The following is a 56,456-nucleotide window of genomic DNA, read 5'->3' as shown; positions in this document are numbered from 1 at the left end:
TTTGCTGCCAGCTCGGCAATGTCGCGCGGCGTCGTGCGGCAGCAGCCACCGATCAGCCGGGCTCCCCGCTCGCGCCACTCAGCGGCGTTCCCGGCGAGGGTAGTTGTGCCGTGACCACCCGCGGAAGGGCCCCACGTCTTCGTAACGGCATCGTAGGTCTCCCCGGAGTTCGGGTATGCGACCAACGGTTTGTCCGATACTTCGTTAAGCGTCCCAAGCGCCGACGTCACCAGCTCCAGCGGCACACAGTTGACCCCGACGGCGGCCACGCGCGGTTCCGTCCGGAGCAGCGCAGCCACTTCAGCCAGCGGCGTTCCATCGCTGATGTGTTCCGCGTCCCGCAGGGTGAACGTGAACCAGGATTCGACGTCGAACTCTGCCACGAGCGCCAACAGAGCCTCCGCTTCGGCGAACGAGGGAAGCGTCTCGCACGCCAGGAAATCGGCACCGGCCTCCACAAGTGCGGCAATGCGTGGACGGTGGAAATCCATGAATTCCGTGCGGGTCAGCGTGTAATCGCCCCGGTATTCGGAGCCGTCAGCAAGGTAGGCACCGTAAGGGCCCACTGATCCTGCCACCAGGAGCGGGCCGCTGGAAGGGTTTGCCTCGGCGTGCTCGCGCCGCGCTTCGTCGGCAAGCTGCACGCTCAACGCCACGAGCTCCAAGGCCTCGCGCTCCCCCAGGCCGCGACGCGCGAACCCCTGGGGAGTGGCCTGGTAGCTGGCCGTGATGGCCACGGAGGCACCGGCGTCGAAATAGTCGCGGTGAACCTGCTTGATCAGGTGCGGCTGCTCCAGCAGAACCTTGGCGGACCACAAGGCGTCCTCAAGATCACAGCCATGGGCCTCCAATTCCGTGGCAAGGGCGCCATCCAGGACGAGGTCCTCGCCGGAGTCCAACAAGGTGCTGAGTGCGGTGTTCTGTGGCATGTAGTGATCTTCCTGCTTAATCGCTCAATGAAAAAACCGCAGCTTGTTCGAAATCCCCGCCGTACAAGGCCGGGAAATTCGAACAAGCTGCGGTCTATCTGACTCTTCGACCTTAGATGACGTAACGCTCGTCCTCGTGGTCGCCCGGGTGGTCCTTGACCAGGCCGGCGGCAAGCGTGTTGCCGTCCATGGGATCGATCACCAGGAAGGCGCCCGTACGGCGGTGGTGCAGGTAGTTCTCCAAGGGCAACGGAGCAGCCAGGCGAAGCTGGGCGTGTCCGATGTCGTTGAGCTCCAGGCTTGAAGCAGGCTCCACGTTGAACGTGGCCAGGTCCAGCTTGCCGGTAACGTTGCGGACCAAAGCCTGGACAGTGCGCGTACCGTGCTTCACCAGAACCTTCTGGCCTTCACGCAGGGGCTTGGGTGAAAGCCAAGCCAGCGACGCATACAGGTCAGCCGTGCTTTCGCGGACCGTGCCTGCGGCAGCGATGGTGTCGCCACGGGCAATATCGATCTCGTCAGCCAAACGAACGGCAACGGACTGCGGAGCAGCCGCTTCCTGAAGTTCCTTGCCAGCGAAGTCGACGCCAGTAATCCGGGTGATACGCGGCTCGTGGCCAGGGCTGAGAACAGTGACTTCGTCGCCAACCTTGACGGAACCCTCGGTGATCTGGCCGGCGTACGCACGGTAGTCACGGTAGGCCTCGACATCCAGCCCGCCAGCCACAGCATCAGGCGCCAACGCACCCTGCGGCCGGATCACCAGCTGCACCGGGAAGCGGAAGCTCTCCAGTTCAGCCTCGAGCTCATCGGCTGCCGGGAGGGTTTCAAGGACCTCAAGCAGCGCAGGACCGGTGTACCAAGGAGTGCGCTCGGAGCGGTCCACCACGTTGTCGCCGTCAAGCGCCGAAACCGGGACCACCAGCAGGTCAGCGACGCCATCGGAACCAAGTCCCAGCTCGCGGGCAACCTTCTGAACGTCGGTCTCGATGTCGCGGAACACCTGCTCGCTGAAGTCAACAAGGTCGATCTTGTTCACAGCCACGATGACGTGGGCAACGCGCAGCAACTGCAGCACGGACAGGTGCCGGCGGGTCTGCTCAAGAACACCCTTGCGGGCGTCAATGAGTACCACGACGGCATCCGCAGTGGACGCGCCGGTCACCGTGTTCTTGGTGTACTGAACGTGGCCGGGGCAATCCGCCAGGATGAAGCTGCGGCGATCCGTGGCGAAATAGCGGTATGCAACATCGATGGTGATGCCCTGCTCGCGCTCGGCACGCAGGCCATCGGTCAGGAGGGCGAGGTCGATCCCGCCCTTTTCGCCGCCGAAGCCACGGTCCGCTGAGGTGCGGGCAACGGCGTCGAGCGTGTCAGCAAGGATGGCCTTCGAATCGTGAAGGAGGCGGCCCACCAAAGTGGACTTGCCGTCGTCCACCGAGCCGGCAGTAGCGAAGCGGAACAGGGTTGTGGGCAGGGCTGTTTCCAGGCCGGCAGCCAGTGTTTCGATGCTCATTTAGAAGTAGCCGTCCTTCTTGCGGTCTTCCATGGCTGCCTCGGAGATGCGGTCATCTGCTCGGGTGGCGCCACGTTCGGTCAGGGTGGAGGCAGCGACTTCAACTACGACGTCGGCCACGGTGCGGGCATCGGACTCGACGGCACCAGTGCAGGACATGTCGCCCACGGTGCGGTAGCGAACCAGCTTGGTGATGACTTCCTCGTGCGGCAACGGCTCGGAAACCTCGCCTACCGCACGCCACATGCCGTCGCGGGCGAAGACCTCACGCTCGTGGGCGTAGTACAGGCCGGGGAGCTCGATGTTCTCGCGCTCGATGTAGCGCCAGATGTCCAGCTCGGTCCAGTTGCTGATGGGGAACGCACGAACGTGCTGGCCCACGGTGTGGCGGCCGTTGTACAGGTTCCACAGCTCCGGGCGCTGGTTACGCGGGTCCCACTGACCGAACTCGTCGCGGAGGCTCAGGATGCGCTCCTTGGCGCGGGCCTTGTCCTCGTCGCGACGGCCGCCGCCGAACACGGCGTCGAACTTGTTGCGCTGGATGGCGTCAAGCAGCGGAACGGTCTGCAGCGGGTTGCGGGTGCCATCGGCACGCTCGGCCAGTTCACCGCGGTCGATGAACTCCTGCACGGAGCCAACAACGAGCTTCAGGCCAAGGCGCTCAACGGTGCGGTCGCGGAAGTCGATGACCTCCGGGAAGTTGTGGCCTGTGTCCACGTGCAGGACCGGGAAAGGAACCTTGCCCGGCCAGAAAGCCTTGGTGGCCAGGTGCAGCATGACCACGGAATCCTTGCCGCCGGAGAACAGCAGCGCAGGCTTCTCGAACTCGGCGACGACCTCGCGGATGATATGAATCGCTTCGGACTCGAGGGTGTCCAGTGACGAGAGTCGCTCAGCTGAAGGGCCGCCGTGCCCGCTTCGCGATGCCCGCCACGCCGCGGCGGCCCCTTCAGCTTCGCTCTGCAACTGGTTCAACTCGAGGTCCTCGCTGGTTGTCTGGGTGCTCATGTGTGTAGTCCGCATTCTGTCTTGTCGGATCCTGCCCAACGGCCGGCGCGGGGGTCTTCGCCCGGGGCCACCTTGCGGGTGCAGGGCTGGCAGCCGATGGACGGGTAGCCCTGGCTCAGGAGGGGGTTGACGGGAAGGATGTTGTCCTCGGAGTACTCCACCAGCTGATCGAACGTCCAGTCGACCATCGGGTTCACCTTGACCAGGCCGAAGCCCTCGTCCCAAGTGATCACTGGCGTGTTGGTGCGGGTGGGTCCTTCGTCGCGTCGGACACCCGTGAACCACACCTCGTAGCCCGCAAGCGAGCGGCGGAGGGGCTCGACCTTGCGCAGCGCGCAGCACTGGGCGGGGTCGCGGGCGAACAGGTCCTTGCCCAGCAATCGGTCCTGCTGTTCCACGGTGTTCTCGGGGAGGACGTCCACCACGTTGACGCGCAGGTTCGCCGCTACTTCATCGCGGGTCTCGTACGTTTCCTTGAAGTGGTAGCCGGTTTCGAGGAACAAAACGTCGACGCCGGGAAGCTGGTCCGCGACCAAGGCCGGAAGAACGGCGTCGGCCATGGAGCAAGCCACGGTTACTGCGGGCAGCTCGAAGTTCCGGGCCACCCAGGCGATGACATCGCGGGCAGGCGCGTTCCAGCCAAGCTCTGCAGCTCCGGCTTCGGCCAGTGCTTTGAGTTCTTCGTGTGACCGCAAAGCGGGCCGTGCTGCGGTGTTCGGGAGCGTCTGGGGATCTGTCACTGGAGGTCTCCTTCGTCTGCGGAGAGCGCCCACTCTGCGAAGGTCTGGCCTTCGGCGCCAACGGCGACGAATTTGCGGACCACACGCTCCACGTAGTCGGGCAGGTTTTCGACCGTGACCTTGAGGCCGCGGACAGTACGTCCCAAACCGGCTTCCTCACGCTCGTTGTTAGCCAACCCGCCACCGAGGTGGACCTGGAAACCCGGGGTGGGGTCGCCGTCGGGCGTTGGCAGCATCATGCCCTTGAGCCCGATGTCCGCAGTTTGAATGCGGGCGCAGGAGTTGGGGCAGCCGTTGATGTGCAGGGACAGTGCCTGCGGGAGCTGCTTGCTCTCCACGAGGTCGGCCAGGCGGCGTTCCAGCTCAGCGATTGCCGTAGCTGCCGTGACCTTGGTTTCCACGATGGCCAGCTTGCAGAACTCGATGCCCGTGCAGGCGATGGTGCCGCGGCGGAACACGGACGGACGGGCGGAAAGGCCCAGCGTGTCCAATTCAGCGATGAGCGGCTCTACCTGCTCCTTGGCGACGTCCAAGATGACGAGCTTCTGGTGAGGAGTAGTGCGGAGTCGGTAACTGCCGTGCTTCTCCAGGGTGTCCGCCAAGGTGACCAGTGCCTCGCCGGAAGTGCGTCCCACGGTGGGGGTCACGCCGATGAAGAACTTGCCGTCCTTCTGCTCGTGAACACCGATGTGGTCTCCGGGAGCCGTGGGCTTGGGAGCGGCGGGGCCGTCCGGGAGCTTGAAGCCGAGGTATTCGTCTTCCAGGATCTGGCGGAACTTGGCGGGGCCCCAGTCGTTCATCAGGAACTTCAGGCGGGCCTTGGTACGCATGCGGCGGTAACCGTAGTCGCGGAAGATGCTGGTGACGCCGAGCCACACTTCAGCGGCGACGTCGGCCGAGACGAACACGCCAAGGCGTTCTGCCAGGCGCGGATTGGTGGACAATCCGCCGCCAACCCAGAGGTCGTAACCGGCACCGAGTTCGGGGTGGACAACACCCACCAGGGCGAAGTCGTTGATCTCGTGGACCACGTCCTGGGACGGGTGGCCGGTGATCGCGGTCTTGTACTTGCGCGGCAGGTTGGCCAGCTCGGGGTCGCCGATGAAACGCTCGGCGAGCTCGTGGATGAGCGGCGTGGGATCGATGATCTCGTCCTTGGCGATGCCGGCAACCGGCGAACCCAGGATGACACGGGGTACGTCGCCGCAGGCCTCAGTGGTGGACAGGCCGATGGACTCGAGCCGGCGCCAGATTTCCGGCACGTCCTCCACGCGGATCCAGTGCAACTGGATGTTCTGGCGGTCTGTGAGGTCGGCCGATCCGCGGGCGAAGTCCACGGAGATCTGGCCGATAACGCGCAGCTGCTCGGTGGTCAGCGCACCGCCGTCGATGCGGACGCGAAGCATGAAGTACTTGTCTTCGAGCTCGTGCGGCTCAAGTGTTGCGGTCTTGCCGCCATCGATCCCGGGCTTGCGCTGGGTGTAAAGACCCCACCAGCGGAAGCGGCCGTGGAGATCGGTGCCGTCGATCGAGTCGAAGCCCTCTTTGGAGTAGACAGACTCAATCCGCTCACGGACGTTCAGGCCGTTGTCTTCCTGCTTCCAGGTTTCGTTGGCGTTGAGCGGTTCAGTGCCATCAACCTTCCACTGGCCGTGGGGCTTGGCGGCAGGGCGGGTGCGTGCTGGGCGCGAGGGGACTGCGGAGTCCGCGGGCGCACCGGCTACAGCTGTATCTGTCATACGTCGACTTTAGGTGTGGCCAGTTTTGGTCAGCAAAGGTCCGGAAACGCTAAGTCACCTAGGGAAACATTTCGTCACGAACACGCCAGCGGCCTTGTCCCAAGGGTCTGTATATGCAGGTCCTTTTTGGGCTCTGACCGCGCAAATAAAGGTTAGGACGTCCTTGCCAGCACGGCGTCGTAACGCTCCAGTGCTATCTCCGCGAGAACCGGCGACGGCAGCAAGGGAGCCGTAACAATGTCCGCCCCAGCCTTGGCCAGCTGGTCGTGGAAATAACCCGTTGCGAGCAGGTACGAGGCGATGAAAACCCTGCCGTTTGCCCCGTCGTCGGCGAGTTCTGAACGCAAGGAGGCGACGCCGTCGGGCACTGTTGGTTTCGCGCTGGCACCGTAAGCCACCCGCACCTTGTTCGGCAGCAGTTCCGCGAGGAGTCGCGCTTGCTCCTCAGAGTCCACCGAGCCGTCCGGAAGGGACGATCCCGCGGCAGCCAGCAGCACGCCGTCGTTCTCCTTCAGCCCGGCGGCGCGCAAATGAGTGACAAGCAGCTCCGCCAAGCGCGGATCCGGACCCAGCGGCCTCGCGGCCACTACTTCCGGCCGGCTCTTGATCGCCTTGGGCACGTCCACCTTGATGTGGAAGCCGGTACTCAGCAAAAGCGGTACGACGACGGCGGCAGTCCCCTCGGGCAGGCCCTCCACCACGCCGGAGAGCTCAGGCTCCTGCACGTCCACGTACGCCTCAAGGACCTGCAGGCCGGGACGCTGGGCTTCAATTTCGGCGATGACACGGCGGATGGCGGCCTGGCCTTCGGCGTTGCGGGTTCCGTGGGCACAGGCGATCAAAACGGGGCTGTTCATGGGAGCTAGCGTAACGTTGAGCCAGCACCTACTGAGAGTCGCAGGCAGAAAGAACCCGTCCACTTGATTTCCATCGACATTGTCCTTCTGTGGCTTGACCTGGTCGGCGTGTTTTTCTTCGCGGTCTCGGGTTCACTGCTGGCGGCCCGCAAACAATTCGACATCGTGGGTTCGGTGCTCCTTGCATCCATTGTGTCGCTGGGCGGCGGTGCAATTCGCGATGTCGTTATTAACGCCGGCCCCCCTGTTGCTTTCACAAATCCGGTGTATTTGATCCCGCCCTTGTTCGCCGCGCTGCTGGTGTACTTCCTGTTCTCTTCCGTGCAGCGCTTCACATCCCTGTTAACACTGTTCGACGCCGGCGGACTGGCTCTGTTCTGCATCACCGGGACGTTGAAGGCACTCACGTCCGGCATGAATCCCGTGGCTGCGATCCTTCTGGGTGTCACCACGGCAGTGGGCGGCGGTCTGTTGCGCGACATCACCGCCAACGAGATTCCTACCCTTTTTGATGCCCGCGACATCTACGCGCTACCCGCTTTTGTGGGGGCTGGGTTGACCACCCTCCTCTGGCACCTTGGCCTGTTCAGCGGGCTCACCGCATGCTTAGTGGCCGGCATTGTTTTTGCCTTCCGCGTCACAGCCTGGAGGCGCAGCTGGTACGTTCCCCTGGCCGTGCGCGGATGGCAGCGTGCAGGCACCGGCGGGGGCGCAATTTCGGGTGCCCGCGATTAGCTAGGATAAGAGCATGACTGACATGTTCCTCGAGAAGTTCCGCGCGCTGGTCCCAAAGTATCTCGAGGATGAATGGCAGGAAGAAGACGGGCTCACCTCCGAGGAACTGGACGAGGCCCTCACCGACCACTCCTTCACCATCCCGCTGGTTCTGCGCGAGTTCTACCTCGCCCTAGGTGGCTGCGAAGACCTCATGGAGGCGTACCACTACTTCTGGGATCCCGAAGAACTCGAGGTGGACGACGAAGGCTTCCTCATGTTCCTGGAGGATGAAGAGGAACAATTCACCTGGGGCTTCCGCATTGCCGATGTCAGCATCCCGGACCCCATCGTCTGGCGCCGCAACAACGCCCGCGGCCAGTGGAAGAGCGAAGAAGGCACGTTCTCCGAGTTCGTCTTCGACATGTTCGAGTGGGCGTTCAACGACGAAGACTAAGTTTTGACTGGCAGCCCCTGCGCCCCCGATTTGGGTGGCGTGGGGGCTGTTTTGTTTGGCGGCCTGTGCGGCCACCACCCACTTTGAATTTGGAACTACCCTGACACGCCGCTTCGGGGGTGTGTCGCCGGAAAATTGGGGGTCAAAGTAGGTGGTTGCGGGACAAACTCACGACGGCGGAACCCACGCAGGCGCGTACCTCGCCGGCGCGAAGCGGCCAACTTCCCTGTTGAACAGGACTGCCATGACTTCGGCGACCATCCTCTCCGGGTGATGAACGACGTCCGCGTAGTAGTAATGGAGGCTCAATAGCCCTCTGCCCATGCCTGCGTTGTTCCTATACTGATCCTTCTTGACCTGTTTTCCCTCAAGGTGCGTGCCGCCGTCGAGTTCAACGATCAGGCATTCGTTTACTAAGCAGTCCACCTCCCCTACGCCCGGGATATCCACGTGCATCTGGACCCTAAGACCTGCCCGGGTGAAGTGGGTGTGCGCGAGTACTTCCAGGAGTGAGTCGGCCCGAGGCAGAACCAAGTCCAGGGTTTCCCGAACCTTGCCGTTCCTGTTGCCAGGCAGCTTTGATTCCAGGAAATCCTTGGAAAGGAGCGCCAAACTGACCGCGCTCTGCACCATGACCAGCGCCTCGAGTTCAGGCAAACATCGGAGGGCGTGGATCAGGACATCGGCCACGCCCGCTATAGGCAGATACGAGTGGACTGGGTGCAGGCAGGCTCCATGGTGGACTACACCCCGCCTCGCTTGTCCCGTGCTGCAGCTGAGATGGAGAGCGCCTGCGCCCCCTAGTGTCCAGAGACCATAGAAGCGCGCTGCCGAGATGCAGGTAATTAAGCCGTCGGCTCGAAAGGCGGCAACGACGTCGGGGTCTGATGCCCGGGACACGTAGACGCCGCGATGAAGGCGATTGACTACTCCGTCCCTCACTGCCTTTGTGAGCATGCGGCGACTAAAACCCGCAGTCATCAGGGTGGACGTGGTTGCTACTCCACGCCGGCTTCGGAGGAAATTGTCGATGTCCATACAGCCATGCTGAGTTCTTCGTGGCCTCTGCGATGGGCGCGAAGTCCCCTATGTGGATAACTGCCGCGTACCTCCCCCACCTGGTTTGGGGGCCCTGAGGTTGTGACACACCCCGAATCCGGCGAGTCCCTCCCTTCCAAAAATCCGAAGTTGGTGGTGGCGGATCGGCGCTTGGTTGTAAATCGCTCTGCGGGACCGCGAAAACCATTGACGGAAAGAGTTGCATATGTGACAGGATTGTCATAAGCTTTTTACGGATCCACTAAATGCCTCCGGTGGGTCTGATGCGAACGGAGATTGTGGTCCCGGTTCGGTGCAGCGTATGACTCGTAACGTTGCAGCGAGCCGGGGCCATTCCGTTTTTCCGGGGGACTAAAAGTTTGGGCGCGTACGGCCACCACCCACTTTGGTTCACCGATGGCACAACACACCGCAACCACCGGCGTGTCACAACGCCCGCAGCCTCAAAGTGGGTGGTGAGGGTACACCAAGGCCCCGGCCCAAAATGTGGGGAACAACAAGCAGGCGCCCGGCCCACGAAGGTCCGGACGCCTGCAAAAAGGAGGAGGCTAGCTGCTCCGGTCCACCACCGCGTGCGCGAAGTTCGTCAGCGACGTCTTCACAACGCCCTCCGGCAGCGGGGCCAAGGCAGCAACGGCCTCAGCGGACCACTGGCGGGCGATCTTCCAGGATTCGGTGGTCACCGGGTGCTCGCGCAATCCAGCTACGGCATCGGCAAGGGCGGCATCAGACGTCAAGTCCCCGTCCACAAGTTTCAAGAGCGCAGCCGCTGACGAATCACCTGCAGCAGCATCGCGGCGCAGCAACAGCACGGGCAGCGTCGGAACACCTTCGCGGAGGTCGGTGCCCGGGGATTTACCGGACTTGACCTTCACGCCTGTGACATCGATGACGTCGTCGGCAAGTTGGAAGGCCACGCCAACCTTCTCGCCGTACTCAACCAGGAGGTCCTCGTACGCGGGATCGGCACCGGCAAAGATCGCGCCAAGTTGGCCGGAGGCTGCAACCAGGGATCCAGTTTTGTCGGCGATGACGGACAGGTAGTGCTCCACGGCGTCTTCGTCCTCGCGCGGGCCGACTGTTTCGTGGAGCTGGCCGAGGCAGAGGCGTTCGAAGGTGCGGGCCTGAATGCCGAGAGCACGGGAGCCGAGCTCGGAGACGAGGATGGAGGCGCGGGCAAAGATGAGGTCGCCGGTGAGGATGGCCACGGAGTTGCCCCATACTTCGTGGGCGGTCGGAGCGCCGCGGCGGAACGGTGCAGAGTCCATGACGTCGTCATGGTACAGGGTTGCGAGGTGCGTCAGTTCAACCACAACTGCGGCCTGGACAACTTCAGGACGGGAAGCATCTCCAAGGTGCGCGCACAGCAGTGTGAGCAGCGGACGGATGCGCTTGCCGCCGGCTTCCACCAGGTGGCGCGACGTCGCGTCAGCCAGGGGGTCCGAGTTGGAGATGGCTTCGCGAAGCTTCTTTTCAACGCGGGCGAGGTTGGTGGTGATGGCCGGGCCGAGTTCGGCGTCGCCGGCGATGGCGGCAAAACCGGCGGGCAGCTGGAGGCCCGTTGCGATCGCGGTGGTGTTGGGGGCAGGCTCAACAGAGTCCGGCAGGCCGTGCCCGGCATGCGTCCAGCTGTGTTCGGCAGAGTTCGTCACGGCTTAACCCTAACTAGTTGTTGCGGAAACCGCGGTGTCGGAGTCTGCCGCCTTAAAAGGGCGGACAGAGGAAGTGTTGGACGTGGCCGGGACGAGCATCTCAAGGACGCGGATTACGCGGTCTTCGAAGCCCTTCGGGGACGGATCCGTGAGGTTGGCGAGCATACGCACCACAAAGCGCATCAACATCGGAATCGGCATACCCGTTCGCAGGGCAAGCTTCATCACGGCGGGCTTTCCGATCAAGGACGCAAACATTCGACCCAATGTGAAGTGCGATCCCCACTGGTCCCGCACATAGTCCGCGTACCGCGAAAGGTGGGCGTCGGCGTCGTCGGCGGTCCATCCGGCGGAGGCCGAACGTGAAGCAGAGTCAATCAGGAACTCAGCCGCGAACCGGGCCGACTCCATGGCGTAGGAGATGCCCTCGCCGTTGAACGGTGACACCATGCCACCGGCGTCGCCCAGCAGGAGCAGCCCGGGCGAGTAGTGAGGTGTGCGGTTGAAGCCCATCGGCAGCGCGGCGCCGCGGATCTCCCCCACCTGGTTTTCCGGCGTAAAGCCCCAGTCGGCGGGCATTCCACCGGTCCATTCGCGCAGGACCTGTTTGTAGTCCAGCTTGCCGAATTCCTTGGAAGAGTTCAGAATGCCGAGGCCCACGTTGGACGTTCCGTCGCCGACGCCAAACACCCAGCCGTAGCCGGGCAGCGGTTTGCCCGACTTGCCAGGGAGCTCCAGCCAGCCTTCCATCCAGTCGTCTTCGTGCCTGGGAGATGTGAAGTAGGTGCGAACGGCGACACCCAGCGGGCGGTCGTTACGCTTGTGCATACCCAGCGACACGGCGGTTCGCGTGGAGTTACCGTCCGCGGCGAGTACGACGTCGGCATGGAAGTCGCGCGTTTCGCCCGTCTTGCGTCCGGACTCGTCAAGGATGGAGGCCCGTGCGCCGATGACGCGACCGTCGTCGGACTGCAAGGCTGAAGTGACGCTGTGGCGTTCAAGCACGGCGGCGCCCGCGGCCTCCGCATGCCGAGCCAACGACTCGTCGAAGCCCAGACGGGTCCGAATCAGTCCGTACGTGGGAAAGTCTGAAACCTCGGGCCAAGGCAGCTCAATGGTACGGCCGCCCGCAATGAGTCGAAGTCCCTTGTTGCGGCGCCAGCCCTCGGACTCAGCATGAGGCAGTCCGAGCTTCTGGATCTCACGGACCGCGCGCGGGGTCAGACCGTCGCCGCAAACTTTTTCGCGGGGAAAGGAAGTCTTTTCCAGCACCGTGACATCAATGCTGGCCTGGGCGAGGTAATACGCGGCGGTGGACCCAGCAGGCCCCGCGCCAACAATCAGTACTTTCACGTCGTCCTAAATGAGCGGCACGTCAGCTGGGCTGGCTGCCGGACCGGCGCGGTTTGATCTGGCGGCGGAGCTTGGCCACGGGAACGCTTTCGCGGTGCTCGGCCGGCTTCTGCGCGCGGTGTACCGCGACGATGCCGCCGCTGAGGTTGCGGTAGGTGATGTCCGTCCAGCCTGCTTCGCTGAGCCACTGGGCCAGGTGGTCCTGGTCTGGCCAGGCGCGGATGGATTCGGCGAGGTACACGTATGCATCCGGGTTGGAGGAAACCTTGGTGGCGATGGCCGGGAGGGCGCGCATCAGGTATTCGGTGTAGAGGTTGCGCCACAGCGGCACCACGGGGTGGGAGAACTCGGCGATGACCAGACGGCCGCCGGGCTTGGTGACGCGCAGCATTTCCTCGAGGGCTTTGCGCGGTTCGACAACGTTTCGCAGGCCGAAGGAAATGGTGGAAGCGTCAAAGCTGTTGTCCGCGAACGGCAGGTTGGTGGCATCTCCGGCGATGAAGTCGATGTCCGGGCGGCGCCGTTTGCCCACTTTGAGCATGCCCAGGGAGAAGTCGCAGGCCACAACATTCACGCCCGCATCCGCGTACGGCTCGCTGGAGGTGCCCGTTCCAGCGGCGAGGTCCAGGACCTTCTGGCCCACCTTCACATCCATGGCATCAACAACGATGCGGCGCCACCGACGCGTCTGCCCCATGGAGAGGACGTCATTCACGACGTCGTATTTAGGGGCGACATCGTCAAACATCGTCGCAACTTCGTCCGGACGCTTTTCCAAGGATGCTCGGTTCACCCTGCAATTGTCTCAGACATTCAGCCGACTTTGCTGCGCTGTAGAACTCGGCTCAGGTTCTGGCGGCACGCGGGAGTACTGTTGTTCCATCATGACGAGCACGCTCCGTACCTTGACAGTCCCCCTCGATGTCGAATCATCCTCCGGGGGGCTGCCGTCGTTTCTGGTCCGGGACGACGTCCTCTGCTGGTCACGCCGCGAGGCCGGCCTGGTGGGGTACGGCGAGCTGACACGGTTCAACGCCTCGGGCCCTGAGCGCTTCCTTGAGGCTGATATCTGGTGGCGGCACCTCATTCTTGAGGCCGAAATCACTGATCACGTGGAGATTCCAGGCACTGGCCCGGTTGCGTTCGGCTCGTTCGCTTTTTCCAAGATGTCCCCGCACGTTTCCCGGCTGATCGTCCCGGAGATGGTGATTGGCATGCGCGATGGCCGCGCCTGGGCCACGCAACTAACGTTCGACGACGCCGAACTCACCGAGGCAGGCGTCCTCGCCGCCCTGGACCGCTGGCTCAATGAGCTCGAGCCAAACGGCGACGGGTCAGCGGCAGGAGCGTCCGACGTCGGGCTGTCACCTGACGCTTTTTCGCCCAACGGTGCGGCGGGTCACCTCAGCCGGGGGTCGTTGAGCGAAACGGATTGGATGCAGGCCGTCTCCAACGGCGTGGCGGAAATCCGCACCGGCAAGCTGGAGAAACTCGTCCTGGCGCGCGACGTCGTAGCCAACCTTCCTGCCGGCGTGAACGCTGCGGAGGTGCTTCGCCAGCTGGCGGCACGGTACCGGGAGTGCTGGACGTATGGTGTGGACGGCCTGGTGGGTGCGACGCCGGAAATGCTGATTCAGGTGGAGGGTCGCACGGCCCAGGCCCGCGTGTTGGCCGGTACGTTGGATCGCCGCGATGCCGAAGGTGTGGACGGATCCCCTATGGCCTATGCCGAGCGGGTTCTGGCCGGATCTGAAAAGCAGCGCCACGAGCACGAGATCGCGATTGATTCGCTGACCCGCCAGCTGGCGCCGTTTTCCGAGGCGATGAACTCCCACAGCGAGCCCTTCATTCTGGAACTGCCCAACGTGTGGCATCTGGCCTCGGACGTCAAAGCTGAGCTTGCTGATATCGAAGGTCATGTGCCCACGTGCTTGGCCCTGATCAACGCGCTGCATCCAACTGCAGCAGTGTGCGGAACACCTACCTTGGTGGCGGGTGCGCTGATCCGAAAATTGGAGCACCTGGACCGGGGCCCCTACGCCGGGCCGGTGGGTTGGCTTGACGCTGCAGGCAATGGCGAATGGGGCATCGCTTTGCGCGGCGCGGTCATCGAGGACGCCAACACAGTCCGCCTTTACGCGGGTTGCGGGATCGTCGAAGGTTCGCAGCCGGAGGCTGAGCTTGCCGAGACGTGGGCTAAATTCCGGCCAATGCTTGAGGCGCTGGGCATCCAGCGCTGAATCTGGGATCTCAGACTCGGACTCGCGGGCGGCACTTGCATATTCGCTAAACTAGTTATCCAATAGTGAAACTTAGTTTCCTGTGATGCACATCTCAGGTTCGGCGCTACACTAAAACCGACTTAGTTCAGCATCCACTGCAACAAAAGGTAAAAAACATGCAGATCTCCCGTTCGGTTCTGTCCGGCACCAAGATGGCCGCCGTGCTCGCAGCAGGCGTCCTGGCCCTGACCGCCTGCGGTGGCGGCTCCTCCACCCCGGCAGCCTCGAGTGAATCGGGCCCCAAGCTCATCAACGCCGGCAAGCTCACAGTGTGCTCGGATGTCCCGTACGAGCCCTTCGAGTTCCAGAAGGACGGCAAGATCGTCGGCTTCGACATGGACATCGCCAATGAACTGGCCAAGGACCTCAAGGCCGAACTCAACGTGGTGGACAGCTCCTTCGAAGCCATCGAGACCGGCACCGCACTGACTGGTTGCGACGTGTCCATCTCCTCGATCTCCATCACGGACACCCGCAAGAACGTCATGGACTTCTCCAACCCGTACCTTGCCGACGACCTCACCCTCGTGGCCACCTCGTCTTCCGGCATCAGCAACCTCGATGGCGCCAAGGGCAAGAAGGTGGGCGTCCAGCAGGCCACCACCGGCGCCCAGTACGCCAAGGACAAGGGGATCGACGCGCAGCAGTTCGAAGACTCCGGGCTCCTGGTTCAGGCCCTCAAGGCGGGCACCATTGACGCGGCGGTAGGCAACCAGTCCGTCCTCGGCTATGCCATCAAGGACGACTCCAAGCTCAAGCGCGTCGAAGACTACGCAACGGGCGAAAAGCTCGGCATCTCCATCAAGAAGGGCAACACCGCCATGGCGGACGCCGTCAATGCCACGCTTAAGCGCCTCACTGATGACGGCTCCATGAAGAAGTTCGAGACGACCTGGTTCGGCGAAGCCACCAAGAAGTAGTCCGAGCCCCGGCTCCCAAGAATCACGCAGGCGGGCCCCGCAACGATCTGTTTAGGCAGTCCGTTCGGGGCCCCACCTGCGCAACACGAATGTGAGAACACCATGGCAATGACTGCACGTCAACGAGCCAAAGTCAGTCTGTACGTCCAGGCCGGGATCTTCGTTGTGGCCGTGGCCGCAGTGATCCTCGCCGTGGATTGGAAGACCGTTGGAAACAGCGTCTTCAACTTCGCCAAAATTGGCCCGATGTTCCCCGACATCTTCCTCATCGGCCTCAAGAACACCCTCATCTACACGGCGCTTGCCTTCGTTGTGGGCCTCTCCGGTGGTCTGCTGCTCGCCCTGATGAAGCTCTCCTCTTTCCCGCTGTACCGATGGCTCGCCACCGGATACATCGAGTTCTTCCGCGGCGTCCCCGCCCTGCTGGTGTTCATCGCCTTTGGCTACGGCGTGCCCCTGGCCTTCGGTGTTCAGTGGGACGTCAACATTGTGGTGATGGTCTCCCTCGGTATGGTGGCCTCCGCATACATCGCCGAAACCCTGCGCGCCGGCCTCCAAGCCGTTCCCAAGGGACAGATGGAAGCCGCCCGCTCACTTGGCATGCCCCACTGGCGCGCGATGGTCTCCATCGTCATTCCGCAGGCGTTCAAAATCGTCCTGCCGCCGTTGACCAACGAGGTCATCCTGCTCACCAAGGACTCCTCGCTGATCTACGTCCTGGGCCTCACCGCGTCCCAGTATGAGCTGACCAAGTTTGGCCGGGACGGCATCTCCAGCCTCGGAGCCGGGCTGACCCCGTTGCTCGTGGCCGGCGCCTTCTACCTGGTCATCACCATCCCCTTGAGCCTCCTGGCACGGAAGTTCGAAAGCCGCTCCGCGCGGGCGAATCGATAGGCAGGACAGTCATGAATAACTCCAATGCGAGCACAGCCTCCGTTCGCGCCGCCGGCGTGAATATCAAGGACCTCCGGAAATCCTACGGAAGCAATGAGGTCCTCAAGGGCATCTCGCTGAACGTGGAACCAGGCCAGGTCGTCTGCCTGATCGGCCCTTCCGGTTCCGGAAAGTCCACCCTCCTGCGCTGCGTGAACCTGCTTGAGCACCCGAATGCGGGCACCATCAACGTGGGCAAGTTCGAGGCAACCGATCCCGATGTGGACCTCAACCGCATGCGTCAAAGTGTTGGCATGGTGTTCCAGCACTTCAACCTGTTCCCCCACCTGAGCGTGCTGGATAACTGCACCATCTCCCAGATGAAGGTTCTCAAGCGGTCCAAGTCCGAGGCCGGCGAGGTAGCCCGTCGCAACCTGGAGCGCGTCGGCCTTGGACACCTGGCTGACCGTTTCCCGGACCAGCTCTCCGGCGGCCAGCAGCAGCGCGTGGCCATTGCACGCGCGCTGTCCATGGATCCGCAGCTGATGCTGTTCGACGAGCCAACGTCTGCCCTTGACCCGGAGACGGTTGGTGATGTCCTTGCCGTTATGCGCAAGCTGGCCCAGGAAGGCATGACCATGCTGGTGGTTACCCACGAGATGGGCTTCGCCCGCGAAGTGGCTGACCGCGTGGTCTTCATGGATGCAGGCGTCGTCGTGGAAGAGGGCCCAGCAGAACACGTCATCAGCGCCCCCACCCAGGCGCGAACCAAGGAATTCCTGCGTCGCGTCCTGGACCCGACGCACATCGACGTCGTGGAGGACTAGGTCCTTTCGGCTCGCTGATTCTTGCGGTTTGCTGGGGCCCGCTGGCGCCGCGCATCTTCTTCCGCGCCACAAATACGGGAGGGCGACACCTATATATAGGTGGCGCCCTCCCGTATTTGTGGCAGCTATGAATTTGCGTGTCCTGCAGAAGCACGACGGCGGCGGGGAACCCCGGCTGTCACAAGCTCACGTTCCAGCTTGCCAACTGTCAGGTCACTCCACACCAACCGGAACACACTTCTCCCTGTGGCACGTATCGCATCTTCGCGGCTCTTCTCGTCGATCACAACCTGAGAGGGTGTCCGGCCATTCAGGAATTCCGGTTTCAGATACTTTTCGCGGCCGTCGAATTCCCCCACCACCCTGGCGTCCTTCCAGTAATAGTCCGTATAGACGACTCCTACTTTCGTTCGAACTTCATACTGCAACTCGGGAGCAGCGAAACCGGCGAGATGCATGAGCCCCCGACAGTAGGACTCCCCCGGCGAACCTGAATTTGTAGCAGCAAATTGAACAACCGCTGCCACGCGCTTTGCGGCGGCCTTCGAATACCGGGCATCAATATCATTCAGCAGCTCATCCCTCGTTACGGGTTTGCGATGACGTCCCTGGGATAAGAGGAAATCCATGGGAACAACAGCCTCGGCAAATGGCACGGAGGCTGCGATGTCCAGTGCCGTCCTGACCCGGCCCGTCACCAGGAAACCGTTCGTTTCCTCGGCTTCCTGGAGACCATCGCTGACATAGTGCCGTCGGACGCCTGCTCTGGACCTTCCCCCGCCGGCGTAGGAGCTGAGTGCGTGAACGGGTTGTCGTCCGACGATCGTCGGAATGCCATGAATGGTGGCCGCGGAGTGGTGCGAGAACACCGTGGCGGACGTAAATGTCTCAGCAGCAGCCGCAACACTCAGGGCATAACGCTCCCATCTCTCCAGGGCTGCCCAGCTTTTCGCATCGACATAGACTCCGTGGCGGACTCTCACGAGATTCCCACTCTTCGCTGCCATCGACAGTTTGCGGGAGTCCCCGCCAATGAGGGATAAGTCCTTGGCAAGAATGAGTTTGGGTAGGGTCCGCATGGAGCAAGTCTTTAGACTCGCCGGGTCAAAGAGGAGGGCTTGGTGGCCGTATGTGGAAATCTCAGCGCACCCTTCCGGATGTATGCGGCCACCCTCACGGGATCCGCCCCCCGTGAGGACTCCGGTACGACACTCGAACTGCCTGCTGACACATATGCCCGCTAGTGACACCCATATCCAAGTGTCACCTGTCCCTATTAGCAGCGGGGAGACATGTATGTGGCATGGGCGAATTTGGCTGGCGGCGGGAAACGCCCGTTAGCCTGCCGTCAACACCTTGCCCACGGCACCGGAAACTGCTTCCTTGATGCGGGCATGAAGTCCCCGCAGGCCTGCCCGGTCCACGCGCACCTCCACAATGGTGCGTCCCTTCAGCGGCGACTTGAGCGCCTCCGCGAGTTCCGCCGTCGTGCTGACCGCCTGATGTCCGACGCCGTAGGCCGCCGCGAGTGCCGCGATGTTCACTGAGTGGGGGGTGCTGAACAGGCGTTCGACGGCGGTGCCGTAGGCCCCTGAGTCCTCCACGGCGCCGTGCTCGAGGAGGCTGAAGATGGCGCCGCCGGAGTCGTTAAGGACCACGATCCGGAGATCGGGGACGGGCTCGCCGTGGCCTAGGAGCAGTCCGCCGGCGTCGTGCAGGAAGGTGACGTCGCCCAGAAGAAGCGTGGTTTCACGTCCGCTGCCGAGAGCAATTCCGGTGGCCGTAGCGATAGTGCCGTCGATGCCGGCGAGGCCGCGATTGGCGTAGACGGTGGCGATGGGGTCGGGGTGGGGTTGGCCGGCGAGGTCGACATCCCGGATGCCGTTGGAGGATCCGAGGACCAATTTGCCGCGCGAGTGCTCCCAGACGGTGGCTCCGACGGAAGGACCGTTGGCAGCCGACTCCCCTGCCAATATTCCATCCAAGGCATGTTGGGCGGCAGCACCGGCCAGAAGCCAGGAATCCAGCCACTCGGCAGAGCCCCTGCCTGCAAACGCGGCCAGCTCGGGAAGGGTTTCGATGGGTGTCTCGCGGCGTCGGCCGGCCTCGTACCAGGCCACAGGGACCGGCTGGTAAATCGCGGATTCGATAGCGGGGCGGGCCAAGAGTGCGGCCACTGGCCTGGAAAGGGTGGCCCGACCGAAAAGGACCACGCGCTCGATCGGTGTAGCCGAGTCCGGGCCAAAGTGTTCCAACAACACCCGGTACGGGCCCACGGCATTGGGGCCGAATCGCGCGTTGGATGAAGGTTCCGCGAGCAAGGGAAGGCCGTGCGCGCGTGCGAAGGCCTCGGCTACGGGACCGGCGTCATGGCCTGCGAGAACCACGGTGCGTCGCTCGGCGAGCTCGTTCGAAGCCGCCGGGAGATCCAGCGCCTGGGGACCGGCGTTGTAATGGAAAACGCTGTGACCAGCGGCGGTGGGAAGGGCATCGCCAGCGCCTGGAATCAGGGGGTCGCGGAACGCGAGATTCACTTGCACCGGGCCTGGCGGCGTGTCCTCCAGGGCGCCCGTGGCGGCATACAGCGCGGTGGCAACTGCCCGTTGAGGGCTGTCCCCCGCGGGGACGTCGACGGCGAAGCGAACGTGATCGCCAAACAAGTCCAATTGAGTTGTGGTCTGGTTCGCCCCGGTACCGTGAAGCTCCTCCGGCCTGTCCGCGGAGACCACCACCAGCGGCACGGCTGAGTGGTTGGCCTCCATCACGGCGGGCAGAAGATTCCCGACGGCGGTACCCGAGGTTGTCAGGACGGCGGCGGGCGCCTCGGTTGCGAGGGCGAGCCCGAGGGCGGTGAATCCGGCATCCCGTTCGTCGATCCGAACATGAAGGAGAACCTTGCCCGCCGCCTCTGCCTCAGCGAGGGCGTAGGCCATGGGCGCAGAACGTGAACCCGGCGCCACCACCACATGCCGCACACCGCCGTCGAGCAATGCCGTAACGGCGATTCTGGCGGCGGCGATGGATGTCAGAGAGTCCTGGGAAGTCACCGTTCCAGTCTATTGGCGTCCACCGGACCCCAAACGCTCTCTCACATCCAACCGCCTCCCACTGGATCCTCTCTCTCGCACATCCAACAGGCTTCCCCACGATGCTCTTCCACATCCAACCGGCTTCCCCACGATGCTCTTCCACATCCAACCGGCTTCCCCGGTACGTTCTCTCACATCGTGCTGGCTTCCCCACGATGCTCTTCCACATCCAACCGGCTTCCCCGGTACGTTCTCTCACATCCACAGGCCAGGAAAGGACCGACCCGAGCCGTCGGTAAGTGAGAGAAGATCCGCCGAAAACCCGGTGGAAGTGAGAGAAGATCCGAGGGACAGAAGCGCCCCCCACCCGTCAACCCGGGCGAGGGAGCGATTCTGCCGACTACGCTACTTGCGGAATACCTGGACGATCGACGGCCGCGGCGCCCGCACCGCACCGGCGGCAGGCGTGGCTCCAGCGTCCACGTAATCCGGGAAGAGCGAGTGCTGGTCCGCGAACGTTCCTTCCTCGCCCGGGTGCTGGACCGCGACGAAAACAGTGCGCTCCTCGTCGTGGATGATCGGACCGCAGGTTTCGGCGTCGCGGGGGACAGCGAGGAACTGCTCAACCTTTCCACGCTCGGGGCCTTCGAGGGTGACCTTGAACAGCCCATCGGCGTAGCCGATGGTGGACGGCGCGCCATCCGTGGAGATCCAGAGGTTGCCCACGGAGTCGAAGGCCACGTTGTCGGGGCAGGAGATCGGGGAAACCTTCTCCGCCGGGAATCCTGAGAAGTACGTGGACGTGTTCTTGGCGGGGTCGCCGGCCACCAGCAGCAGCGTCCAGTTGAACTTGGTGCCCGTCTGATCCGGGCCTTCAGTGATTTCCACGATGTGGCCGTCACGGTTCAACGTGCGGGGGTTGACCTCGGTGGCGCCTTCCTTGCCCACCTTGCCGCGGTCCGAGTTGTTGGTGCAGGCCACATAAACCTTGCCGGTGAGCAGGTTGGGCTGGACGTCTTCGCAGCGGTCCATCTTGGTGGGGCCAACCTTGTCAGCGGCCAGACGTGTGTAGACCAGGACTTCAGCAACAGACATGCCGGGAACCGCCGAGACGCCACCCACCACCAGCGGCAACCACTCGCCGGTGCCGTCAAATGCACCGTCGGTGGGAACCTTGCCCGTGCCGTCAATTTCTGCAGCCGGGGAGTCCCCTGTGAAGCGGGCAACGTAGAGGTCGCCTTCGGAGAGCAGGCTCATGTTGTTCTTCCGCGCCTCAGCCGAGTCGCCGGGCTGGTACTTGCCTTTGGACACGAACTTGTAGAGGTAGTCGAAGCGCTCGTCATCACCCATGTACGCCACAACCTGGCCCGACGGAGCGACAATCACGTTGGCGCCCTCATGCTTGAAGCGGCCCATGGCGGAGTGCTTCTTCGGAGTCGAGGTGGGGTCGAACGGGTCAACTTCAACGATCCAGCCGAAGCGGTTGGTCTCGTTGGCGTAGCCGGCATTGCTTGTGTCGAAGCGCGGCTCGTCGACTTCCCACTGACGTGTGGTCGGCTTCGCAGATATGCCGTAGCGCTTGTCGGAATCGCTGGTGCCGGAGGCGGCAAAGTAACCGTTGAAGTTCTCTTCGCCGGAAAGGATGGTTCCCCATGGAGTGGTTCCGCCGGAGCAGTTACCCAAGGTTCCCTTGATCCAGCGGCCCTCCGGGTCATCAATTGTCTTGACCAGGTTGGTTCCTGCAGCAGCGCCGGTCAGCTCGTAGACGGTGTCCGTGAGGAAGCGACGATTCAGGGGTGCGCCCTGAACGTAGTTCCACGGCTTGTTCTTGTTCTTGCGCTCCAACTCCACCACCGTCAGGCCGTGACCGGCCCGACCAATTGCACGGGCTTCGGCGGCGTCAAAACCTGCCGGCAGCATGATGTTCTCGTTGGTATATTCGTGGTTCGTGAACAGGACGGCTCGGCGGTCCTTGGACCCGGGAACGGGGATGATGTCCGTGTAATCGTTGTTGTAGCCGAATTGGCGTGCCTGGGCTGCAGCAGTCTGCGTCTTGAGGTCGAAGGCTGGGGAATCGGCGAACAGGGGGTCGCCCCAGCGGATGATCGGCTTCCAGTCGAACCCCTCTGGAACTGTGAAAGCGTCAACAGCGGCGTCAACCGGCTTGATTGCCGTGAACTGGAGCTTGGACTTCGCGAAGCCCTTCTTTGCTGCGTCCGACAATCCGTTGCCGGCATCGGCGACTGCAGGTTCGGCCCCAGTCACTGCACTACCAAGTACGACGGCGAGAGCACCGGCGGCGCCAAGCCCCAGGGCTGCGCGGCGGGTCATCGCCGTTGAAGCAATGTCGCGGAAGTAGCCGTTGGAGCTCGTGTTGCAAACATCGCCGGCACAGGCGTTGTCGCACTTGAGCGCACACGTGACGGCACTGCGCTTGCCTTTGGTGTGGCCGAACATGGGCAGCAGTGGGAACGTGCGTCCGGTGGTATCAGACATGAGGGGACCTTCCAGAGAATGTACGAGGTTCCCGATGAGCCTTTCAGCGCAATCCGAATCCGAGAGGACTCTCTGGTTAAGTTTCGGTGAACAGGTCTTCTTGCGAGGAAGCGAGCGCCGAATGTACGCGTCGCAGCCTCTCCAACCACCAGTCGCGACGTTCCCCCGGTGCCGCATAGTGCTCCAGCAGCCCGGGATCGGCTACGGCCTCACGAAGGTGGATGGCGCCGTCGTCGGCTACCAAGGGGTCCAGGGTGATGTCCGAGGCGAAGAGCGAAACGGTGCCAAGCCCGCAGGCGTATGGTAGGGAAGGAAGCGCGGCCGCTAGCGCCAGACCGGCACGGATACCAATGGAGGTATCGAGGGCGGAGCTGACGACGGCGGGAAGGCCGGCCTGGGCGACAATGTCCAAGGCACGTGCCACTCCCCCGAGCGGGGCGACCTTGACGACGATCAGATCCGCAGCCCCTGCCCTTGCCACGCGAAGGGGGTCCGCCTCTTTCCGGACGCTTTCATCGGCGGCTATCAGGACGGGCGTTCCCGCGGCGGCAAGGCGACGGCGCACCTCAGCCAGGCCCTCAATGTCCGGCACCGGTTGCTCTGCATATTCAAGTCCGACAACTGACAGTTTGCCCAATGCTTCTACAGCCTGGTCAACATGCCAGCCCCCGTTCGCATCGACACGGATGGCGGCGTCGGGGAGGGCGTCGCGCACGGCGGCGACCCTTGCGACGTCGTCGGCAAGAGACTGGCCACGCTCAGCAACTTTGATCTTGACGGCATCAACGCGGCCGAACCGCGCAAGTACTTCCGGCACGCGCTCCGCAGGGACTGCGGGAACGGTGGCGTTCACGGGAATGCTGGCCCGAAGAGCTGGAGGGAAACCAGTCCAGCCCGCTTCCAAGGCAGCAGCGAGCCAGCGCGAGGATTCGTCGTCGTCGTATTCCGGAAAGGGGCAGAATTCGCCCCAACCCAGCGGCCCTTTCAAGAGGAGTGTTTCCCGCTCCATGATGCCGCGGAACTTCACGCGCATGGGCAGTGAAACGACGTGGGCGTTGTCCAGGAGTTCTTCGAGCGAGGGCAAATCAGGAAGGCGAGCAGGCATATTGCCACTGTACCGGCGGCTCCCTACGCCTAACTCAGACGAATGAGGTTATGTGGACAACTGGACCAGGGAGCTCTTGGCGGCTGCGGACTCTTCCACGGCAGCGAGGATGTGCTGAACGTTGAGGCCTTCTTCGAACGACGGCGAGGGCTGCTTTCCGTCCCGAATCGCAAGGAGGAAGTCCCGGATTTGGTGCGTGAAAGTGTGCTCCCAGCCGATGATGTGGCCTTGGGGCCACCAGGCTCTGAGGTATGGGTGTTCGGGTTCATTGACAAGGATCCGTCGGAAGCCTTGCTCTCTGATAGGTGCGGTCGCGTCCAGGAAACCGAGCTCGTTCAGGTTCTCGAGATCAAAAGTCAACGACCCGAGTGAGCCATACACTTCGATGAGGAGGCTGTTCTTTCTGCCCCTGGCCACACGGGAAGCCTCGACTGAAGCGCCAACGTTTCCTGTGAGGCCAAGGGTTGCCCAGGCAGCGTCGTCCACCGTCACCTCTTCCAAGCCTTCGGGACCGGGACGCTCGGCAACGAAAGTCCTCAGTGTGCCGGTGACCTCCGTGACGGTTTGGCCGGTGAGGAACAGTACCTGGTCAATAGCGTGGGAGGCGATGTCCCCCAAAGCGCCGGAGCCAGCCATTTCCTTCCGCAAACGCCAGGTCATGGGTGATTTAGCGTCGGCAAGCCAATCCTGGAGGTATGCGGCGCGAACGTGACGGACTGTGCCCAATCGTCCCTCGGCGATCAGTTCGCGGGCCAACGCCAGGGCAGGAACCCGGCGGTAGTTGAACCCGATCATGGACTGCACGCCCTTTAACCGCGCAGCAGCGGCGGCTGCGGTCATGGTTTCGGCCTCAGCCAAGGTATTGGCCAGGGGTTTCTCCACCAGGACATGCTTGCCGGCCTCCAGTGCGGCGATGGCGATTTCAGCGTGCATCCAGCCAGGGGCGCAGATATCGACGATGTGGATGTCGTCCCGCTCAATGACGGACCGCCAGTCGGTAGCGGACTCGGTCCAGCCGTACTTGACGGCGGCCTCGGCTACCAGGGAGGCGTCCCGGCCGACCAGGACCTTCTGTTCGAAGACCGGAACGTCGAAAAAGCTTGCTACGTTCCGCCATGCATGTGAATGGACCTTGCCCATGAAGGCGTAACCAATCATGGCCACCCCCAAGGGACGGGTCTGGTCCCGCTCGAGGTTTTGTTTCGGGGATTTCAAGGCGGGTCTCCTAGAGTGTTTGGGCTGACGGTTCCCAGTCCTCCGGGAGGGCAGCGGAGGTTGGGGCAGAGCTTTCGACGTCTATGAAAGCGCCGGATTCGATTGATTCATTGATTGAGACCATTGCGTCCAGGACGTGGTAGGCGAGGGTCCCCGCGGCCCGGTGTGGGCCGCCTGCGCGGATGGAACGGGCCATGTCCAGCACTCCCAAACCGCGGCCGTCTGCAGGACCGGTGGCCGGAATCGTGGTCCAGTCCTCATCCCCGGCCTTCCAGATACGGACGTCACCGTGGAATTCGTTGGGATCAGGAAGGGAAATGGTGGCGTCCGTCCCTGTGATCTCCACGAATCCCATCCGGTCGCGTGGTGATTCGAAGCTGAAGACGCTGTGGGAGGATGCCCCGTTGTCGAATTGCGCCATGGCGGAGACATGTGTGGGGACGTCGACGGCGAATTCCTCCCCTGCCTTTGGTCCGGACCCGATCACGCGCACTTCCTTGGCTTTTGAGCCGAGGGCAGCAACCCGTCGGACAGACCCGAAGGTCTGAACGAGGGCGGTGAGATAGTAAGGGCCCATGTCGAACAGGGGTCCGGCGCCGTACTGGAACAGGAAACCCGGGTTGGGGTGCCAGGATTCCGGGCCAGGTGTCTGGAAGGTGGTCATCGCCGTGAGGGGCGTTCCGATATCCCCGCGCTCGATAATCCGCCGCGCCGTCTGCAGCCCCGCGCCGAGGAACGTATCGGGCGCGCAACCCAGACGGATACGTGCTGCGTCGGCTGCCTTCAGCAGGCCGAGCCCGGATTCCCGGTCCAAGGAAAACGGCTTTTCGGTCCAAACGTGTTTTCCCGCCTGGACCGCAGCAGTCGCAACTTCCACATGCGCGGCCGGGATGGTCAGGTTCACTACGATTTCGACGTCGGGATGGTTCAGCGCCGCTTCGACCTCACCCCACTCGGGGACGCCGTACTCATTGGCCCGCGACTTGGCGGCATCCTCAAACAGGTCCGCGATGATGTGGACTTTCAGGTCAGGGAAGCGTGTGAGGTTATCCAGGTACTGTTTGCTGATATTGCCGGCGCCGATAACGGCGATCCCGACGGGACCGCTGCCGGCCCCAACAACGCCGTTCATGCCGGCTCTCCTGCGTTTACTGCTGCATTCTCCAGATACATCAAGCTCTCGGTGATGCCCTCGAAGATGTCCCCGGCGTAGTCGTCGAACTCAACGACGCCCACTTCGAGGGACTTGGCCGCCGCAATGACGTCCAGGACAGCGATCGCGCCCTGGCCAGCGGGTTGCTGTGCTTTGGTGTCGGCAGTTATCGGGCCGTCCTTGATATGGATGAACTTCACCCGCTCACCGAGCCGCCGGAGGAGGGCTTCGGGATCCTGGCCTCCCACGGCCGCCCAGTAAACATCCACCTCCAAAACAACCTCCGGATCCAGCAGCCCGGCGAAATACTCAAGCGCCGGCTGGCCCTCTATCACCGACTCCAGTTCCCATTCGTGGTTGTGATACCCCACCCGAATTCCATACGCAGCGCCCTTCCTCGCCGCGGTATTGAGCTTTTCAGCCGTGACCTGGATGTCCTCGGCCTTTTGCCAATGCTCTGCCGGCAGGAAAGGGTCGATCACCGTAGTGATGCCCAGTTCCCTCGCAGCCGCAAAGATTTTGTCCTGATCCTGACTCATCAGCGGTGCATGGCCGGAAGGTGCCGATAAGCCGTGCTCGGCCAGTGCAGCACCGAGCTCCTTGGCTGTGTCCACGAAGTCGTAGGGCTCCACTTGGGTGAAGCCGATCTCAGCCACCCTGCGGATGGAACCCGGGAGATCATCCTCCATGGCCTTGCGAAGAGTGAACAGCTGAATTGAATATGGCATTTCTTTCCTTGGAGGTTGGGCTGTGATGCAAGAGGGGATCTCTTGCCACTAAGCGCGGTGAGGGTGGTCCCTGAAATTCAGCTGTATAGGCGCACGTCAGCGACGCTCCACCAGTTGCCAGCGTCGCCTGTGGAAGAGATGCGTATATAGCGGGCGTTGGTCGCTGCCATGTCGATGTTCGTTAGCTGCGCGGTGCCAGTGCCACTGGCTTTGAGGGCCCAGTTCGTGCCATCAGCCGAGGTTTCGAGCTGCCAGTTGCGGGCGTAGTCTCCGAGGTTGCCTCCGGAATCCACCGCGACGCGGCTGAACTTCTTTACTTTGCCCAAGTCGACGGTGAGGTTCTGGCCTGCCGCCTGCGCCTGGCCACTTGACCAGCGGGTGGAAGCGTCCCCGTCGATGGCCAGCGGTGCGTCTGCTGCAGAACTCGTCGCGGTCGCCGTCGCGCCGGTGATGTCCACCGGTGCGAGGTCGTCCTCGAGTGCTTTCGACGGCGGCCAAGTGAAGGTCGCCAATGCGCCTCCGGGCAGGGTGTACTCGAATGAGCGGGAGCCCACCGATACGGCGAACGAGCGAGGTTCGTCGTTTTCGTTGTGCACCACGAGGGCGGTGGAGCCGTCGGGGTTTCGGAATGCGGCGTCCATGATCTGACCGTTCCACCCTGCCGTGCCAAACGAGGTACTGGCGATCCTTACGGCGCCGGGCTTCACGAACTTCGACAGGTGACCGATGGTGTAATACTCGGCGTTCGTTGTCACCGTTCCGTCTGGATGTGATGTGACAAGCCCAGTGCAGGTATTGCATCCACCCAAGTGCGGGCCGCCATTTTCGTCCAGGGCAATGTTCCAGTTCACTGCGGTTTTGGCCCAGTTACGCGTGACGCCCAAAGTCACAGTGCGGGCGTGCCAAGTGAGGGTGTCGCGGAAGAACTTAGCTGGCGGGTCATCGACGCCGTGCGAACCGGAGCATTCGGTGAACCAGATGTCCTTGTTGGGAAACTGGTTGTGCAGCTCCGTCTGGGCGCTGGGGTCTCCGTAGTAGCAGTGGAAGGCAGTCCCGGCGATCCATTTCGATGCCTTGCTTGACAGCAGTTGGGAGGCGTAGTCGGTTTCCGGGCCCTGGCCTGCGGGTGTGTTGGCGACGTCATCCGGGTGCGTAGCCCAGTTGTGGTCGTAGCCGAGGATCTTGGTGGCAGGGCTCTCCCGTTTGAGCATGGGCCCAAGGGCAGAGATCACCCTGGCTTCGTCAGCGACCGGCATGTCCGTGCCGGGATAGCCATCCGGCTTCCGGAACTGGGGTTCGTTCTGCACGGTCAGATAGTCGATGGGTACGCCCGCGTCCGCGTATGCCGTCACAAACTTGGTGAGGTATTTGGCGTAAGCGTCGGCGTAGGGCTGGCCGGTTTTGAGAGTCCCGCCGTTAAGGGACTCGCCCGTCTTCATCCATGCCGGAGGGCTCCATGGGGTTGCGACGATCTTGAGGGCGGGGTTCAGTTTTTTGGCTTGGCGCAGAAGAGGCAGGATCTGCGCCTCGTCGTGTTTGATGCTGAACTTGTCCATCGGGAAGTCGGTCTCGCCCAGAGGCACGTCGTCGTAGGTGTAATGCGCAGCCGCCGCCGTGAAGTCCGAGGAGCCCACGGGTTGGCGGAGGAAACTAACGCCGATCCCGGCTTGGGGGTCGAAGAGCTTGCGCATGGTCGCTTCCCGCTGGGCTGGACTGAGCCCGGAGATCACGGCGGCCGAGGAGTCTGTTATGGAGGCGCCAAAGCCGTCCATGGTCTGGTAAGTCGTCTCGGGATCGATCACGATCGTCGGAAGTGACGAGGCAGCGGACCCGAACGGTACCGGAGCCTGCTCGTCCAGAAGCTTGGACTGGTCCACCGTGGTGAGCCACACGCGCGCCTGCGGCGGCTTCTCCTTCGCCACGGCTGGGCTGCCGACAGAGGACGCGGCCAGGATCGCGGTAGCGGCAACCGCCGCTGCTGACCGACGTCGAAATTTGGCCATTGCGCCCGGGGCGCGCTGTTCACGGCTTGGCCTACACAATTCAGCGGGGATGGTCATAGCTGCTTCCTTGCATGTGAGTGATGGTATCGGGAGGACTGTGAAGGGCTCATTTGATGCCGGTCGCTGCAACGCCTTGGATGAAGAATCGCTGCAGGCAAATGAAAAGCACCACGATGGGGGCGATGACCAGCACCGAGCCAGCCAGCAGCAGCCCGTAGTCTGTCGCGCTTTCACCGGTCGAGAACAGGGACAACGCGACGGGCAGCGTGTACTTGTCCTCGCTCTGGGCAGCGACCAGGGGCCAGAGGAAGTTATTCCATGATCCGAGGAAGGTGAGGATCCCCAATGTGGCCAGCGGCGGTCCGCAAAGTGGCATAACGATCCTGGTGAAGGTCCGCAATTCACCGGCCCCGTCGATCCTTGCCGCCTCGATCAGCGAATCCGGGATCCCCATCATGAACTGCCGCATAAGAAAAACGCCCAGAGGTGAGACGAGGAAAGGCAGGATCAGCGCCGGGTAGGTGTTGACCAAGCCCAGCTTGCTGACCATGACAAACAGTGGCACGAATGTCACAACGCCCGGAACCATGAGGGTCACCATCACCAGCAGGAACAGGACCTTCTTTCCCGCGAAGTCCATCTTGGCCAGGGCGTAGCCCACCATTGAACAGAACAGAAGGTTTCCCAGGACCGTGACGACGGCAACGATGAGGCTGTTCATGAAGAAGAGATCTATGTGCAGATCGGTGAACCAGCGCACGTAGTTGTCCAAGGTGGGGTTCTGGGGCCACCATGTGACGGGTCGGCGAAGAAGCTCCCCCTGGGTTTTGAAGGATCCCAGCAGCATCCAGACAAAGGGCAATATGGTTGCGGCTCCGGCAAGTATCAGTCCCCCATATACCCACGGCTGTTTTCCCATGCCGGACTGCTTGCGCGTCGTGACGGCTCTGTGGGGCGCCGGGCGCACCGGCGCTGCAGGAGCGGTTTTTGTATTGGTCATCGTCTACTCGCTTCAGTCTTTGGAGCGGAGGGTACGGAATTGGATCAGGCTCAGCAGCGCTATCGCTATGAACAGCACGTAGCTGGCGGCCGAGGCCAGGCCATACTTACCGAACCCGAACTGGTTGAAGGTGAAGTAACTCACCGAGAGCGTGGAGTCCAGGGGACCACCCTTGGTCATCACGAAAGGCTCCTCAAAGAACTGCAGGAACCCAACCGAGAGCAAGACGGCGCCCAGCAGTAGGGTGGGGCGAAGAATAGGGAGTGTGACCCTGACGAATCTCTGCCAGGCGTTGGCGCCGTCCACCTGGGCCGCTTCAAGGATCTCGGTGGGGACGTTTTGTAGCCCGGCCAGGAAGATGATCATCAAGGTGCCCATGTTCCGCCAGACCGCCATCAGAATCATGGCCGGCATGGCCCATTCGGTGCTGTTCAGCCAATCCGGCCCCGCAATGCCCATCCAGCCCAGCACGAGGTTCAGTAGCCCGTCCGGTTGCAGGATGAACCGCCATACGACGGCGATGGCGACGATGCTGGTCACCACCGGTGTGTAGAAGCCGACCCTGAAGGCGCTGCGGAACCGTGTAATGCCGTTGTTCAGTGCCACAGCCAAGGCCAGGCCCGCTGCCATGGTCAACGGGATTCCGACGACGACGAAGTAGCCCGTGTTGAGCAGCGAGTGAAGGAACTGCTGATTGGCGAACAACTCAGAGAATTGGTCCAGGCCGACGAAGCCGATACTGAAGGGGTTCCTGACGTCCTTGCTGGTGAAGTCCGTGAAGGACATCACGAATGAGGACAGCAGCGGCATCAGCATGAAGACACCGAATATGAGGACGAATGGCAGGGCGAACAGCCAGGCGACCAGTGTTTTCCTGCGGCGTCTGGCGGCTGGACTACGGTGTTCCGGCGTCCGGGGCAGGCCAGCGGACGGGGTCCGGCCGGTCTGCCCCGTGGCCGTTGTGGCGGTCATGGTTACTTCCCGGTTCCGATTGAATCGGCCGCAGCTTGAAGGTCCTTCATCGCCGCCGCGGGATCCTTGCCGGCCTTGACGATCTGTTCAAGCTGCGTGTCTGCGGCGGCGGAAACCTGGGTCCATGTGGAGATGGTGGGAGGAAAGTTGGTGTCCTTCAACTGTTCACCGAACACGGCCAGCTTCTTGTCGTCGGCCAGGCTCGGGTCCTTCCAAGCGCTTTGCAGGGCGGGAAGGCTTCCTGATGCCTTGTACCACTTGATCTGGACTTCCGGCTTGGCCAGCCACTGAGCAAGCTTCCAGGCACCGTCCCGGTTCTTGGCGTCCTTGAAGACCACCATGTCTGACCCGCCGATGAATGACGTCCCGCTGACCTTTTTGGGGAAGGGCGCCACCATGTACTTCTCTTCAAAGCCCGGACCGCCGGCCGTGTTGAGCTGAGCGAGGCCGGATGGTCCCAGGATCAATACCGGGGCTTCGCCATTGACAAAGGCCGCCTCGCCGGCGCCAGCCCCTGTTGCGGGGTTCTTGTTGGCTAGCTCGTCGGTGAAGAAGCTCTGGTAATACTTCAGTGCGTCCACAATCTCAGGGGTGTCGAACGTCCACTTTGAGTTGTCCCCGCTGATGAACTGTGCGCCGTTGGACCAAAGGAACGGAAGCATGGACTGGAAGGAATCGGCACCGGACACCGGCAGTTGGAGTGGGTATTTCACGCCATCCTGCGACTTTAGGGCCTTCGCCATGTCCGTGAGGCCATCCCACGTCTTAGGGAATTCCGCGTAGCCAGCCTGGGCAGCCAGGTCCTTGCGGTAATACAGGACCCGCGTGTCGACGAACCACGGCACGCCCAGGGTAGCGCCGCCGACCTCCGTGGATTTGACGGAGCTGGGGAAGAACCCGGACGTATCCAGCTCTGCCGGCTTGGGATCGAAGGCATCACTGAAATCAGTCATCCAGGTGGTACCCATCTGGGCAAGATCCGGAGTTGTTCCACCGGCGATGGCCGTCTGGTACTTGTTGTGGGCCGCATCCCAAGGGATGGCCGTAACGTTTACCTTCACTCCGGGGTTCTCAGCCTCGAAATCCTTCATCAGCTCAGGAAGCAACTTCGCTTCGCCTCCCTGCGCCCATAAATTGATCGTGCCGGTGGCGGCGCCGCTCGCGATTGCCTTCCCGGTCTCCGTACCGTTGGAAGCCGGGTTGTCGCGTCCGCAGCCGGTCAGCAACAGCCCGGCGGCAAGGCCAAGCACCGCGATTTTCCTCATTCGGACGCGAGTGTCCGCAGTGGTTTGGATCATCGTTGTTCCCTTCAATCGGACGCTTGAAGCGCCAAGTAGCAGAGTCGCCCGATTTATGCGCTTAGATTCCTGTAAAGAACGGACTCAATGCGCTTAGATCGGTGGGTGTACTCAATCTAAGCGCATTACTGTGACTTTGACAACAGTTTCGGAGGAAACTCCGTTGGGATTACGTTCTTGGGCAGCCGCAGCTTTCGCGAACCACAAGATGCACCGGCAGCTGCCTCTCGACGAGTGGGGCATCGGGCCTTGAGATGGCATCCACCAGGATCTCCACCGCCGTGCGGCCCATCAATTCCATTGGCTGGCGGACCGTAGTTAATGCAGGGCTGACCAGGCGTCCGGCGACGACACCGTCAAAACCTGTTACAGCAACCTCGCCCGGCACCGAGACGCCGGCAGCCTTAAGTGTCTCCATGACGACCAATGCTTCTTCGTCGTTGGCACACACGAAAGCCTCGGGGAGGGAACCGGAGCCCCGGAGGTCCGCGATCCACTCGGCAGTCACAGCACTGGCGCCGGGCCTGCTTTCCAACGCGGGTAGAACGTCCAACCCGTGGGCGTCCATGGCAGCGCTAAAGGCCTTGTACCGTGCTTCCGTCTCTACGTTGGGGATGCTGACGAACATCAACTTCTTGAACCCGTGAACTCCCAGCAGGTGTTCCATCAGCTGCCGCACGCCGGAGGCGTTGTCCACCGTCACATGGTGAAGGCCGTCATCGTGCGAGGGTTCGGAGAGTTCAAGAACGGGAATGCGGGCCGAAATGCGTCGTGTCATCTCTGCAGGTATGGTGCGCGGAAAAATGATCAGGCCGTCGACGCGCCCCGCAATGTCAGTCACTGCCCGCTCGCTGCTGGCCTTGTTTCCTCCGCCGATCATCAGTGCGTAGCCCCGGCTGAAACTCTCCAGTTGGACGCCTCGTTGGACTTCGTCAACCCAGACAGGAAACAAACGGCAATTATCATTAGGCGCCACCACAGCAGCGGCGCGGTCCTTCTTCATACCCTCGGCATCGGGCAGGAAATTCAGGAAGTCGAACGCAAAGAGCCCAAGGGCACCCGTTCGTCCTTTGGCAAGGCCGCGGGCGCTGGCGCTGGGCACATACCCGAGGTCACGAGCCGCATCCAGGACAGAATTTCTCGTCGAATCCTTGACCCTGTGAGGCTGGCTGAAAGCAAACGACACCGTGGCAATCGAAACCCCCGCCCGCTCCGCAACATCGTAAACTGTGGGTCCCTTGACCACCGCCACCACTCCCCTAGATACGCAGACTATGCGCTTAACAATAGAGGCGAAAGCCGGAAGCGGATCTCGTCAGCACCACTTGGCATGTCGGTCGCAGATCCCCCGCGCACATCGACACAATGAACTATGGCTGAATCCGTGATCTTGATAAATGGGCTGCCGGGCTGCGGCAAGACCACCCTGAGCAAGCTCCTGGGCAAGGAGATGAATATCCCTGTTGTGTCGAAGGACGACATTAAGGAAGCCCTCGCGGATATCTGTCCTGGACAGATCAGCAGCAGAAGGCTGGGCGGGATTTCTTCAGAAACGATGTGGCGGCTAGTCTCAGCAATTCCGGGAAGCGTGATCGTTGAGTCCTGGTGGTACCGGCCCCGCGACCTTGATTTTGTCCTTGAGGGCTTGGCTCATTCAGGTAGTCCGGACGTGGTTGAAATCTGGTGTGAAGTTCCTCCCAGCATCGCTTGGAGACGCTACGTTGATCGTCAGCGACATGAGATTCATCCGATAGTTCCCAGTGAGCCGGACTGGGCAGAATGGTCGACGAATAGCGGTCCACTTGGGATCGGGCAAACGATCGGCGTCGATACCTCGGGGCCCGTCGAGGCAGCCGCACTCGTGGAGAGGCTGCCAGCATCCTTTGGCATGACTGTAGGGCGGCGCATTTAGGCCAGCCATGTGAAACCCCGCACCTACTCCGTCCAGTATTTCCGTATCTTGCCCAGCGCATCGCTCAACTGCTCACCGGACAAGGTAAGGGAACTTTCGGGCATCCCCAGCTCATCCCACCGAGCCACTAATTGAGTGTCACCCTCTACCGGCAACGGCCACAACCAGTAGTGCGCCGTCGACTGAACGATCTCGTCAGTGCTGCTCCCGCCACCGCCGCCAAGAGTAGTCAGGACGGGGCCTGTGACGTCCTCCGTCCCTTCGTACATGGCCGGCCCGTGGATGGCTGCAACTGCCTTGCGGCCATCGGGGAAAGCGACGCCGAGCTGCAATCCGGTCCCGGTATCGAGGCTTGAGCGCGGATGGTTGAAGGACCGATCCATGACGTCCCGCCACTCCCGGTCCGACTCGTCGCCACGGCGGACCGACCACACGAGGTCCAAAGCACATCCCGTGGAGTACACCTCCACCAGCTTCAGAGCCATCACCATCTGCGGACTGGTGTGAACGAACTCGCCGATGTGAACCACCCCAGGCAACTCGTCCGACGGCGGACCAGACCATCCGGGGCGGAGTGGCTGGGGTTGGCGCGGACGTTGGGGTGGCTCTGGAAGATCGTCGAAGAACGTCATGCTCCATGCTTACACCGCCACGAAAGCTAAAGGGAGGGTTGCCATCCGAACGGAAGAAGAGAACCGCGCTATCCTCTGATTCACGACTCATTTTCAGGGGAAATATGACGCACGCACCCAACGGTTCCACGACGCCCGCCGGCTGGTACCCGGATCCTTCCTTTCCGCAGCAGATGCGCTGGTGGGACGGAGTTCAATGGACGCCACATTTGGCACCAGCCGGCCAGCAGTTCATGCCGCTCCAGCGGGTCCTGATCAGCAACCAGACGCCGGTGTACAACCCCTTCATTTGGGCCTTGGTGCTGCTGCCGCTGGTGTCGCTCCTGCTGCTGCTTACCTGGCAGCCCGAGTTCCGAACCATCACCACCAGGCAGGGCACCACTACCATCGATCCAATGTCGATGTACACGCCTGGCTACTTCCTGCTACAAGCCTCGGGGCTCATTGTTTATGGCGTGTCTGTCCTGATGGCCTACTTGGACCATCGGCGGCTGGCGCGTTCCGGCGTCGTGCGTCCCTTCCACTGGGCGTGGTGCTTCCTGAGCCCCGTCGTGTACGTCATTGGCCGCACGGTGATTGTCCGGAAGGTAGCTCCCGGCCGTGGCATGGGGCCGGTGTGGGCGCTCATTGGCATGGTGGTCTTGTCCCTTATCGTGACCGGCATCTGGATGGCTAACATGATGCAATCGCTGTATTCCCAGTTCGGATATTCGATCAACGCCTGATGTCCTGACACCGGTTTTACGCAGTCAGCGCATACGCCGCACGAACCCAGCCCAGGAACTCGGCATCGATCTCAGTGGCGTCCTTCACGATGACTTCGTTGTGCCAACGACTACTGGATACTCGCTCAGCCCGGTGAACACGATCTGACTCAAGCTCGCTGTCGAGAACTATGTTGACCAGAATGCCGCCACGACGAGGATGGATCCCCAGAAACGCGCGCCCATGCGTGACGTGGAAAGAGGAGGCGTTCTCCTGTAATTCCCAGTCTTCCAACTCGGAGAGTGAATCCATGAGTGCTTGGAAAATACGGGATGAAGCAGTGTCACTTTCAATGCGCTCTTTAGCGGTGCGTGCCATGCTGCCAGCATAGGTGTCGCTTCCCTGAACCGGCGGCCGCACAAGTCCTCACACGCGTTAGGTAGACTGCTGACAAATGACGGATGGAAGGACCTCCCGATGAACCGCAAGGCCACTGCACTGGACGTCGCCAAGAGGGCGGGGGTGTCCAGGAGCGCGGTCTCGCTGGTGCTCAATGGCCGCGGCGATGGCAACGTGGCCAAGGAGAGCCAGGACCGGATCCGTTTGGCCGCACAGGAACTCAACTACTCCCCCAACGCGATCGCGCTCAGCCTGCGGAACCAGCGCTCCCGGGTGATCGGCATCGTGTCCGACGAAGTTGTGGTGAGCCCCTTCGATGGCAACATCATCGGCGGCGCGGACGACGTCGCCCGTAGCCGCGGTTTCGTCACCGTGGTCATGGACACCGAGCGCGACGCCGCCCGGGACGCGAGCGCAATCGAAACCCTCCTGGACCGCCAAGTGGATGGGCTCATGTACGTGACTGTGGGTTTGAAGCCGCTCGACGTCCCCCACGGCATGCTGCGGGTCCCGTCAGTCCTGGCCAATTGCTACGACAGCAGCCCCAAACCTCAACTTCATCACGTCATCCCGGACGAAATCACTGGCGGCAGGGACGCTACCGAGCACCTGCTGCAGTTGGGCCATCGGGACATCGCCTTGCTCGCTGGCGCTGAGGAGTCCCCGGCCGCTCCCCTGCGCGTTGAGGGCTACCGGGATGCGTTTGCCGCTGCGGGCCTGTCGGTTCGCGCGGACAGGATCACCATGGCGGGTTGGGACATCGACGCCGGTTTCCACGGCGCCATGAAACTGCTCGACGGCGTGTCCCCGGCTGAGCGGCCCACGGCCATCATGTGCGCGAATGACCGCCTGGCTGTCGGCGTTGCCTTGGCCGCCGCCCGTTTGGGCCTCAGCATCCCGGCGGATCTCTCGGTGATGGGTTACGACGACGAAGCACGCATCGCGGACACCATGGTCCCCGCCCTGACCACCATGGCCCTGCCGCTGCGTGAGATCGGACGCGCGGCAATGACGACGCTTCTTGACACGATCGAAGGCCTGTCTGCGGGTATGGAAGACACGAGCGTGGAAACGATGGTCCCCTGCCAGCTGGTTATCCGGGAATCAACCGGCCCTGCGCCAACGCGCTGAGCACGCGGACTGAACCTCTGGGCAACCCCGTTGCTGGGCAACAACGAAATAGCGGGTTTCCCACGTCAAATAGGGCCCACACCACCCGGGTTCCCTGGCTGAGCTTGCGAAGTTAGGGAGGTGGTGGGGATGCAAACCAGGCCCCACAACGCGCGACGTCGGCCTGCCGCCTAATCGGGGAGCGTCAACTCCCACACGTTGGCAGTCGCGCCGGTGGGCAGGGTGAGCTGCCACTCCTCGCCGGGCGCCGGGTACGCGCGAAGCGTCGTGGCGACCGAACCCGTGCGGTAGACCTCCACCAGGGAAGCATCGATGAAGATCCGAAGCTCCTCCCCCACAGCCAACGAACCCGAATAGACCACTTGCCGCTTGTCCCCCGAGTCATCTGAACCCGAGAGGAGCACGAGCTCCACGTCACCGGACGCCACAGCACCAGAATTCACCGCACCACCAGTCACGAGCACCTCGGCAAATGCGGGAACCACCACCGAGCCTGCAGGATCCGAAGCACCAGCAGCACCCTCAAAAACAGCAGCACCCCTGTATGCCAACACCTCGGGCGCCGGGGAAACAGCCAACGCCCCGTCAACCAAGGACAGAACGCGAGGATGTGTCAGCACGCCCGACCATCCGACGTCGTCGATTTCTTCCTGGGTGCGGCCACGGCGACCGTCGCGTCCGGGGCCTTCGTTGGCCCACCCCCACAACAACGCAGCAGGCGAAGAAGCAGAGGAACCATAAGAGAGCTGGACAATCTGCGGTGCATAGAAGTCGCGCCCAAGATCCGACTTCCCACCGGAGAACGGCACAAACACAGGCAACCCCGTGGCGCGGTCCGAGGAAAGGGAACCGATCAGGTGCCCAACCCCGTTGGCGTGCTCGTGGTCATCGCCGGACAGCCAGAGCGAGAACATCATCACCCAGGCGGAGCCGCCGGAAGAGTCAGGCACTTGCACCAGTTGCGGGCACTCCCAAATCTCGGCAGGAGTGTGAACGGCAGCTACGGGGTCAGCAGAAGTTAGCCAGATGCCCTCGTACTTCCAGGAGTCCGTGTCCTCCACTGTGTACAGCAGCAAAGCGGCGCGCCCATCAGATAGACCCGCTCCCTGGATGGCGTACCGAGCACCGTTGAAGTGGAAGATGAACGGATCGCGCACGGCTGTGACCAGAGGATCGGAGGGCATGGATGCAGCAACGTGGCCGGTCTGCTCCCAGGTCACCAGGTCGGAAGAACCGCGTGCAATGACTACCTGCGAATGGCCGCCGTGGTCTTGGACACCCGAATAACAAGCGGTCGGCACACCATCGTCAGAGGTCACCACACCGGTCCAGCAGCCCGCGGAATCCGGACCGCCCGGCTGGGGCGAAAGCGCAACGGGGTGTTCTTCCCAATGGACCAGGTCAGAGGAACTCACATGGCCCCAGTTGATCTGTGAGTGCCGCGCAGACGAGGGGTTGTACTGGAAGAAGACGTGGTACCGGCCGTTGATGTAGCTGATGCCGTTGGGGTCGTTGATCCAGCCTTGGGCCGGGCGCGGGTGGAAGCGCGGGAAGGCCGGATCCGGGTGCGTCGAGGCAGACAACAGGGAATCAAAAAATGCAAGGTCCGTCACTGGAACCCTTTCAATCAGAGAAGCTACTTGCCCGTTCCAGCGGTGAGTCCGTCCTGCAGTGCGCGCTGGCCGAACATGAACACCACCAGCGCGGGAATCATGGAGAGGACGACGCCTGCCAGCACCACGGAGATGCTTCCGGTGCCGAGGTTGCCCTGCAGCGATACCAGGCCCAGCGGCAGTGTGAAGTTTTGCTCGGAGATGGTCATGATGAGTGGCCTGAAGAACTCGTTCCAGTGGAAGTTGAACGCCAGGATGCCCACGATCGCCAGGCCCGGCACAGCCAGCGGTGCGTACACCGAGCGGAAGGTGCGCCACGGCGAGGCGCCGTCGATCGCAGCCGCTTCAGCGAGCTCACCCGGCAATCCCAGGAAGTACTGGCGCATCAGGAAGGTGCCAAACGCCGTCGGGATGGCCGGAATGATCAGGGCGAGCAGCGTGTCCGAGAGCCCGACGCCACGGATCAGCATGAACACCGGCACGATCGTCACCTGCGCGGGCACCATCATGGTGGCCAGCACGATCGAGAACAGGGCACCGCGTCCCCTGAAACGAAGGTGCGCGAACGCGTAACCGGCAAGGGCTGCGGTGAGCATCTGCCCGACGGCGATCAGTCCGGTGACCAGGGCACTGTTCAGTACCAGTCCCACAATGTTGAGTTGCTTGAACACCTGCTGGTAGGACGCCAGGTCCGGGTTCAGTGGCAGGAATGCCGGTGGCAGTTTGAAGGATTCCGACGGCGGTCGCAGCGAGGTGGATAGCGTCCAGAGAACGGGGCCCAGGACAAAGACGGCTGCGATCAGCAAGGCGGCGACCCGCCCGGCAACTGACCAGTCGCGCTTCTTGCGCGTAGCCACAGGCGCCGTGGTTTCAACACGTTCTGAAATGAGGGTCATGGCGGGCCTTACTGGTAGAAGACGAATCGTTTGCTGAGCCGGAACTGCGCGGCTGTGATGGCCATGATGATGAGCGTCAGGATCACGCCGATCGCCGAGGCCTCGCCGAATTCGAGGCGTTGGAACGCGGATTCGAAGATCACCATGACGGCGGTACGCGTCGAATCCCCTGGCCCACCGCGTGTGAGCACGTAGGGCTGATCGAATACTTGCAGCGCGTTGATGATGGCCATCACCGATGCCACCAAGGTGGTGGGGCTCAGCAGCGGCAACGTCACGTAGAAATGCTTGCGCCAGCCCGTGGCGCCATCGATCGATGCGGCTTCGTACGTCTCCACCGGGATCGAGGCAAGCCCACCAACAAAGAGCAGGAACGAGAAACCGAAGTTCTGCCACACGTACACAAGAATCACGACGGCGGCCGAACCACCTGGCGTCGTCAGCCACGGTACCGCTGGGACGCCGACTAGCGAGAGCAGCCAGTTCACCACGCCGAACTGCTCGTTGAAGAGATAGCGCATGAAGATGGACACCGAAGCTGCGGACAGGATCAGTGGGAAGAAGAAGGCGGAGCGGAAGAACACCCTCAGCCAGGCCGGGAGTTTCTCCTGCACCATGATCGCCAGGCCCAGCGCTAGTCCCAGCTGGAGGGCTACGGCCACGATCACGAACATGATGGTGTTGAGGAACGAGACTCGGACGGTCGGGTCCTGGACTACCTCGGCGAAGTTATCGAAACCCACGAACGTCGGCGCGGAGATGATGTCCCAGCGGAAGAAGGCGAGCGCCACGGACGCGACGATTGGCAGCAGGGTGAAGATGCCCATGCCCACGATGGTCGGGGCAAGGAAAGCCCATGGCAGCCAGCGTTGCTGGACGCGGCCACGCTTGGAGGGCTGGCTGTGCTTGTGGGAGGCCTGACGGCCGCCCGGCTGCTTCCCGGTCCCGGTGGGGGTGCTCGTGGCGGTACTCATGGCTGCCTCCTCAGGGCCAGTTCAAGATCGCGCTGCATTGATTCGAGGGCCTGCTTGAGTTGGCGCTCGTCCCCGCTGACAGCCAGGGATACGTTTTTCATGAGGGCCGTTTCGACGGCGGCCTGCTGGGGTGGTGCCGGAATAGGACCTGTGGTGGGGAACTTGTCCAGGGTCTCGTAGAAGACCTTCCAGTTCCGTGGACCGGTGCCTGCGTAGAGTTCCTCGTTGACCATGGAACGGCGTGCGGGAGTGGTGTTCGGTGTGGGGAACACGATCTGCATGGCCTCTTTGCTGGAGCTGAACTTCACCCATTCCCAGGCTGCGTCCTTGTCCTTGGCGGTCTTCATGATCGCATAGCCTGCCGTGCCGAATTGGTGGCGCTGGGTCCGCCATTTCGGGAAGAACTGGACGTCGAAGTCGTTCTCTGTCATCCCCGCCTCGTGGAGGCCCTGTACCCAATAGCCGCCCGCCGGCGTCGTACCTATCCTGTTGGAGGCGAAGAGACCGATCAGTGCGCTGCCGCCGCCTTCCTCAGGCCGGACACCCAGTCCGTCCTTGACCAGGCCGCGGAGGTAGTCGAAGGATTCGAAGACCCGGGGGTCGTTAGCGTTGGGTTCGAGCCACTGGTAGCCACCGGAGCGGAGGCTGCGTGAGGGGTCGTTGGCGTAGAAGCCATCCCAAAGCCATTCGCCGCCGGTGGACTTGGTTTCCTTGAGGAAGCTCGTCTCGTTGGCATAGAGCCACGGCACCACTCCACCGAAGAGGCGGTTGGTCCAGTAATACGGGGTGAAGTCCTGCGGTTTGGCCTTCTTCATCGCAGCCAGGGTGCTGCGGAAGTCCAGGTGCGTCCAGTCGTCCGCGGGGCGTTCCAATCCAGCCTGACGGAGTGACGCGGTGTTGTAGTACATGTTGGCGGCATTCCAGTCGATGGGGAGCTGGAAGAGGCTGCCTTTGTACATGAAGGCTTCCACAAGGCTGGGGTGAACGTCCTCGAAGTACTCCTTCATGTGGTCGGCGTCGCGGCGCAGATATTCGTCCAACGGGTGGGCCAGCTTCTCAGCGAAGAGCTGGGCACCTTCTGTGGCCACGTACACAACGTCCGGTGGCGTGCCTGCTGCCACCATGGTGAGGATCTTGGTGAAGAAGTCCTTCCAGTCCACGGCCTGGATGGCCTGGACCTTGACCTTGATCTCTGGGTGGACCTTGGCGAACGCGTCGATGACCTTCTGGCGGGCCGCGGCGTCTGCGGCGGTGCCCATGATGGCGATGCTGAGGCTGTTGTCTCCGCGGCCCGGAATGTCGGTCCCGGTCAATCGCGGCCACGACGCCGCTGTAGCTCCGACTATCCCGGCACCGAGGGCTGTGAGGGCGGTTCTGCGTGTGAATTGTCGCAAAGCCTCATTGGTTCCCGGCATGTAGATTCCCTTCCCTAACACGTGTGAGGTAGCCTATTCCTGCTACCTAACACGTGTCAATCGTCACGGGAATGTTGCACTAACCTCACCCTCACCGCCCCGGCGTGGAGGGCCGGCGCCGCGTCATGATTCTTCGCCAAAGCATTATCCAGTTGAGTTAGGTTAGGTTTACCTTGTTACATAGTCTCTCGTGACTACACAACCGGATGTGGCCCGAATGTCGTTCGCCACCAACCTGGCGTCCTTCGGCGACCGTACCGCCATCAGCACCGGGCACAGCTCCATCAGCTACCGCGACCTGGCCGGGCGCGTAGAGGATATGGCACGCCAACTCGGCCCTGAGCGCCGCTTGGTTGCCCTTGAAGCCGATAACACCTTGCCGTCTCTAACGGTGTATCTCGCAGCCCTGGCATCAGGCCATCCGTTGCTCATACTGCCCGCCGGCGGTGGAAAAGCAGCCGAAACACTCATTGCCGCCTACGATCCAGACATCATTGCGCGATCCTCCAACGGCGAGCCTGTCCTGAACGTGCGGCGCCACGAGACGGCACACCAATTGCACCCGGATCTGGCCCTTTTGGTGAGCACTTCAGGGTCTACTGGCTCGCCGAAACTCGTTCGCCTTTCCGCGGCTTCCATTCAGGCGAACGCAGAGGCCATCGCACAATACCTGCACCTGCGTCCTAGCGATACTGCCGCCACAACGCTTCCACTCTCCTACTGCTATGGGATGAGCGTGGTGAACAGCCACCTGCTGGTGGGAGCGTCCCTGGCGTTGACGGAGCTCTCCGTTGTGGACCCATGTTTTTGGGACTTGGTCCGCTCCGAGGGCGTCACGTCATTCGCCGCCGTCCCCTACACTTTCGAGCTTCTGGACCGTGTGGGATTTGAGCACATGGATGTTCCGACCCTCCGCTACATCACCCAGGCTGGAGGTCGACTTGCTCCAGAGCGCGTCCGATCCTATGCAGAGTTGGGTCGGGAGCGGGGCTGGGACCTTTTCGTCATGTACGGGCAGACCGAGGCCACCGCCCGCATGGCCTACTTGCCTCCGGACCTGGCCGCGGAGCATCCACATGCCATTGGGGTCGCGATTCCCGGAGGAGAATTCCGGCTCGAACCAGTGCCGGGGCTGGATGACTGGGAGCTCGTCTACACCGGCCCCAACGTCATGCTGGGCTATGCCGAGAAGCCGGAAGACCTGGCCCTTGGCCGGGAAATCACAGAGCTCCATACCGGCGACCTCGCCCGGCTCGGCCCTGAGGAACTCTACGAGATTGTGGGCAGGCGCAGCCGCTTCGTGAAGATCGTTGGGCTGCGGGTTGACCTGGGACGTGTTGAGCGACTCCTTGCAGATCTTGGCCTGACCGCCGCTGCCGCTGGTTCAGACGACGTCGTGGTTGTGGCTGTGGAGGGCCACCACGATCTTGCTTTGGTCGCCAAGAGCCTTGCGCAGGATCTGGGTGTCCCCCGCGCGGCCGTCCAGCTGCATCCGGTGCCCGACATTCCACGGCTGGGCAATGGGAAGCCTGACTATCCGGCCATCCTTGAGTTGTCTGCGCCGCCGAAGCCCCTGTCTGCCCAGTCGGAGCCCCTGTCTGCCCACACAGAACTCCACCCCGGAACAGAATCCATCCCGGGCACAGAGACTGTGCTCGAGATTTTCGCCGAGGTCCTGGAACGCAGGGACATCACAGCGACTGACAGCTTCGTTTCCCTCGGCGGGGATTCGCTCTCCTACGTGGCGGCGTCGGTAAGGCTCGAGCGTGCACTTGGCTGCATCCCGCAAGGGTGGCACCTCATGCCGATTTGCGAGCTTGTCCCGGCGCCCGAAGCCGCAGGCCATCCAGCCCACCCAGCGCACGAAGATGCGGGCGCAACTGGCCGGAAATTTCTCCGGAACTGGCGGGGGAAGTTGTCAGCACGCATGGAGACGGGGATCGTGCTGCGCGCGGTGGCCATCATTTTCATCGTGGCCACGCACATCAAGTTCTTCTCCTGGGAAGGCACCGCCCACGTGCTGATGGCGGTGGCCGGCTACAACTTTGCCCGCTTCCAACTAACGGGATCCCGGCGCGAACGGCTCCGGAGGCAATTGCGTGCCGTCACGAGGATCGTCGTACCCAGCGTCCTGGTCATCGGCGTCGCGTTCGCCGTCACTGACGACTACGGCTGGCACAACGTGTTCTTGTTGAACTCAATCGTTGGCCCCCAGGGGTGGACGGATATGTCCCGCTTCTGGTTCGTTGAAGTGCTGGTTCACATCCTGATCGGGTTGGCTCTCCTGCTGGCCATACCCGCGGTGGACCGGGCTGCACGCAGATGGCCATGGGCGTTTCCACTCGCGTTGGCCGGCATCGACCTCCTGCAACGCTTCGATATCATCGAGTTGCCCTACCCTGGCCAAGGGCCCGTCCTGTGGCTGTTCGCCTTCGGATGGGCCGCTGCTGTATCGCGGGAGTGGTGGCAACGCGCCGCCATGACAGCCTTCGCTCTCTTGACCACCCCGGGGTCCTTCAGCAATGAATACCGCAGCGCCACCATCCTGGTAGGTTTCCTCATCCTCCTCTGGATTCCTACTTTGCCCGTGCCGCGCGGCCTGCACCGCATCACGGCTCTTCTGGCCAGCTCGTCCCTGTATATCTACGTCACGCACTGGCTGGTGTATCCGCTCTTTGAAGAGGCTCACAAAGGGCTGGCCCTCGCGGCATCATTGTTGGTGGGCGTGGCCTACTGGGCGACGGCGACGCGCGCCATGGGCAGCATCGAGCGGTGGCTTCGCGACCGACAAAGGCGGCGCCACGTCAATTCTTCCGGCCCGTGGCCGGACGGGGTTTCGCGGCCGGACGGGCTTTCGCGGCAGGGTGGCGTTTCAGTGCTGGATGCGAGGATGCCGCATCGATCGCGTTCTCGCGGATGAGTGTGAGAAGACCGGTCGCGCGCCCGAAAACGCCCGCGGATGACCCTCACGGCGGCCCCTCCGATTCGCGGAGGTGCCACCGTCCCGCCGGGAATGCGACGGAGCCAGCAGCAGCAGCGGCACAATGGTTATCCCCAGCCAGACAATCACAGCCAGCAACGCCAGCATCAGGCCTGTAGTAGGTTCCATAGGTTAAGAATAGGCTGATTCGCCCTTGACCATAAGGCGCCCTATTGGTATACGCGCCGGTACGCGCGCCGCGCCAGATCCGTCCTCACATGAGCCTTCCAGCGAACTGTGGCAGTCTTGATTCAATGAGTTCCCAGCAGTCCCGCCCCATAGCGATGTCCCCTGACCGGTCAGCACAAGGTCGCAAGCCCGGCGTCGGTACAGGGCTGCTTTTCGGCTTGGGTACCCTGGCCAGCATCCTGGGCTTGGTGGTCACTTACTACTTCTTCGTGCGGACCACCATGGGTCAGTTCATCGACGAGTCTGCTTTGGTCGAGGCCACTGAACTGAGCGGATCTGCAGGCAGGGCGTCCACGAAATTCCTGGATATGCTGCCCATTCTGTCACTGGCGATCGCTATCATCGTGGTGCTCTTCGTGACCGTTGCGCGTCGCCGTTGGGCTGCAGCCGGGATTGCCGTAGCAGCCTGCATCGCCGCCAACCTGGCCACACAAGTATTGAAGCTTTTTATCCCAGACAGGCCCGACCGCGGCGTTCAAACACTTGAACTCAACTCACTCCCCTCCGGCCACACAACATTGGCGGCGTCTGCTGCTGCGGCGGTCTTCCTCATGGTCTCGCCCCGCTGGCGGCCTCTCGCAGGATTCCTCGGCAGCACCTTCGCCGTGGCCACCGGGGTTTCGACACTCATCAACCAATGGCATCGACCCTCCGATGTCGTAGCCGCCTTCCTCGTGGTGGGCGCCGTCATGCTTCCTGCCGGATGGCTGATCCTTCGCAGCGGCAGTGACTGGAATGTTTGGAAAGGCTACGGCGAGCACTGGGCAGCGTCGCGGCTCTGGGTGTGGTTGACCGCCATTGCCTTGCTCCTGGCGGCTATCGTCGCCGGCTACTCACTGCTCCAGGTCATGCCGGGACTCAGCGCGGACAGTACGGTTGACTACTTCTGGGCCGGGACTGCATTCATTGTGGTTGCGGGATACCTTTCCGCCCTTGGCGGGACGTGGCTGTTCGGCCTGGCGGCCAGGAAGCGCTAGGGCACCAGAGCTTTAAGGCTCGACGGCGGCAGCCAGGCTTTCAAGCGACGCTCAAGGCGCGCTGCCGGCATGGAACTGGCCGCTTGTTTGGTTGCGCTCAGTCCTCCGGGCGGACAGAATCGAAGAACCTGGGATCCCCGGCGTACTCCTTCTTGCTGGCCCGTGCTTGATCCTGGATGAATTCCCGGTCATCTTCGGTCAGCAATGTGCCTCCGTGCCCGTCAACAGGACCATCCTCACCACTTTCATGGTTGAGCTTGGCCGTAACCGTACGCGGGATGATCATGCTCCCGGGATTGTCGATAAGCCATTGCCGCGTATCCGGAGAAAGCTGGTTCCAAATTTCCCTGATGTGCATTCTTATCAGCACTGCCCTTCAATGATGGGTTAGTTGGATGGGACTCGCTGCGATTTACCGCAAGTGAAATTGAATGTGCAGGCCGCACAGAATGTGTACGTACATTGAGCGAACCCAACCTCCAGGCGGGTGGCCCCAAGATGCGCCACGGAATGGCCCAGCGTTAGGAGCGAATATCCTCAAAGCTCAGGCTACGCCCTTTCGGCCCATTCCTGACCACAAGTCCCGCAGACTTTTCTTCCTCTCACGTCGACTATGGAAAGGGTCGCCCGGTTACCGTTAATCTGATCGATGGACCAATAGTGGCCTTTCCGTTTATACGTCGGCTCCTGAACGGGCCTGGACTGTCTCCGAGGGGCTTTGATTGCCCCCGGGGCGGTAGCGGTAGGTGATGTTTTCGTCCTGGACGACGAAGGTTTCCACTCCGCTGCGGGACCAGTGCAGGACCAGCAGTCCGTAGCGTTCAGCGAGTTTGGCCAGGGTGGCGAAGGTGGTGACGTCGATGACCGGGCGTCCCTGCGGTGCCGTAATCGGGTGGACCCTCACCAGCAGCGCGGCGTAGCGGCGGCGGATGGCCGCGGCTTCATCGCTTGGGGCGGTTCGTTGCGCGAACACGATCAGGATGGCAGCGGTTGTCATCGCTCCCAGCAACAGCACTGCGGAGATGATTCTTACGGTGAGCGCGGTAATGGACCAGCCGTTGAACCCAAGCATCCGGGGGGCTGTTATGACTTGCTGAACCGTAGAGGAGTCCGTGACGGTGAGCTCGGTTTGGTCGTTCGCCAGGCCGAACTGCAACGGCGTGAGGCTCAGTTTCAGCTTTGGTGTGAACTCCGCCCCCGCGGCCGTGGTCACCCGCGGGGTGATAGCGACGGCCACCGGTGCCGATGTTACGCCCGTCGCTGTTGCGGCGGCTTGTGCTTTCGCTTCCAGGGCGTTCAGGTCCAACCGGACCGTGCCGTGATACTCCTGGTCGGTGAAGGCTGCGGGTCCGGCAAGGGGCAGCGTTGAATGCCAGCCGGATGGAGTTGAGAGTTCAGCGGTGACAGCGATGGTTCCCGGATCACCCCTGTAGGAGTATGTGATGTCAACGATGTTGGCAAGTTTACGGAATACCGGGTCCGGTGAATTTGCGGTGGTGCCGTCGTAGGCAGCACTTCTCCCAACCGCAGCACTATAGGAGAAATCCATCTTCGTTCCACTTTTGACCGCCGACGCCGATGACTCCTCCAGTGGGCCGGACCAGGCCAAAACGCCCAGTACAGTACCGAGGATCCCCAGAACAAGCGTGACAATGCCAGTCACCCTCAGGGTGGGCGGGAGACCAGCAACGGAGAGCGGCCTGACCGGGAGCTCGGTGGTGTGTCGGGACATGGCTGTTTTCCTTCGCTTGCGCCGTTCTCGGACTGTGGTGGCTGCACCGCCGCCCACTATCAGGGCGAACGCAACGACGCCCAGGACCGGAGGGCTGGTCAGCAACTCCAACCAAGCTCCCCCTTGGGGAATATGTAACACTGCTCGACCGGTGAGCTCACCAGCACCCGGAGTGAGCGGGTCTATGGATTCGTTGTTATCGCCCTTGAAGACAAACCCCGAGGCGTCACCGGCGATGATGCGGTGCAATGCGACGTCGTTTTTCGCGGGGAGCTTGTAAGCGGCTATCTCGCCAATCTCATAGGACGAGGCGCGCTGCACGATCACCAGATCACCTTGATAATAGACGGGGTTCATACTGTTGCCATGGGTGATGACCACAGACACTTGGCCGCTTATCAGCACTACCGCTGACACTGTCAGCAGCAGCGCAGCCAGCCCGGACAGGACAAACCCCGTCACCCGCCGTACCGCCCGATTAGCCATATGGATCCCCAATAAAGTGAGAGCGGAGGCGGCCCAGTCTTGGGCCGCCCCGCACCCGAGCTAGCTGACAGTGACGGCGAGGCTAGTCAAGCCCGTGTAGCCCGTCTCCGTATCGGCAGGGACAAAGGTGCACGAGGAAGCGTTGGAAGCTGTCGCTGTGCAGGTGAAGGTTCCCCCGGAACCACCGGTAGGCGTAACGGCAACGGTGCGGCCATTGGCAGTACCGCTGAATGTCAGGTCGATGCTGTTCACCCGTGTGTTGGCATCGGCATCATCGAAGCCATAAGCGATGGTTGTCAATGTGGCGCCACTGACAGACTGGCTAACGGTACCGCCGACAAACTGGGCGGCTGATGCCTGGCCCGTGGTTGCGACACCTGTACCGGTGAACGCGGAACCCGCGGCAACGGCGAGGCCGGCAACGGACAGAGCGGTGATGATCTTTGCAGACTTGCGCATGTTGGTTCTCTTTCGATTGGTTTGCCCGGCGGCCCCTGAGCGGACCCCGTGACCTGGCCACCCTGTCTAGACGGGCGGCGTTTGCGATGGAGTCCGGCCCGCCAACACGAAAGAAGTAAAAGTCATATCGATTCCCCCAAATCGTATTCGCTGCGGCCGCTCGGTACCTGGCCGGACTAGCCGGACCTGATACGGCGGAAACCACATCGACATTACGAAGCTAACAGCCGCACCCGCCGGTCCGGCCCGAACTGGGCGAAACCTCGGGGAAAACTGGGGAAATCCCGTGAAAGCTCAGGTGGTTCCCAGAATAGCTAACACGCGTTCCCGTAGTTCCCGCACTCTGAAAGGCTTGGTCATGAAATCATCGACGCCAGCCGCAAGCATGCTTTCGGCAACGTCCGTGCGTCCCGTCAGCACAAGAATGGGCACATCACTGAATTCCCTGATCCGCAACGCGACCTCAAGCCCATTGAGGTCCGGCAGCCCAAAATCCAGCACGACGATGTCCGGCTTATACTCCCGCGCGGCATCAACGCCGGCCGCACCGGTAGCGACACTACGAACACTGACGCCCACCGAACCAACCACGGCACTGACAAGGCTCCGGAAATCCAGGTCGTCCTCTATGACCAATCCCACCCGTTCTGCAGGCATTTCCACCCCCCTTGGACGCACGTCCTGCTGTGCGAGCAGCTTGTCACGTCATCAGTAATACGGTGTCAATCTTTGTAACAAAGATACGGCAGTGCACAAAGAGCACTCCGGGCAGGATTTCTGCATGTCCTCGATAGGCTGAGCGGATGACGACGATCGAGGCATTGGGGCCGACCTTGCTGGGGGTCGTCATCCTCGTGGCCCTGACCGCGGCAGTGCTGACCGCATATAAAGTGCCTCACAGGTGGGCGCCAGCGTCGGCGATCCTGAGGGGGACAGTTCAGTTAGCTGCCATCAGTGTCATCCTCAGCGGTGTCATCTCAAGTCCCGCCTTCGTGGCGCTGGCGCTGCTGATCATGTTTGCTGTGGCTGCAACCACTGCTGCCCGGCGCATCGGGTGGAGTTTGAAAACCCTTGGCCTCGTTGGCGGATCCATGGGTCTTGGCATCGCCGTAACGCTCAGCATCATCTTCGCCACTGGCGCGGTTGAGCTGACTCCACGTTATGTGTTGGCGATTGGTGGCATCGTCATCGGCAACGCCATGACCACGGCGACTCTGGCCGGTCGCCGTTTCTCGGAGGCCGTCAGTGATCATTGGGAGGAAGTGGAAGGGTGGTTGGCCCTGGGTGCGACACCTCGCCGGTCAACGTTGGAATTGGCCCGTCGCGCCGTCTATTCAGCGTTGATTCCATCCATTGACCAAACGAAGACCACGGGGCTAGTAACGCTTCCAGGTGCCTTCGTCGGGGCGATCTTCGGCGGCGTTTCACCCCTTGAAGCCGGGAGGTTCCAGATTGTGGTCCTGGCCGGAATCATGGCGGCCGGTGCCTTCACCGCCGTTTCAATCATCGCTTCCCGTGCCGCTGTTCAGGTGCGTCCGGCGCCGTTGTACAGGTGATTCGGCTACCGGCGTCGTGAAGGCCAACGGCGGACGGAGTTTTGGGCCGCACCTTCCCGTGGGAGTCCCGGCTTTGTCGTTGCCACGGGCAATGTGATCCTCATGGAGGTGCCTTGCGGACCCGTGTAGGCCACGTCCGCGGAGCCTCCAGCGGCGACGGCAATCTCGCGAACAAGGGACAACCCGATGCCGAAGCTGCGTTGCTGGTGGCCCACGCCTTGATGGGCTGTTCGGGCGAATCGGTCAAAGATCCGGGCCCGGTCAATGCCGGTGATGCCTGGGCCCGTATCCGTCACGGTGATCATGGCCTGGCCGCTGGCCACTTTGGTGGCGACCGCTATGTGGCCTCCCGCTGGCGTATGGACGAGTGCGTTCTCGGCCAGACCGAGGATTGCACGGTGCAGTCTTTGAGGATCAATAAGCGCTTGCGCTTGTCCCATGCTGGAACAATCCACTGTGATGCCACGGTCAACGGCCAACTGGTGGATGCTGTCCACCACGTCCTGGGCAACGCCGGCAACGTTGGTCAGGGCAATGTCCGGTTCCTGTCCTGTTCCGGTGGCAGATTCCAGGAGCTCGTTGACTATCGCTGTCAGTGCAGACGTGTCGCTCCGGATCCGGGCAAGCGCTTGGGCGGCTGCCGTATCAGGTGTTGTGCCACGCTGTGCCAGTTGAATTCTGGCGTCCAGGATGGCCAAGGGCGTGCGCATCTCATGGCTCGCGTCTTGGACGAAGCGTCGCTGCATGGCCAGCGCTTCGCCCAGCGGACGGATCGCGCTGCGGGCACTGAGCCAGCCAATGCCCCCGGCCAGCAGGATGCCGGCCGCCCCTGCGATGATCATGGCTTTGATCAGATCGTTGGTATCAAGATAGGCGTAAACGGCGCCGGGTTCAGCCGGTCCCGGACTGCCGGACTGGTTAAGCAGGTAGAGCGTAGACGCCGCCAGGAGGCAGAGGACCAGAACGGCGCAGGCGGCACTGATGCGAAGAGCGATTCTCATGGATGCCCTACGCAGGACTATCTGGTCCTGGTTCAAAGGAGCAGGATGTTTAGTCATTCGCATCGCCGATCTGGTACCCCAACCCGTGCACAGTACGGATGATCGATCTGGAGATCTTCCGACGCAGGTGGTGGACGTAGGTGTCGATCATTCCGGGCAGTTCACCTTGGCTGAAGGTGGCATTGATTAGCTCTTCCCGTGTGAACACGTGGTCCGGTTGGGCGGCCATCGTAGCCAGCAATTCACTCTCCTTGGCGGTCAATGAGGCGAGGAATCCGTGAATGGAACGGACGGACCTGGAAGAAGGGTCCAGTTCCCAGTCTCCAATACTGAAGGTCTTGAACTCTTGCTGGTAGCTGCGGGTCAACGCCCTTAGCCGGGCTCCCAGTTCCAAGACGTCGAAAGGCTTGGTCATGTAGTCATTCGCGCCGGCGTCGAGTCCCCTGACCTTCTCCTCCGTTGCGCCGAGGGCGGTGAGTATGAGGATAGGGGTGGCGATACCCCTGGACCTGAGCGCGGCAATCAGCGCGACGCCGTCCATGCCGGGCAGGCCCCGGTCCACCACCATCACATCCCAGATCCGCGAGAGTCCCTGGTGTAGGCCTTCGTGGCCGTCGACGGCGACGTGAACCTGGTAGTCCGGCTCCAGGAGTTCGGCGATGAGCGGCCCGAGGACGACGTCGTCTTCGACCAGGAGCAGGGATGGCTTGGTTGCAGTGGTCACGAATCCATTGTTGCGCGCCGGTCTCTCACGGACTGGAACCGGGCCACGATCGAGGGTGCTTGACGGTTCCAGAGACCAGCCATCAGCACGACGACGCCAATGGTTGCCGGAAACGATGCCATGACATCCAATGGATAGTGCGCGCCGATGTAGACACGGGACCAGCCGACGATCACTGCGAGGATCATTCCTGTCCAGAGAACGGGCTTCTCCACTTGGGTACCCCGGGCCACGAAATACGCTGCCAAGGCCAGGGCGACAGCCAGGCACGTGTGCCCGCTGGGAAAGCTGTTGGATACCGGCTCCGGTGCCAGCGGGTCCAACAAGAGTGCCGGGTCAGGCCGGATCCTGCCGATGACCACCTTGAACAGTTGGCAGGTCAACCATCCCGAACCCACCGTGAGGGCAAACAGCACAGCTTTCTGTGGGGAACGTCGAATCAGCAGGAGATACAGACTTGTAACGAGCACCACCAGCGCTCCCACCACAGGCTCGAACAGCAGGTTCAAAGCCAGGGCTAAACCGGTCAGGACAGGGTTATGGTTGCGGCTGAAGTTCTGATCCACAGCCAGCTCAGCCGACGTGAAACCTGGCACGACCTGGACCGTCAGCCCGACGGCGATGACGACTGCCACCAAAATGAGCCCAACGACCAGCCAGTGTTTGGGTGCGGGCAGCCGCTGTATGGGTACTGGGCGAGGTGTAGGTTGCGGCAACATGGGACCCTTCGGCAGGACGTATCGTTCTTCCAATCCTCCGTGAGGGCAATTAAGAACTCGTTAAGAAGTGTTTCTCGGCCGGATTGAGCCCATGATGAAGGAATGCAAAGGGTCATCGGTTGGCTGGCCGCAGCCATCATCGTCACTCTCATCTTCGGAAGTGCCTATGTCACGCTGCAGCAATTGGGCCGCCGCGCAGCGAATGATGCGCCGACGACTGCTGCTGCAGCACGGGTTGAAGCCATTGGTTCCCCGGCGCCGACTGGGCCGCCGCTGGAATTGAACCCTGACAGCGGTGTCTTCGTCATTGTCTACGGGGCGGATAACAAACCGATGTCCGGCACTGCCGTCCTTCATGGGTCCATTCCCGTCCTTCCTGAGGGCGTGCTCGCGGCGGCAAGACGGACCGGATCCGATGCTGTGACCTGGCAGCCAGAGCCGGGTCTGCGGATGGCGGTGGTGGCGCGCCCGGCTGGGGAACAGGTAGTCGTCGCGGGGCAGTCGCTTAAACCTGTCGAGGACAGGAACTGGATGGTCCTGCTCTTCCTGTCGACGGCGTGGATGGGCAGCATGATTGTCCTTGGCCTGGGATACGGCGCGGCAGAGATTTTTCGGGGACGTTCGCTCTGGCGCTTCCGTCGGCCAATGTCCTAGCCGGATTTCCCCTGTTAAACCAAAACCAGGAAACGGGCCATCCCCCTGTAGGCGCAGCAGCCTTAGTCCTCTACGCTGAAACCGGGGACGCGGGAAAGGACTGGTCATGACTGCTGAAGGAACGAAGGATGACCCGTGGGTGCTGGTCACGGCACCGGGCTCGTCGGAGTATTCCATGTACCGCGACCCGGAGTCAGACCCGCCAGCCCTTGTTTGCCAAGTAGGATCGACTACCCTGAAGTATCACCTGCGGGCCATCGAGGATCTGTCCACCTGGCTCCGTGAGCAGCAGGACTGGGTGCCCCTAGGCGCAGCCGACGAAAGCAAACCGGCACCAGAGGGAAGCGTCGAGGCATGGGGACGGGATCCCGCCAACCCAGTATCCGGATGGTACGGGCTGCGCAAAGGATACCGCGGCCGCTTTGGTATGTACCTCCCGCCGCTGCTTGAAAAACTCGGGCTGGTCGAACTGACCCACGAGAAACGCAACAACATGGTTCGAGCCATCCCCAACTAACCGCAGCCTCCGGAGGAGTGGCGCGGGTGGCTCAGAAAAGCGCGGTTTCCTGACCTACTTTGAGCTTCCGTCGGCCGGGGAGCAGCCTGAATGGGTTGATTTGTGGCGCATGCAGCCTCAAACAGGGTCCGGAAGCAACGCCGCCCGGGAGCCCATCCAAGATTTGGAGTTAGTAATTCCGCCGGTGCTTCAGCCTAGGGATTGCGACGGCGAACACGGCTGCCGCTGCGAAGCCCAGGACACCCGTGGCCCAGACGCCAGCAGCGAGCGAAAGGGCAGCAGTCAGGGCGGACAAGAGCACTGGCCCACCCGTGGCACCCGAATCAGCGATGAACCGCCAGATGCCCAGGAAGTGGCTCCTTCCGTTGTCCGGCGAGAAGTCGGCGCCCAGTGTCATGATGAGCCCGGAGCTAATGCCGTTGCCAAAACCAATCAGCAGGGCAGCCAACAGCAACGGAACGAACCCACCAGTGAACGGGATGAGGATCAAGGCCGTCCCCATGATCACCGTGGAAGGAACCGCCACCCACTGCCGTCCCTTGCGATCCATGAGCTTCCCAGCCGGATAGAACACCAACATGTCGATGGCACCCGAGAGGCCGTAGATCAGCGATGCTTGGGTGGCATCCATGCCCAAGTGGTCGGCCCACAACGGGATGACAACTTGGCGCGAAGCACGCAGAGCGCTGAGCAGCAGAATTCCGAAGCCCACAGACAGGAACACACCGGCATGCGAAGCAGCCACGTTGCGCAGCGTTGACGCCGGAACGACTGGCCCGCCGTCGGACGTAGCGGGAGCCACCAAATCCGGGATGGTGAGCGACAGGGCAGCGGCTGCCATCATCCCTACAAAACCAACCCAGTATGCCCCGCTTATTCCGGCGAACTGCATCACGCCGGCGCCGATGAACGGACCGATAAAGATGCCGATCCTCGTGACGCCGCCCAAGGTGGACAGCGCGCGGGCGCGGAACATGACGGGGACCGCCTCGGTGAGGTACTTCTGGCGCGCCAGGTTGAAGACGCTCGCAGACATACCAACGAGGGTCATAGCTGCGGCCAGCAACCAGATCCCGTGCTCCATCTGTGGAGCGAAAGCTGCCGCGCCGAGGGCAAGGGCTCCTACAGCACCTGCCCCAACAATTGCCCAGCGTTCGCCGAACTTTATGGTGATGAGCGATGCCGGGATATTGAAGAGCCAGGACCCCAGGCCGATCAGCGTCACGATCAACGCCGAGACTGCCACGGATGCTCCAAGATCACGCGCCGAGAGCGCGATCACCGGAAGAACCGCCCCCTCGCCGATACAGAACAACAGCGCAGGCCCGAAGGCCGGTAGCGCAATGCTGCGAAGGCTGAAGTTTTGGTCTTCCTGGGTGGTTGTCATCTCCTTCATCCTAGGACGCCAACCCAGCCGCCTCGCAGTTGTCGCAGTTCCGAAGATCCGGAACCGCAACAACTGCTCGCGAGACTAGGCCTCGTCCAGGTGACTAGATGCGGTTAGCGGTTGCCTTCCGACGACCGCCTGCTGACAGCGCCAATCCCGTGAGAAGAAGGCCAAGTGCCCAGAGGGTGAAGCTGCCGTCCAATCCGGTAGTTGCCAGGGAGTTGGAACTCCCGACGCCGGTCGCAAGGCCCGCTGTGAGCACGCCTTGAGTGCCGGCCGCAGTTATCGCGCTGCCACCTAGTTGAGCACCGCCGACGCCGGTGGTCCCGACGCCAGCGTTGCCAAATCCGGGACCCCCAATTTCGGTCCCCGGATTGTTGGTGCCAGTGTCAATGCCAAGTCCACCACCACCAGCAGGCTGGTCAACGGTGGGCGGGTTGACGACGGGCGGGTTGACCACCGGCGGATTCACAACGGGAGGGTTAACCACGGGTGGGTTCACAACAGGTGGGTTAACCACCGGCGGATTCACAACGGGTGGATTCACAACAGGTGGGTTCACAACGGGAGGCGTGACGCCTCCGACTGAAGCGCCACCGATGCCAAGCGATGTGGAGCCTACCGTGACCGGAGCGGTGATTGGAACAACCACCTGGGTCCCGGAAGCAACGCCGTCAGAACCGTTCGTGCTGGATCCTGAGGCAGTTCCCGTGCCGGAAGTACCGGTTGAGGTGCCAGGTGTGCTGGCCGACGAATCGCCCAGGACACCAGCCGACGTCGAACCAACGGTGACCGGAGCGGTAACCGGAGCAACCACCTGAGTGCCGGAGCCAAGGCCCTTTGATCCGGAGGTCGTAGCACCCGACGTTCCCGCCGGGGCAGTCCCACCGGAAGTACCAGCCGTGCTGGCCGACGAATCGCCCAGCACACCCGCCGACGTCGAACCAACGGTGACCGGGGCGGTAACTGGAGCAACTACCTGTGTACCGGAAGCTACGCCATCCGATCCATTGGTCTTAGCACCCGACGTTCCCGCCGGGGCAGTCCCGCCGGAAGTACCGGCAGTGTTGGCTGACGAACCACCCAGCACACCGGCCGAAGTCGAACCGACAGTCACAGGAGCGGTAACCGGAGCAACCACCTGATTCCCGGAGCCTAGGCCCTTTGATCCGGAGGTGCTGGTTCCCGACGTACCCGTGCCGGAATTACCGGTTGAGGTACCGGCCGTGCGGGCTGACGAATCACCCAGCACACCAGCGGAGGTCGAACCAACAGTCACCGGAGCGGTAACCGGAGCAACCACCTGAGTCCCGGAGCCAAGGCCCTCCGAACCGTTCGTACTGGACCCTGACGTCGTACCCGTGCCAGAAGTACCGGAGGTGCCGCCAGTGTTGCTGGCCGACGAATCGCCCAGCACACCAGCGGAAGTCGAACCAACAGTCACCGGAGCGGTAACCGGAGCAACTACCTGGG

General features: G+C 62.3%; 51 protein-coding genes (2 of these 51 only partly in view). 14 read left to right on the top strand and 37 right to left on the bottom strand.

Annotated elements, in window-relative coordinates; genetic code table 11:
- The 6 genes from mmuM to ACTAQJ_RS22605 form a co-directional block, all read right to left on the bottom strand.
- Positions 1-929, bottom strand: partial view of a homocysteine S-methyltransferase gene (gene mmuM / locus ACTAQJ_RS22630; protein WP_498699591.1) — the 5' portion only. It extends 25 nt beyond the left edge of the window; 929 of the gene's 954 nt are visible here — the first part of the coding sequence; it begins with the start codon at positions 927-929; its stop codon lies off the left edge, out of view.
- 112 nt (positions 930-1,041) lie between these two features.
- Positions 1,042-2,445: a sulfate adenylyltransferase subunit 1 gene (locus ACTAQJ_RS22625; protein WP_498699589.1), complete on the bottom strand. Its 1,404-nt coding sequence runs from the start codon at positions 2,443-2,445 to the stop codon at positions 1,042-1,044.
- Positions 2,446-3,453 carry a sulfate adenylyltransferase subunit CysD gene (gene cysD / locus ACTAQJ_RS22620; RefSeq protein ID WP_498699587.1) on the bottom strand — a complete coding sequence of 336 codons (1,008 nt, stop codon included), beginning with the start codon at positions 3,451-3,453 and terminating at the stop codon, positions 2,446-2,448. It lies immediately after the preceding gene.
- Positions 3,450-4,193, bottom strand: coding sequence for a phosphoadenylyl-sulfate reductase (locus ACTAQJ_RS22615; RefSeq protein WP_442004536.1), 744 nt, complete (start codon positions 4,191-4,193; stop codon positions 3,450-3,452). The genes cysD and ACTAQJ_RS22615 overlap by 4 nt, the downstream gene beginning before the upstream one ends.
- Positions 4,190-5,932 (bottom strand): nitrite/sulfite reductase, encoded by a 1,743-nt coding sequence (locus tag ACTAQJ_RS22610; protein WP_498699585.1) that lies wholly within the window; start codon positions 5,930-5,932, stop codon positions 4,190-4,192. Before ACTAQJ_RS22610 ends, ACTAQJ_RS22615 begins: the two co-directional genes overlap by 4 nt.
- Positions 5,933-6,084: 152 nt before the next feature.
- The gene (locus tag ACTAQJ_RS22605) at positions 6,085-6,852 is read right to left on the bottom strand and encodes a sirohydrochlorin chelatase (protein ID WP_498699583.1); all 768 of its coding nucleotides are present in this window, start codon (positions 6,850-6,852) and stop codon (positions 6,085-6,087) included.
- Here ACTAQJ_RS22605 and ACTAQJ_RS22600 point away from each other — a divergent pair, their 5' ends adjacent.
- A complete protein-coding gene (locus ACTAQJ_RS22600; RefSeq protein ID WP_431116081.1) occupies positions 6,853-7,524 on the top strand; it encodes a trimeric intracellular cation channel family protein in 672 nt (223 codons plus the stop codon).
- A 13-nt stretch (positions 7,525-7,537) separates the two neighbouring features.
- On the top strand, positions 7,538-7,960 hold the full coding sequence (locus ACTAQJ_RS22595; RefSeq protein ID WP_431116082.1) for a hypothetical protein: 423 nt from the start codon (positions 7,538-7,540) through the stop codon (positions 7,958-7,960).
- A 168-nt stretch (positions 7,961-8,128) separates the two neighbouring features.
- Here the strand turns inward: ACTAQJ_RS22595 and ACTAQJ_RS22590 are convergent, their stop codons facing one another.
- The 4 genes from ACTAQJ_RS22590 to ACTAQJ_RS22575 form a co-directional block, all read right to left on the bottom strand.
- Positions 8,129-8,998, bottom strand: coding sequence for an endonuclease domain-containing protein (locus ACTAQJ_RS22590; protein ID WP_431116083.1), 870 nt, complete (start codon positions 8,996-8,998; stop codon positions 8,129-8,131).
- Positions 8,999-9,567: 569 nt separating this feature from the next.
- Complete coding sequence (locus tag ACTAQJ_RS22585) at positions 9,568-10,671, bottom strand: polyprenyl synthetase family protein (protein WP_498699581.1); 1,104 nt, start codon at positions 10,669-10,671, stop codon at positions 9,568-9,570.
- A gap of 9 nt (positions 10,672-10,680) precedes the next feature.
- Positions 10,681-12,024, bottom strand: a complete 1,344-nt coding sequence (locus ACTAQJ_RS22580) for a geranylgeranyl reductase family protein (RefSeq protein ID WP_498699579.1) — start codon at positions 12,022-12,024, stop codon at positions 10,681-10,683.
- 22 nt (positions 12,025-12,046) lie between these two features.
- Entirely contained in the window at positions 12,047-12,817 is a 771-nt protein-coding gene (locus tag ACTAQJ_RS22575) for a demethylmenaquinone methyltransferase (RefSeq protein WP_431116086.1), read from the bottom strand.
- Between the two features lie 91 nt (positions 12,818-12,908).
- On the opposite strand from ACTAQJ_RS22575, the gene ACTAQJ_RS22570 reads away from it, so the two are divergent.
- From ACTAQJ_RS22570 to ACTAQJ_RS22555, 4 genes are all read left to right on the top strand, one after another.
- Complete coding sequence (locus ACTAQJ_RS22570) at positions 12,909-14,264, top strand: isochorismate synthase (protein ID WP_431116088.1); 1,356 nt, start codon at positions 12,909-12,911, stop codon at positions 14,262-14,264.
- A gap of 158 nt (positions 14,265-14,422) precedes the next feature.
- On the top strand, positions 14,423-15,226 hold the full coding sequence (locus tag ACTAQJ_RS22565; RefSeq protein WP_498699575.1) for an ABC transporter substrate-binding protein: 804 nt from the start codon (positions 14,423-14,425) through the stop codon (positions 15,224-15,226).
- 102 nt (positions 15,227-15,328) lie between these two features.
- Positions 15,329-16,120 (top strand): amino acid ABC transporter permease, encoded by a 792-nt coding sequence (locus tag ACTAQJ_RS22560; RefSeq protein ID WP_498699573.1) that lies wholly within the window; start codon positions 15,329-15,331, stop codon positions 16,118-16,120.
- An 11-nt stretch (positions 16,121-16,131) separates the two neighbouring features.
- On the top strand, positions 16,132-16,926 hold the full coding sequence (locus ACTAQJ_RS22555) for an amino acid ABC transporter ATP-binding protein (RefSeq protein WP_498699572.1): 795 nt from the start codon (positions 16,132-16,134) through the stop codon (positions 16,924-16,926).
- Positions 16,927-17,051: 125 nt separating this feature from the next.
- Here the strand turns inward: ACTAQJ_RS22555 and ACTAQJ_RS22550 are convergent, their stop codons facing one another.
- The 12 genes from ACTAQJ_RS22550 to ACTAQJ_RS22495 form a co-directional block, all read right to left on the bottom strand.
- A complete protein-coding gene (locus tag ACTAQJ_RS22550; RefSeq protein ID WP_477514700.1) occupies positions 17,052-18,005 on the bottom strand; it encodes a hypothetical protein in 954 nt (317 codons plus the stop codon).
- 258 nt (positions 18,006-18,263) lie between these two features.
- Complete coding sequence (gene menD, locus ACTAQJ_RS22545; protein ID WP_498699569.1) at positions 18,264-19,973, bottom strand: 2-succinyl-5-enolpyruvyl-6-hydroxy-3-cyclohexene-1-carboxylic-acid synthase; 1,710 nt, start codon at positions 19,971-19,973, stop codon at positions 18,264-18,266.
- A 387-nt stretch (positions 19,974-20,360) separates the two neighbouring features.
- Positions 20,361-22,451, bottom strand: coding sequence for a PhoX family protein (locus tag ACTAQJ_RS22540; RefSeq protein ID WP_498699567.1), 2,091 nt, complete (start codon positions 22,449-22,451; stop codon positions 20,361-20,363).
- A 76-nt stretch (positions 22,452-22,527) separates the two neighbouring features.
- Positions 22,528-23,556 (bottom strand): o-succinylbenzoate synthase, encoded by a 1,029-nt coding sequence (locus ACTAQJ_RS22535; protein ID WP_498699565.1) that lies wholly within the window; start codon positions 23,554-23,556, stop codon positions 22,528-22,530.
- A gap of 48 nt (positions 23,557-23,604) precedes the next feature.
- On the bottom strand, positions 23,605-24,714 hold the full coding sequence (locus tag ACTAQJ_RS22530; RefSeq protein ID WP_498702242.1) for a Gfo/Idh/MocA family protein: 1,110 nt from the start codon (positions 24,712-24,714) through the stop codon (positions 23,605-23,607).
- A 67-nt stretch (positions 24,715-24,781) separates the two neighbouring features.
- On the bottom strand, positions 24,782-25,903 hold the full coding sequence (locus ACTAQJ_RS22525) for a Gfo/Idh/MocA family protein (RefSeq protein WP_498699564.1): 1,122 nt from the start codon (positions 25,901-25,903) through the stop codon (positions 24,782-24,784).
- A complete protein-coding gene (locus ACTAQJ_RS22520; RefSeq protein ID WP_498699562.1) occupies positions 25,900-26,652 on the bottom strand; it encodes a sugar phosphate isomerase/epimerase family protein in 753 nt (250 codons plus the stop codon). The genes ACTAQJ_RS22525 and ACTAQJ_RS22520 overlap by 4 nt, the downstream gene beginning before the upstream one ends.
- A 77-nt stretch (positions 26,653-26,729) precedes the next feature.
- The gene (locus ACTAQJ_RS22515) at positions 26,730-28,655 is read right to left on the bottom strand and encodes a discoidin domain-containing protein (protein ID WP_498699561.1); all 1,926 of its coding nucleotides are present in this window, start codon (positions 28,653-28,655) and stop codon (positions 26,730-26,732) included.
- A gap of 106 nt (positions 28,656-28,761) precedes the next feature.
- Complete coding sequence (locus tag ACTAQJ_RS22510; protein WP_498699559.1) at positions 28,762-29,655, bottom strand: carbohydrate ABC transporter permease; 894 nt, start codon at positions 29,653-29,655, stop codon at positions 28,762-28,764.
- 12 nt (positions 29,656-29,667) lie between these two features.
- The gene (locus ACTAQJ_RS22505) at positions 29,668-30,627 is read right to left on the bottom strand and encodes a carbohydrate ABC transporter permease (RefSeq protein WP_498699558.1); all 960 of its coding nucleotides are present in this window, start codon (positions 30,625-30,627) and stop codon (positions 29,668-29,670) included.
- 2 nt (positions 30,628-30,629) lie between these two features.
- On the bottom strand, positions 30,630-31,925 hold the full coding sequence (locus ACTAQJ_RS22500) for a sugar ABC transporter substrate-binding protein (protein WP_498699556.1): 1,296 nt from the start codon (positions 31,923-31,925) through the stop codon (positions 30,630-30,632).
- 169 nt (positions 31,926-32,094) lie between these two features.
- Positions 32,095-33,111, bottom strand: coding sequence for a LacI family DNA-binding transcriptional regulator (locus tag ACTAQJ_RS22495; protein WP_498699554.1), 1,017 nt, complete (start codon positions 33,109-33,111; stop codon positions 32,095-32,097).
- Between the two features lie 186 nt (positions 33,112-33,297).
- Between ACTAQJ_RS22495 and ACTAQJ_RS22490 the strand changes: the two genes are divergently transcribed.
- Positions 33,298-33,837, top strand: a complete 540-nt coding sequence (locus ACTAQJ_RS22490) for a P-loop nucleotide/nucleoside kinase family protein (RefSeq protein ID WP_477514710.1) — start codon at positions 33,298-33,300, stop codon at positions 33,835-33,837.
- Between the two features lie 23 nt (positions 33,838-33,860).
- On the opposite strand, the gene ACTAQJ_RS22485 is transcribed toward ACTAQJ_RS22490, so the two are convergent.
- Positions 33,861-34,469 carry a hypothetical protein gene (locus ACTAQJ_RS22485; protein WP_498699552.1) on the bottom strand — a complete coding sequence of 203 codons (609 nt, stop codon included), beginning with the start codon at positions 34,467-34,469 and terminating at the stop codon, positions 33,861-33,863.
- Positions 34,470-34,573: 104 nt separating this feature from the next.
- Here ACTAQJ_RS22485 and ACTAQJ_RS22480 point away from each other — a divergent pair, with 104 nt between their 5' ends.
- A complete protein-coding gene (locus tag ACTAQJ_RS22480) occupies positions 34,574-35,194 on the top strand; it encodes a DUF2510 domain-containing protein (protein WP_498699550.1) in 621 nt (206 codons plus the stop codon).
- 16 nt (positions 35,195-35,210) lie between these two features.
- On the opposite strand, the gene ACTAQJ_RS22475 is transcribed toward ACTAQJ_RS22480, so the two are convergent.
- The gene (locus ACTAQJ_RS22475; RefSeq protein ID WP_498699548.1) at positions 35,211-35,552 is read right to left on the bottom strand and encodes a DUF5655 domain-containing protein; all 342 of its coding nucleotides are present in this window, start codon (positions 35,550-35,552) and stop codon (positions 35,211-35,213) included.
- 99 nt (positions 35,553-35,651) lie between these two features.
- Here ACTAQJ_RS22475 and ACTAQJ_RS22470 point away from each other — a divergent pair, with 99 nt between their 5' ends.
- Entirely contained in the window at positions 35,652-36,704 is a 1,053-nt protein-coding gene (locus ACTAQJ_RS22470; protein ID WP_498699546.1) for a LacI family DNA-binding transcriptional regulator, read from the top strand.
- Between the two features lie 170 nt (positions 36,705-36,874).
- Here the strand turns inward: ACTAQJ_RS22470 and ACTAQJ_RS22465 are convergent, their stop codons facing one another.
- The 4 genes from ACTAQJ_RS22465 to ACTAQJ_RS22450 are packed head-to-tail and all read right to left on the bottom strand — an operon-like array spanning position 36,875 to position 41,602.
- Positions 36,875-38,317 carry a glycoside hydrolase family 32 protein gene (locus ACTAQJ_RS22465; protein WP_498699543.1) on the bottom strand — a complete coding sequence of 481 codons (1,443 nt, stop codon included), beginning with the start codon at positions 38,315-38,317 and terminating at the stop codon, positions 36,875-36,877.
- A 23-nt stretch (positions 38,318-38,340) separates the two neighbouring features.
- On the bottom strand, positions 38,341-39,213 hold the full coding sequence (locus ACTAQJ_RS22460) for a carbohydrate ABC transporter permease (RefSeq protein WP_498699540.1): 873 nt from the start codon (positions 39,211-39,213) through the stop codon (positions 38,341-38,343).
- An 8-nt stretch (positions 39,214-39,221) separates the two neighbouring features.
- On the bottom strand, positions 39,222-40,187 hold the full coding sequence (locus ACTAQJ_RS22455; protein WP_498699538.1) for a carbohydrate ABC transporter permease: 966 nt from the start codon (positions 40,185-40,187) through the stop codon (positions 39,222-39,224).
- Positions 40,184-41,602, bottom strand: coding sequence for an ABC transporter substrate-binding protein (locus tag ACTAQJ_RS22450; protein ID WP_498699536.1), 1,419 nt, complete (start codon positions 41,600-41,602; stop codon positions 40,184-40,186). The genes ACTAQJ_RS22455 and ACTAQJ_RS22450 overlap by 4 nt, the downstream gene beginning before the upstream one ends.
- Positions 41,603-41,792: 190 nt before the next feature.
- Between ACTAQJ_RS22450 and ACTAQJ_RS22445 the strand changes: the two genes are divergently transcribed.
- Both ACTAQJ_RS22445 and ACTAQJ_RS22440 read left to right on the top strand, forming a co-directional pair.
- A complete protein-coding gene (locus ACTAQJ_RS22445) occupies positions 41,793-44,522 on the top strand; it encodes an AMP-binding protein (protein ID WP_498699534.1) in 2,730 nt (909 codons plus the stop codon).
- 314 nt (positions 44,523-44,836) lie between these two features.
- A complete protein-coding gene (locus tag ACTAQJ_RS22440; RefSeq protein ID WP_498699532.1) occupies positions 44,837-45,748 on the top strand; it encodes a phosphatase PAP2 family protein in 912 nt (303 codons plus the stop codon).
- 97 nt (positions 45,749-45,845) lie between these two features.
- Here the strand turns inward: ACTAQJ_RS22440 and ACTAQJ_RS22435 are convergent, their stop codons facing one another.
- The 4 genes from ACTAQJ_RS22435 to ACTAQJ_RS22420 all read right to left on the bottom strand — a co-directional run bounded on the left by ACTAQJ_RS22435 (position 45,846) and on the right by ACTAQJ_RS22420 (position 49,082).
- A complete protein-coding gene (locus ACTAQJ_RS22435; RefSeq protein ID WP_442004569.1) occupies positions 45,846-46,034 on the bottom strand; it encodes a hypothetical protein in 189 nt (62 codons plus the stop codon).
- Positions 46,035-46,421: 387 nt separating this feature from the next.
- The gene (locus ACTAQJ_RS22430; protein ID WP_498699530.1) at positions 46,422-47,966 is read right to left on the bottom strand and encodes a signal peptidase I; all 1,545 of its coding nucleotides are present in this window, start codon (positions 47,964-47,966) and stop codon (positions 46,422-46,424) included.
- Positions 47,967-48,026: 60 nt separating this feature from the next.
- Positions 48,027-48,425: a hypothetical protein gene (locus ACTAQJ_RS22425; protein WP_498699528.1), complete on the bottom strand. Its 399-nt coding sequence runs from the start codon at positions 48,423-48,425 to the stop codon at positions 48,027-48,029.
- 294 nt (positions 48,426-48,719) lie between these two features.
- Positions 48,720-49,082 (bottom strand): response regulator transcription factor, encoded by a 363-nt coding sequence (locus ACTAQJ_RS22420; RefSeq protein WP_498699527.1) that lies wholly within the window; start codon positions 49,080-49,082, stop codon positions 48,720-48,722.
- A gap of 146 nt (positions 49,083-49,228) precedes the next feature.
- Between ACTAQJ_RS22420 and ACTAQJ_RS22415 the strand changes: the two genes are divergently transcribed.
- A complete protein-coding gene (locus ACTAQJ_RS22415) occupies positions 49,229-49,981 on the top strand; it encodes an ABC transporter permease (RefSeq protein ID WP_498699525.1) in 753 nt (250 codons plus the stop codon).
- A gap of 5 nt (positions 49,982-49,986) precedes the next feature.
- Here the strand turns inward: ACTAQJ_RS22415 and ACTAQJ_RS22410 are convergent, their stop codons facing one another.
- From ACTAQJ_RS22410 to ACTAQJ_RS22400, 3 genes are read right to left on the bottom strand one after another with little or no spacing between them, the layout of a single operon-like run.
- Positions 49,987-51,039 carry a sensor histidine kinase gene (locus ACTAQJ_RS22410; protein ID WP_498699523.1) on the bottom strand — a complete coding sequence of 351 codons (1,053 nt, stop codon included), beginning with the start codon at positions 51,037-51,039 and terminating at the stop codon, positions 49,987-49,989.
- Positions 51,032-51,706 (bottom strand): response regulator transcription factor, encoded by a 675-nt coding sequence (locus ACTAQJ_RS22405; protein ID WP_498699522.1) that lies wholly within the window; start codon positions 51,704-51,706, stop codon positions 51,032-51,034. Before ACTAQJ_RS22405 ends, ACTAQJ_RS22410 begins: the two co-directional genes overlap by 8 nt.
- Complete coding sequence (locus ACTAQJ_RS22400) at positions 51,703-52,341, bottom strand: phosphatase PAP2 family protein (RefSeq protein WP_498699519.1); 639 nt, start codon at positions 52,339-52,341, stop codon at positions 51,703-51,705. The genes ACTAQJ_RS22405 and ACTAQJ_RS22400 overlap by 4 nt, the downstream gene beginning before the upstream one ends.
- Positions 52,342-52,527: 186 nt before the next feature.
- On the opposite strand from ACTAQJ_RS22400, the gene ACTAQJ_RS22395 reads away from it, so the two are divergent.
- Complete coding sequence (locus ACTAQJ_RS22395; protein WP_498699518.1) at positions 52,528-53,079, top strand: hypothetical protein; 552 nt, start codon at positions 52,528-52,530, stop codon at positions 53,077-53,079.
- A 106-nt stretch (positions 53,080-53,185) separates the two neighbouring features.
- The gene (locus ACTAQJ_RS22390; protein ID WP_498699516.1) at positions 53,186-53,596 is read left to right on the top strand and encodes a DUF6855 family protein; all 411 of its coding nucleotides are present in this window, start codon (positions 53,186-53,188) and stop codon (positions 53,594-53,596) included.
- A 169-nt stretch (positions 53,597-53,765) separates the two neighbouring features.
- Here ACTAQJ_RS22390 and ACTAQJ_RS22385 read toward each other — a convergent pair whose 3' ends face one another.
- Positions 53,766-54,983 carry an MFS transporter gene (locus tag ACTAQJ_RS22385; RefSeq protein ID WP_498699514.1) on the bottom strand — a complete coding sequence of 406 codons (1,218 nt, stop codon included), beginning with the start codon at positions 54,981-54,983 and terminating at the stop codon, positions 53,766-53,768.
- 103 nt (positions 54,984-55,086) lie between these two features.
- Positions 55,087-56,456 carry the 3' portion of a beta strand repeat-containing protein gene (locus ACTAQJ_RS22380; protein WP_498699513.1) on the bottom strand. 274 nt of this gene lie beyond the right edge of the window, so the window shows 1,370 of its 1,644 coding nt (coding positions 275-1,644); the start codon falls outside the window, past its right edge; the stop codon is at positions 55,087-55,089.

The organism is Arthrobacter sp. alpha11c, from assembly GCF_054149985.1.
This window is presented reverse-complemented; position numbering and strand designations above follow the sequence as displayed.

Bases quoted from the DNA above. Each gene is read 5' to 3' on its own strand.
- ACTAQJ_RS22625 (WP_498699589.1), bottom strand. From the start codon at position 2,445: ATGAGCATCGAAACACTGGCTGCCGGCCTGGAAACAGCCCTGCCCACA.
- cysD (WP_498699587.1), bottom strand. From the start codon at position 3,453: ATGAGCACCCAGACAACCAGCGAGGACCTCGAGTTGAACCAGTTGCAG.
- ACTAQJ_RS22610 (WP_498699585.1), bottom strand. From the start codon at position 5,932: ATGACAGATACAGCTGTAGCCGGTGCGCCCGCGGACTCCGCAGTCCCC.
- ACTAQJ_RS22595 (WP_431116082.1), top strand. From the start codon at position 7,538: ATGACTGACATGTTCCTCGAGAAGTTCCGCGCGCTGGTCCCAAAGTAT.
- ACTAQJ_RS22590 (WP_431116083.1), bottom strand. From the start codon at position 8,998: ATGGACATCGACAATTTCCTCCGAAGCCGGCGTGGAGTAGCAACCACG.
- ACTAQJ_RS22570 (WP_431116088.1), top strand. From the start codon at position 12,909: ATGACGAGCACGCTCCGTACCTTGACAGTCCCCCTCGATGTCGAATCA.
- ACTAQJ_RS22565 (WP_498699575.1), top strand. From the start codon at position 14,423: ATGCAGATCTCCCGTTCGGTTCTGTCCGGCACCAAGATGGCCGCCGTG.
- ACTAQJ_RS22560 (WP_498699573.1), top strand. From the start codon at position 15,329: ATGGCAATGACTGCACGTCAACGAGCCAAAGTCAGTCTGTACGTCCAG.
- ACTAQJ_RS22555 (WP_498699572.1), top strand. From the start codon at position 16,132: ATGAATAACTCCAATGCGAGCACAGCCTCCGTTCGCGCCGCCGGCGTG.
- ACTAQJ_RS22550 (WP_477514700.1), bottom strand. From the start codon at position 18,005: ATGCGGACCCTACCCAAACTCATTCTTGCCAAGGACTTATCCCTCATT.
- ACTAQJ_RS22540 (WP_498699567.1), bottom strand. From the start codon at position 22,451: ATGTCTGATACCACCGGACGCACGTTCCCACTGCTGCCCATGTTCGGC.
- ACTAQJ_RS22535 (WP_498699565.1), bottom strand. From the start codon at position 23,556: ATGCCTGCTCGCCTTCCTGATTTGCCCTCGCTCGAAGAACTCCTGGAC.
- ACTAQJ_RS22530 (WP_498702242.1), bottom strand. From the start codon at position 24,714: ATGATTGGTTACGCCTTCATGGGCAAGGTCCATTCACATGCATGGCGG.
- ACTAQJ_RS22525 (WP_498699564.1), bottom strand. From the start codon at position 25,903: ATGAACGGCGTTGTTGGGGCCGGCAGCGGTCCCGTCGGGATCGCCGTT.
- ACTAQJ_RS22520 (WP_498699562.1), bottom strand. From the start codon at position 26,652: ATGCCATATTCAATTCAGCTGTTCACTCTTCGCAAGGCCATGGAGGAT.
- ACTAQJ_RS22515 (WP_498699561.1), bottom strand. From the start codon at position 28,655: ATGGCCAAATTTCGACGTCGGTCAGCAGCGGCGGTTGCCGCTACCGCG.
- ACTAQJ_RS22510 (WP_498699559.1), bottom strand. From the start codon at position 29,655: ATGACCAATACAAAAACCGCTCCTGCAGCGCCGGTGCGCCCGGCGCCC.
- ACTAQJ_RS22505 (WP_498699558.1), bottom strand. From the start codon at position 30,627: ATGACCGCCACAACGGCCACGGGGCAGACCGGCCGGACCCCGTCCGCT.
- ACTAQJ_RS22500 (WP_498699556.1), bottom strand. From the start codon at position 31,925: ATGATCCAAACCACTGCGGACACTCGCGTCCGAATGAGGAAAATCGCG.
- ACTAQJ_RS22490 (WP_477514710.1), top strand. From the start codon at position 33,298: ATGGCTGAATCCGTGATCTTGATAAATGGGCTGCCGGGCTGCGGCAAG.
- ACTAQJ_RS22485 (WP_498699552.1), bottom strand. From the start codon at position 34,469: ATGACGTTCTTCGACGATCTTCCAGAGCCACCCCAACGTCCGCGCCAA.
- ACTAQJ_RS22480 (WP_498699550.1), top strand. From the start codon at position 34,574: ATGACGCACGCACCCAACGGTTCCACGACGCCCGCCGGCTGGTACCCG.
- ACTAQJ_RS22475 (WP_498699548.1), bottom strand. From the start codon at position 35,552: ATGGCACGCACCGCTAAAGAGCGCATTGAAAGTGACACTGCTTCATCC.
- ACTAQJ_RS22470 (WP_498699546.1), top strand. From the start codon at position 35,652: ATGAACCGCAAGGCCACTGCACTGGACGTCGCCAAGAGGGCGGGGGTG.
- ACTAQJ_RS22460 (WP_498699540.1), bottom strand. From the start codon at position 39,213: ATGACCCTCATTTCAGAACGTGTTGAAACCACGGCGCCTGTGGCTACG.
- ACTAQJ_RS22455 (WP_498699538.1), bottom strand. From the start codon at position 40,187: ATGAGTACCGCCACGAGCACCCCCACCGGGACCGGGAAGCAGCCGGGC.
- ACTAQJ_RS22450 (WP_498699536.1), bottom strand. From the start codon at position 41,602: ATGCCGGGAACCAATGAGGCTTTGCGACAATTCACACGCAGAACCGCC.
- ACTAQJ_RS22440 (WP_498699532.1), top strand. From the start codon at position 44,837: ATGAGTTCCCAGCAGTCCCGCCCCATAGCGATGTCCCCTGACCGGTCA.
- ACTAQJ_RS22435 (WP_442004569.1), bottom strand. From the start codon at position 46,034: ATGATCATCCCGCGTACGGTTACGGCCAAGCTCAACCATGAAAGTGGT.
- ACTAQJ_RS22430 (WP_498699530.1), bottom strand. From the start codon at position 47,966: ATGGCTAATCGGGCGGTACGGCGGGTGACGGGGTTTGTCCTGTCCGGG.
- ACTAQJ_RS22425 (WP_498699528.1), bottom strand. From the start codon at position 48,425: ATGCGCAAGTCTGCAAAGATCATCACCGCTCTGTCCGTTGCCGGCCTC.
- ACTAQJ_RS22420 (WP_498699527.1), bottom strand. From the start codon at position 49,082: ATGCCTGCAGAACGGGTGGGATTGGTCATAGAGGACGACCTGGATTTC.
- ACTAQJ_RS22415 (WP_498699525.1), top strand. From the start codon at position 49,229: ATGACGACGATCGAGGCATTGGGGCCGACCTTGCTGGGGGTCGTCATC.
- ACTAQJ_RS22410 (WP_498699523.1), bottom strand. From the start codon at position 51,039: ATGACTAAACATCCTGCTCCTTTGAACCAGGACCAGATAGTCCTGCGT.
- ACTAQJ_RS22395 (WP_498699518.1), top strand. From the start codon at position 52,528: ATGCAAAGGGTCATCGGTTGGCTGGCCGCAGCCATCATCGTCACTCTC.
- ACTAQJ_RS22390 (WP_498699516.1), top strand. From the start codon at position 53,186: ATGACTGCTGAAGGAACGAAGGATGACCCGTGGGTGCTGGTCACGGCA.
- ACTAQJ_RS22385 (WP_498699514.1), bottom strand. From the start codon at position 54,983: ATGACAACCACCCAGGAAGACCAAAACTTCAGCCTTCGCAGCATTGCG.